At 52.3% G+C, this 56,156-nt stretch carries 52 protein-coding genes, 3 tRNA genes and 4 pseudogenes (1 of these 59 only partly in view); 24 read left to right on the plus strand and 35 right to left on the minus strand.

Translation table 11 applies throughout. The features are described 5' to 3' along the window. Window positions 1-2,855, plus strand: the 3' portion of a protein-coding gene (gene dptH / locus ACO6VX_RS15990; RefSeq protein WP_422458204.1) for a DNA phosphorothioation-dependent restriction protein DptH. The gene continues 2,194 nt to the left of window position 1, outside the view; 2,855 of the gene's 5,049 nt are visible here — the last part of the coding sequence; its start codon lies off the left edge, out of view; the stop codon is at window positions 2,853-2,855. 284 nt (window positions 2,856-3,139) lie between these two features. Here the strand turns inward: dptH and dndE are convergent, their stop codons facing one another. The 4 genes from dndE to dndB are packed head-to-tail and all read right to left on the minus strand — an operon-like array spanning window position 3,140 to window position 8,205. Beyond that, window positions 3,140-3,499 (minus strand): DNA sulfur modification protein DndE, encoded by a 360-nt coding sequence (dndE, locus tag ACO6VX_RS15995; RefSeq protein WP_157353461.1) that lies wholly within the window; start codon window positions 3,497-3,499, stop codon window positions 3,140-3,142. After that, window positions 3,499-5,499, minus strand: coding sequence for a DNA sulfur modification protein DndD (gene dndD / locus ACO6VX_RS16000; protein WP_187511281.1), 2,001 nt, complete (start codon window positions 5,497-5,499; stop codon window positions 3,499-3,501). The genes dndE and dndD overlap by 1 nt, the downstream gene beginning before the upstream one ends. Beyond that, window positions 5,489-7,123: a DNA phosphorothioation system sulfurtransferase DndC gene (gene dndC, locus ACO6VX_RS16005; RefSeq protein ID WP_157353459.1), complete on the minus strand. Its 1,635-nt coding sequence runs from the start codon at window positions 7,121-7,123 to the stop codon at window positions 5,489-5,491. Before dndC ends, dndD begins: the two co-directional genes overlap by 11 nt. Next, the gene (gene dndB / locus ACO6VX_RS16010) at window positions 7,120-8,205 is read right to left on the minus strand and encodes a DNA sulfur modification protein DndB (RefSeq protein ID WP_422458205.1); all 1,086 of its coding nucleotides are present in this window, start codon (window positions 8,203-8,205) and stop codon (window positions 7,120-7,122) included. The genes dndC and dndB overlap by 4 nt, the downstream gene beginning before the upstream one ends. Window positions 8,206-8,624: 419 nt before the next feature. Between dndB and ACO6VX_RS16015 the strand changes: the two are divergent. Then, a pseudogene (locus ACO6VX_RS16015) lies at window positions 8,625-9,225 on the plus strand (integrase core domain-containing protein); the annotation flags it as partial. Between the two features lie 84 nt (window positions 9,226-9,309). Here ACO6VX_RS16015 and ACO6VX_RS16020 read toward each other — a convergent pair. The 3 genes from ACO6VX_RS16020 to ACO6VX_RS16030 form a co-directional block, all read right to left on the minus strand. Further along, window positions 9,310-9,543, minus strand: coding sequence for a MarR family transcriptional regulator (locus ACO6VX_RS16020; protein WP_187513739.1), 234 nt, complete (start codon window positions 9,541-9,543; stop codon window positions 9,310-9,312). A gap of 184 nt (window positions 9,544-9,727) precedes the next feature. Continuing rightward, window positions 9,728-10,003: a hypothetical protein gene (locus ACO6VX_RS16025; RefSeq protein WP_422458206.1), complete on the minus strand. Its 276-nt coding sequence runs from the start codon at window positions 10,001-10,003 to the stop codon at window positions 9,728-9,730. After that, window positions 9,997-11,049 carry a hypothetical protein gene (locus ACO6VX_RS16030; protein WP_422458207.1) on the minus strand — a complete coding sequence of 351 codons (1,053 nt, stop codon included), beginning with the start codon at window positions 11,047-11,049 and terminating at the stop codon, window positions 9,997-9,999. Before ACO6VX_RS16030 ends, ACO6VX_RS16025 begins: the two co-directional genes overlap by 7 nt. A gap of 203 nt (window positions 11,050-11,252) precedes the next feature. Here ACO6VX_RS16030 and ACO6VX_RS16035 point away from each other — a divergent pair. The 4 genes and pseudogenes from ACO6VX_RS16035 to ACO6VX_RS16050 form a co-directional block, all read left to right on the plus strand. After that, a pseudogene (locus ACO6VX_RS16035) lies at window positions 11,253-11,498 on the plus strand (type II toxin-antitoxin system RelE/ParE family toxin); the annotation flags it as partial. After that, the gene (locus ACO6VX_RS16040) at window positions 11,482-11,805 is read left to right on the plus strand and encodes a helix-turn-helix domain-containing protein (RefSeq protein ID WP_422458208.1); all 324 of its coding nucleotides are present in this window, start codon (window positions 11,482-11,484) and stop codon (window positions 11,803-11,805) included. The pseudogene ACO6VX_RS16035 and the gene ACO6VX_RS16040, both read left to right, overlap by 17 nt. A gap of 514 nt (window positions 11,806-12,319) precedes the next feature. Beyond that, the gene (gene symE, locus ACO6VX_RS16045; protein ID WP_422458209.1) at window positions 12,320-12,649 is read left to right on the plus strand and encodes an endoribonuclease SymE; all 330 of its coding nucleotides are present in this window, start codon (window positions 12,320-12,322) and stop codon (window positions 12,647-12,649) included. Between the two features lie 604 nt (window positions 12,650-13,253). After that, window positions 13,254-13,892, plus strand: coding sequence for an acyl-homoserine-lactone synthase (locus tag ACO6VX_RS16050; protein ID WP_422458210.1), 639 nt, complete (start codon window positions 13,254-13,256; stop codon window positions 13,890-13,892). Between the two features lie 14 nt (window positions 13,893-13,906). On the opposite strand, the gene ACO6VX_RS16055 is transcribed toward ACO6VX_RS16050, so the two are convergent. Beyond that, window positions 13,907-14,599 carry a helix-turn-helix transcriptional regulator gene (locus ACO6VX_RS16055; RefSeq protein ID WP_033769578.1) on the minus strand — a complete coding sequence of 231 codons (693 nt, stop codon included), beginning with the start codon at window positions 14,597-14,599 and terminating at the stop codon, window positions 13,907-13,909. A gap of 764 nt (window positions 14,600-15,363) precedes the next feature. On the opposite strand from ACO6VX_RS16055, the gene ACO6VX_RS16060 reads away from it, so the two are divergent. Together ACO6VX_RS16060 and ACO6VX_RS16065 are read left to right on the plus strand one after the other, a co-directional pair. Further along, a complete protein-coding gene (locus ACO6VX_RS16060) occupies window positions 15,364-15,708 on the plus strand; it encodes a putative T6SS immunity periplasmic lipoprotein (protein ID WP_422458211.1) in 345 nt (114 codons plus the stop codon). Between the two features lie 189 nt (window positions 15,709-15,897). Continuing rightward, the gene (locus ACO6VX_RS16065; RefSeq protein WP_422458224.1) at window positions 15,898-16,674 is read left to right on the plus strand and encodes a CDP-diacylglycerol diphosphatase; all 777 of its coding nucleotides are present in this window, start codon (window positions 15,898-15,900) and stop codon (window positions 16,672-16,674) included. 24 nt (window positions 16,675-16,698) lie between these two features. Here ACO6VX_RS16065 and ACO6VX_RS16070 read toward each other — a convergent pair. Further along, window positions 16,699-16,962 (minus strand): annotated as a pseudogene (locus ACO6VX_RS16070) (class II fructose-bisphosphate aldolase); the annotation flags it as partial. A 238-nt stretch (window positions 16,963-17,200) separates the two neighbouring features. On the opposite strand from ACO6VX_RS16070, the gene ACO6VX_RS16075 reads away from it, so the two are divergent. The 3 genes from ACO6VX_RS16075 to ACO6VX_RS16085 are packed head-to-tail and all read left to right on the plus strand — an operon-like array spanning window position 17,201 to window position 18,705. Next, a complete protein-coding gene (locus ACO6VX_RS16075) occupies window positions 17,201-17,716 on the plus strand; it encodes a DUF2778 domain-containing protein (protein ID WP_010671743.1) in 516 nt (171 codons plus the stop codon). Further along, window positions 17,697-18,218, plus strand: a complete 522-nt coding sequence (locus tag ACO6VX_RS16080) for a hypothetical protein (RefSeq protein WP_187500213.1) — start codon at window positions 17,697-17,699, stop codon at window positions 18,216-18,218. The genes ACO6VX_RS16075 and ACO6VX_RS16080 overlap by 20 nt, the downstream gene beginning before the upstream one ends. 1 nt (window position 18,219) lies before the next feature. Then, window positions 18,220-18,705 carry an Hcp family type VI secretion system effector gene (locus tag ACO6VX_RS16085; RefSeq protein ID WP_422458212.1) on the plus strand — a complete coding sequence of 162 codons (486 nt, stop codon included), beginning with the start codon at window positions 18,220-18,222 and terminating at the stop codon, window positions 18,703-18,705. A 231-nt stretch (window positions 18,706-18,936) separates the two neighbouring features. Here the strand turns inward: ACO6VX_RS16085 and ACO6VX_RS16090 are convergent, their stop codons facing one another. The 10 genes and pseudogenes from ACO6VX_RS16090 to ACO6VX_RS16135 form a co-directional block, all read right to left on the minus strand. Beyond that, a complete protein-coding gene (locus tag ACO6VX_RS16090; protein ID WP_033787443.1) occupies window positions 18,937-19,797 on the minus strand; it encodes a ketose-bisphosphate aldolase in 861 nt (286 codons plus the stop codon). Window positions 19,798-19,802: 5 nt separating this feature from the next. Further along, entirely contained in the window at window positions 19,803-21,227 is a 1,425-nt protein-coding gene (locus ACO6VX_RS16095; RefSeq protein WP_033759776.1) for a PTS fructose transporter subunit IIC, read from the minus strand. Window positions 21,228-21,333: 106 nt separating this feature from the next. Next, window positions 21,334-21,807, minus strand: a complete 474-nt coding sequence (locus ACO6VX_RS16100) for a PTS sugar transporter subunit IIA (RefSeq protein WP_022625347.1) — start codon at window positions 21,805-21,807, stop codon at window positions 21,334-21,336. Window positions 21,808-21,825: 18 nt separating this feature from the next. Then, the gene (locus tag ACO6VX_RS16105; RefSeq protein WP_231905516.1) at window positions 21,826-23,031 is read right to left on the minus strand and encodes a BglG family transcription antiterminator; all 1,206 of its coding nucleotides are present in this window, start codon (window positions 23,029-23,031) and stop codon (window positions 21,826-21,828) included. A 126-nt stretch (window positions 23,032-23,157) separates the two neighbouring features. Next, window positions 23,158-23,343: pseudogene (locus tag ACO6VX_RS16110) on the minus strand (HTH domain-containing protein); the annotation flags it as partial. 276 nt (window positions 23,344-23,619) lie between these two features. Further along, window positions 23,620-25,011: a hexose-6-phosphate:phosphate antiporter gene (gene uhpT / locus ACO6VX_RS16115; protein ID WP_010251526.1), complete on the minus strand. Its 1,392-nt coding sequence runs from the start codon at window positions 25,009-25,011 to the stop codon at window positions 23,620-23,622. 152 nt (window positions 25,012-25,163) lie between these two features. Continuing rightward, complete coding sequence (locus tag ACO6VX_RS16120; protein WP_422458213.1) at window positions 25,164-26,492, minus strand: MFS transporter; 1,329 nt, start codon at window positions 26,490-26,492, stop codon at window positions 25,164-25,166. A gap of 9 nt (window positions 26,493-26,501) precedes the next feature. Further along, on the minus strand, window positions 26,502-28,001 hold the full coding sequence (uhpB, locus tag ACO6VX_RS16125) for a signal transduction histidine-protein kinase/phosphatase UhpB (protein WP_422458214.1): 1,500 nt from the start codon (window positions 27,999-28,001) through the stop codon (window positions 26,502-26,504). Beyond that, a complete protein-coding gene (gene uhpA / locus ACO6VX_RS16130) occupies window positions 27,998-28,591 on the minus strand; it encodes a transcriptional regulator UhpA (protein ID WP_010251517.1) in 594 nt (197 codons plus the stop codon). Before uhpA ends, uhpB begins: the two co-directional genes overlap by 4 nt. A gap of 181 nt (window positions 28,592-28,772) precedes the next feature. Next, complete coding sequence (locus ACO6VX_RS16135; protein WP_010671734.1) at window positions 28,773-29,441, minus strand: YecA family protein; 669 nt, start codon at window positions 29,439-29,441, stop codon at window positions 28,773-28,775. A gap of 240 nt (window positions 29,442-29,681) precedes the next feature. Here ACO6VX_RS16135 and ACO6VX_RS16140 point away from each other — a divergent pair, with 240 nt between their 5' ends. After that, window positions 29,682-30,935, plus strand: coding sequence for a serine hydrolase domain-containing protein (locus ACO6VX_RS16140; RefSeq protein ID WP_422458215.1), 1,254 nt, complete (start codon window positions 29,682-29,684; stop codon window positions 30,933-30,935). Between the two features lie 132 nt (window positions 30,936-31,067). Further along, window positions 31,068-31,574, plus strand: a complete 507-nt coding sequence (locus ACO6VX_RS16145) for an RcnB family protein (protein ID WP_022625353.1) — start codon at window positions 31,068-31,070, stop codon at window positions 31,572-31,574. Between the two features lie 57 nt (window positions 31,575-31,631). On the opposite strand, the gene ACO6VX_RS16150 is transcribed toward ACO6VX_RS16145, so the two are convergent. The 4 genes from ACO6VX_RS16150 to ACO6VX_RS16165 form a co-directional block, all read right to left on the minus strand. Then, entirely contained in the window at window positions 31,632-32,744 is a 1,113-nt protein-coding gene (locus ACO6VX_RS16150; protein WP_422458216.1) for an NAD(P)/FAD-dependent oxidoreductase, read from the minus strand. Window positions 32,745-32,763: 19 nt separating this feature from the next. Next, the gene (locus ACO6VX_RS16155) at window positions 32,764-33,525 is read right to left on the minus strand and encodes an amino acid ABC transporter ATP-binding protein (protein ID WP_346461063.1); all 762 of its coding nucleotides are present in this window, start codon (window positions 33,523-33,525) and stop codon (window positions 32,764-32,766) included. Next, window positions 33,518-34,324, minus strand: coding sequence for an amino acid ABC transporter permease (locus tag ACO6VX_RS16160; protein ID WP_250327726.1), 807 nt, complete (start codon window positions 34,322-34,324; stop codon window positions 33,518-33,520). Before ACO6VX_RS16160 ends, ACO6VX_RS16155 begins: the two co-directional genes overlap by 8 nt. A gap of 61 nt (window positions 34,325-34,385) precedes the next feature. After that, entirely contained in the window at window positions 34,386-35,198 is an 813-nt protein-coding gene (locus ACO6VX_RS16165) for an ABC transporter substrate-binding protein (protein ID WP_022625355.1), read from the minus strand. 193 nt (window positions 35,199-35,391) lie between these two features. Here ACO6VX_RS16165 and ACO6VX_RS16170 point away from each other — a divergent pair, with 193 nt between their 5' ends. Both ACO6VX_RS16170 and ACO6VX_RS16175 read left to right on the plus strand, forming a co-directional pair. Beyond that, window positions 35,392-36,477 (plus strand): LacI family DNA-binding transcriptional regulator, encoded by a 1,086-nt coding sequence (locus tag ACO6VX_RS16170; protein ID WP_061703604.1) that lies wholly within the window; start codon window positions 35,392-35,394, stop codon window positions 36,475-36,477. 149 nt (window positions 36,478-36,626) lie between these two features. Next, complete coding sequence (locus tag ACO6VX_RS16175) at window positions 36,627-37,340, plus strand: GNAT family N-acetyltransferase (RefSeq protein WP_422458217.1); 714 nt, start codon at window positions 36,627-36,629, stop codon at window positions 37,338-37,340. 16 nt (window positions 37,341-37,356) lie between these two features. Here ACO6VX_RS16175 and ACO6VX_RS16180 read toward each other — a convergent pair whose 3' ends face one another. From ACO6VX_RS16180 to ACO6VX_RS16190, 3 genes are all read right to left on the minus strand, one after another. Then, entirely contained in the window at window positions 37,357-38,112 is a 756-nt protein-coding gene (locus ACO6VX_RS16180) for a tropomyosin (protein WP_422458218.1), read from the minus strand. A 218-nt stretch (window positions 38,113-38,330) separates the two neighbouring features. Beyond that, window positions 38,331-40,622, minus strand: a complete 2,292-nt coding sequence (gene opgB / locus ACO6VX_RS16185; RefSeq protein ID WP_033770928.1) for a phosphatidylglycerol--membrane-oligosaccharide glycerophosphotransferase — start codon at window positions 40,620-40,622, stop codon at window positions 38,331-38,333. Window positions 40,623-40,843: 221 nt separating this feature from the next. Then, window positions 40,844-41,233 (minus strand): tautomerase family protein, encoded by a 390-nt coding sequence (locus ACO6VX_RS16190; protein ID WP_422458219.1) that lies wholly within the window; start codon window positions 41,231-41,233, stop codon window positions 40,844-40,846. Between the two features lie 102 nt (window positions 41,234-41,335). On the opposite strand from ACO6VX_RS16190, the gene ACO6VX_RS16195 reads away from it, so the two are divergent. Next, a complete protein-coding gene (locus ACO6VX_RS16195; RefSeq protein WP_159226662.1) occupies window positions 41,336-42,253 on the plus strand; it encodes a LysR family transcriptional regulator in 918 nt (305 codons plus the stop codon). Here ACO6VX_RS16195 and ACO6VX_RS16200 read toward each other — a convergent pair. After that, window positions 42,230-43,243 carry a glycosyltransferase family 32 protein gene (locus ACO6VX_RS16200; protein WP_033769592.1) on the minus strand — a complete coding sequence of 338 codons (1,014 nt, stop codon included), beginning with the start codon at window positions 43,241-43,243 and terminating at the stop codon, window positions 42,230-42,232. The two genes, ACO6VX_RS16195 and ACO6VX_RS16200, sit on opposite strands and share 24 nt — an antisense overlap. Window positions 43,244-43,747: 504 nt before the next feature. On the opposite strand from ACO6VX_RS16200, the gene ACO6VX_RS16205 reads away from it, so the two are divergent. Further along, window positions 43,748-44,713: a WD40 repeat domain-containing protein gene (locus ACO6VX_RS16205; protein WP_422458220.1), complete on the plus strand. Its 966-nt coding sequence runs from the start codon at window positions 43,748-43,750 to the stop codon at window positions 44,711-44,713. Here the strand turns inward: ACO6VX_RS16205 and ACO6VX_RS16210 are convergent. Then, a complete protein-coding gene (locus tag ACO6VX_RS16210; protein WP_157353444.1) occupies window positions 44,695-45,249 on the minus strand; it encodes a histidine phosphatase family protein in 555 nt (184 codons plus the stop codon). The genes ACO6VX_RS16205 and ACO6VX_RS16210 overlap by 19 nt on opposite strands. 580 nt (window positions 45,250-45,829) lie before the next feature. On the opposite strand from ACO6VX_RS16210, the gene ACO6VX_RS16215 reads away from it, so the two are divergent. The 3 genes from ACO6VX_RS16215 (at window position 45,830) to ACO6VX_RS16225 (ending at window position 49,325) form a co-directional block, all read left to right on the plus strand. After that, a complete protein-coding gene (locus tag ACO6VX_RS16215) occupies window positions 45,830-47,218 on the plus strand; it encodes an MFS transporter (protein WP_010251485.1) in 1,389 nt (462 codons plus the stop codon). A gap of 86 nt (window positions 47,219-47,304) precedes the next feature. Next, window positions 47,305-48,327 (plus strand): LacI family DNA-binding transcriptional regulator, encoded by a 1,023-nt coding sequence (locus ACO6VX_RS16220; protein WP_029519642.1) that lies wholly within the window; start codon window positions 47,305-47,307, stop codon window positions 48,325-48,327. 11 nt (window positions 48,328-48,338) lie between these two features. Then, on the plus strand, window positions 48,339-49,325 hold the full coding sequence (locus ACO6VX_RS16225; protein WP_187507784.1) for a nucleoside hydrolase: 987 nt from the start codon (window positions 48,339-48,341) through the stop codon (window positions 49,323-49,325). Window positions 49,326-49,480: 155 nt separating this feature from the next. On the opposite strand, the gene ACO6VX_RS16230 is transcribed toward ACO6VX_RS16225, so the two are convergent. The 3 genes from ACO6VX_RS16230 to ACO6VX_RS16240 all read right to left on the minus strand — a co-directional run bounded on the left by ACO6VX_RS16230 (window position 49,481) and on the right by ACO6VX_RS16240 (window position 52,125). Next, window positions 49,481-49,945, minus strand: coding sequence for a YbaK/EbsC family protein (locus ACO6VX_RS16230; RefSeq protein ID WP_010671716.1), 465 nt, complete (start codon window positions 49,943-49,945; stop codon window positions 49,481-49,483). Window positions 49,946-50,039: 94 nt separating this feature from the next. After that, window positions 50,040-50,834 carry a siderophore-iron reductase FhuF gene (fhuF, locus tag ACO6VX_RS16235; RefSeq protein ID WP_010251473.1) on the minus strand — a complete coding sequence of 265 codons (795 nt, stop codon included), beginning with the start codon at window positions 50,832-50,834 and terminating at the stop codon, window positions 50,040-50,042. 193 nt (window positions 50,835-51,027) lie between these two features. Then, window positions 51,028-52,125 carry a GGDEF domain-containing protein gene (locus ACO6VX_RS16240; RefSeq protein ID WP_022625366.1) on the minus strand — a complete coding sequence of 366 codons (1,098 nt, stop codon included), beginning with the start codon at window positions 52,123-52,125 and terminating at the stop codon, window positions 51,028-51,030. A gap of 231 nt (window positions 52,126-52,356) precedes the next feature. On the opposite strand from ACO6VX_RS16240, the gene ACO6VX_RS16245 reads away from it, so the two are divergent. Continuing rightward, window positions 52,357-52,641 carry a DUF1435 domain-containing protein gene (locus ACO6VX_RS16245; RefSeq protein ID WP_010251467.1) on the plus strand — a complete coding sequence of 95 codons (285 nt, stop codon included), beginning with the start codon at window positions 52,357-52,359 and terminating at the stop codon, window positions 52,639-52,641. Window positions 52,642-52,802: 161 nt separating this feature from the next. Here ACO6VX_RS16245 and ACO6VX_RS16250 read toward each other — a convergent pair. From ACO6VX_RS16250 to rsmC, 4 genes are all read right to left on the minus strand, one after another. Then, a tRNA-Leu gene (locus ACO6VX_RS16250) sits at window positions 52,803-52,889 on the minus strand. 28 nt (window positions 52,890-52,917) lie between these two features. Further along, window positions 52,918-53,004: transfer RNA gene (locus ACO6VX_RS16255), tRNA-Leu, on the minus strand. 30 nt (window positions 53,005-53,034) lie between these two features. Further along, window positions 53,035-53,121, minus strand: a tRNA-Leu gene (locus ACO6VX_RS16260). A gap of 151 nt (window positions 53,122-53,272) precedes the next feature. Further along, on the minus strand, window positions 53,273-54,304 hold the full coding sequence (rsmC, locus tag ACO6VX_RS16265; protein WP_010253598.1) for a 16S rRNA (guanine(1207)-N(2))-methyltransferase RsmC: 1,032 nt from the start codon (window positions 54,302-54,304) through the stop codon (window positions 53,273-53,275). A 106-nt stretch (window positions 54,305-54,410) separates the two neighbouring features. On the opposite strand from rsmC, the gene ACO6VX_RS16270 reads away from it, so the two are divergent. The 3 genes from ACO6VX_RS16270 to yjjG are packed head-to-tail and all read left to right on the plus strand — an operon-like array spanning window position 54,411 to window position 55,932. After that, complete coding sequence (locus ACO6VX_RS16270) at window positions 54,411-54,821, plus strand: DNA polymerase III subunit psi (RefSeq protein WP_022625367.1); 411 nt, start codon at window positions 54,411-54,413, stop codon at window positions 54,819-54,821. Beyond that, window positions 54,793-55,233 (plus strand): ribosomal protein S18-alanine N-acetyltransferase, encoded by a 441-nt coding sequence (rimI, locus tag ACO6VX_RS16275; protein ID WP_010253603.1) that lies wholly within the window; start codon window positions 54,793-54,795, stop codon window positions 55,231-55,233. The genes ACO6VX_RS16270 and rimI overlap by 29 nt, the downstream gene beginning before the upstream one ends. An 18-nt stretch (window positions 55,234-55,251) precedes the next feature. Next, window positions 55,252-55,932: a pyrimidine 5'-nucleotidase gene (yjjG, locus tag ACO6VX_RS16280; protein ID WP_022625368.1), complete on the plus strand. Its 681-nt coding sequence runs from the start codon at window positions 55,252-55,254 to the stop codon at window positions 55,930-55,932. Window positions 55,933-56,156: the final 224 nt, after the last annotated feature.

Below are 56,156 nucleotides of genomic sequence, written 5' to 3' on the forward strand. Positions count from 1 at the left end.
CGTTTCGCCACTTGTTTACCGGCTCAGAGAAGAGTGTGTTGGTGAATGCCGTGAATCAAGATCGTGCAGAAGAGTTATTCCTCGGTTTGGTTGACTATGTAAAAGATAACCTCGATAAAGCGGCATCAATTCATGTCAACCTCTACGATGATGAGCTGGTTTTCAATGCATTTGACCAGTTTGCAGAAACGTTCAATTACGAAGAATTAAAGTCTTGGTTGGAATTGGACCGAGAGAAAGTGCGAGAAAATGCCGACACCATTATCGATATTCTGCGAACCCGGCTAACTTACAGCAAGTTTACCAATGCTCAAAGTGAACGCGAAGGGCAAGCCTACTCGCACCTGTCTTTTTTCAGAAACAACGACAACGTGAAGTTAACGACCTTGAGCGTTGACGACATGCCTAGTGGTATTGCGTGTGATGGTCTGCTGACGGGCGACGCTTCTAAAAGTGATGAAGGCTCATACTTCACTGCATTTGGTTTGCAAAACGTTCAATATAGTAACCAACCACACTTGGAAATAGCGAAGTATGTTGGCTCGTTAATAGAACCAGCATTTAAGCCCAGCACACAATACACGGGGGCCAATGCTCCTGCTCTTGCGGTCAGTGAAGACTTTAAATCTCTGCTAGCGCGCTCTTATGACAGCTCGATTTGGACCACCATCATCGACCCGAAAGTGACGCTAGACTTCTTCCACGCCAATCAATGTATCGTGCTTATTCATTATTCTGATCAGTACACCAGCTCAGCCAGCTACGATGCGATAACCGTGACGGCACAGCGTGGTTTGTTCGAAAGGGTGGTTGCACAAAGTGGCGGCAAGCACATTAACGAGTTCAATGCCTTCAATGGTGATTGGCTACTGAAGATGTTGACTTGCAACGACACCATTCGCAAAGAGCGAACTGGCATTATCGGCGCCTATAAATTTGCGACGTGTCTGGTGCACCAATCTGATATCACCTGGGTTCCGCTCTCAGTTGGTGAAATGATCCGCGTGTCGGGTAACATCGGCCTGAAAATGACCGACAGTGACTTCTCACGCAATGTGCAGAGATATAAAAAAGGCGCGATTTCAGATGATATACTGCTGGTGGGCTTTAAAGAGGGTAACCTTTATTTGCTTCCTGTCGAAGTGAAAGCAGGCTCCACGCCAGACTACAAAAAAGCAGTACAGCAAGCGAATGAGCTTCGCCGCTATCTAACAGAGCTTTTGAGCGACGAGACACTGGCGTCGAAGCTATACCGAGGCTTGTTTATGCGCCAAGTGTTGATGCAAATCGACAAATACCGTCTGTACAACGTATTCAGCAATGACTATTTCGAAGCCCTGCTGGCAGAGAAAGAAGAGTGGCTGCGCGGTAAATACGCGATTGCGGAGCTTGAGAACTATCCAGCAGGTCTAGTGGTTAGCCACCTTGAAAGCGGAAGCTGTTTCGAACCTGGCTATAACATGCAGGATGGCGTGTTGAAGGTTGACCTTCCTATGTCTTTGCTGCCTTCACTGGTGCAACACCCGCTTCAAGTATTAATGAACGAAAAGGACATCGCACAGATCTGCCATGTGCCGGCGGAGTATATGTTGGTGGGGCAGACAGCTTTGAAAAAAAGAGAGTCGCTCGTTCCATTAGACGTTGTGGTCGAAAAGCCAGAGGATTTAAAACCGAACCTCCAAACAGAGGAGCCGTCAAAGTTAGCTGCAGAGCCAACTCCAGATTATGCGAGTGAATGCCGAGTTGAAATTGGTCAGAATACGCTTACCGGCGAAAAAGTTTTCTGGGAGTACGGGCACAAGGATTTAGCAAACCGTCACCTGATCATTTTTGGTAGCTCAGGGCAGGGTAAGACCTACTGTATACAAGGTTTGTTGATGAGCTTGGCCGATGCTCAAATTCGGTCGCTGGTGATTGATTATACAAACGGATTCTTGCCGAATCACCTTGAGCCGGAGTTTATTGAACGAACAAATCCTAAATCCAATATTCTTTGTAATGAGCCATTTGGTATGTCTCCATTTAGAGCTCAAAAGCAAGATTTTGGCGGGATTTTTCTCGAAGAGAAGCCTCATATGGTGGCTGGAAGGGTAGCCTCTGTTTTTAACAAGGTATATTCGACAATTGGCGAGCGCCAGATCGCAGTGCTCAATGAAGTGATTGAATCTGGTGTCCAACGATATGGTAGTGCTTATAGCTTACAGAATATGTTGGATGACCTAAACGAGGAAGAAACTGCAGGACCAGCACTTGCAAGCAAGCTGGCTCCTCTTGTTAAGTCTAACTTGTTTTCATCTGACAGTGATAAAAGTTGGAATGATGTGTTTGAGAGTGAACATCACCGCTCGACAATTATGCAACTTGCGTCGCTTAACCACGATATTTCAATGCTTTGTACTGAGTTTTTACTTTGGGATCTATACTCCTACGCATGTAGTTACGGTAGTAAGGAAAAACCGATTCCTATTGTATTGGATGAAGTGCAGAACCTCGATCATCGCCTGGAGAGCCCATTGGGCAAAATGTTAACGGAAGGACGCAAGTTTGGGGTATCCCTAATTCTGGCGACTCAAACGCTAAGTATGCTGCGTAAAGATGAGCAAGATCGTTTATTCCAGGCGTGTCACAAGCTGATTTTTGCACCAGCAAAAACAGAGACAAAGACGTACGCGAAAATTCTTGAACTGAGCATGCCAGGTACAAAGCAGGCTGAGTGGGAAAAGCAACTAGGAGACCTATCCAAAGGGCAGTGTTTATCAGTTGGCTACCATTTGGATAACGGTCAGTTGAAGATGAGTGTTAAGAAAGTGAAGGTTTCCTCCATGTTATCCCGCCTGAACAATTCTAAGGGTTGAGCCTGGTAGGTCTATGGATCGTAGCTTTCTGAAAAATTTAGTTAATTTCGTGCTGGCGGCGAGGGGACTAAAGGGCCCCTCATAATCCTTTGATGTTGTTATATGCACTGGTAATCCCCCCTGCATTCAGGTTAGGAGAAAATTCTACTTATGCCTGCATCGATTTTTCGGGGGGATTACCATATGTCAGATCAAGTCGCGACTAATACAGATTACCGTTGTTAGTGTGCCATTTTCATGCTTTGTTAGCAAAGATGCGGTGAATATCGACTTATTATTTTCCATTATTTGTATACTCCATATACAAAATCTTTTACCGAGCGATAGTTTCTTAACCCCGCAATCCCATCCTCAACATGTGCTGCCCAGGCTTTAATCATATCCTTCTGCGTCATCTGTGGATAAAGCATCTTCAACACCAATTCTGTAGTCTGTAATGTCTCCCCCAGCCACGTAATTTTATCCAGTACCAGCGAGCCATCCAGCTTCTTGGTATCCCGCTCAGGCGAATAACGGAACTCGCTCTCTACCGAACGGAAAAATGCCAGTCGAGCAGCGACATTGGGCGTAATTCCAGTATATCCCTTTAACTTTTTAAGCTGTTCTTCAGTCTGGCGACTGAGCTGCATTCTGTTAGGGAGCATCAAATTGCCTCCTTAGTTAATTCCCAGAAATATCCCGGTTTTAAAGTTGATGACTTAGTGTTCGCATTAAAAACGATTTCATAAGCATGAGAGATGTCATCTCGCAATTGATCGACAAAATATCGCTCATCGACTTCTGTATCTGTTGATAGCAGCACTACCTGATGACTAGCAAACGGGAAGTAATAATTAATCAATTTATCTCTATGCTGAGAATCTAAACGGCCCAGTGGCGTATCTATAATCACTGGCAAATCACGACCAGATGTTTTCGCCAGAGCTTCAAGTATTGCTATTGCATAGATTTGTTTTTCACCAGCGGAAAGAAGCTTACGATTTATTACTGTGCCTTTTTCATCGATCAATTCCACATCAAACGTTTCAGGATTGATATGTGCATTGAGCTGTAAATCCTCTTTACGAGCTAATTTGCGATAAGCATCGCCAAAATTGACTGACAGCGTTTTCACCCTGGCTTTTGTTAAAAGTTCACTATATCGATCAAGCAGGTTGATCGTTTCCTGCGCATTATTAAATGCACTATCGGAGTTATGCTGATTACGAGCCAGGTCATGAGTTTTTTGTATCTGGCGAGCACATTCAAGCTGCTGTTGTTTAGTTTGCTTTGCTTCTTCCAGAAGCAGGCGATACTCCTGGCGTTTACTCTCGCGTTGCCGGTCAAGCTCTCGAAGTTTTTCAAATATATCTATGAGCTGATCATCTTCGGGTGCACGAGCGATGTTTGCTGCCGCTTGCTCAAGTTGCTCTTCAACTTCTGCTAATTGGGTACGATAGAGATCAAAACGTTCCCAGGATTTCTTACTATCTTGCTCGATGGACTGTTCAATCATCCCAGCTTCCCGTTCCGAGATGTCAAACAATAATTCCCCTTTAGGTTTACTAGCCAGGAAATCTTTTAGATTATCTTCAATCGCTTCGGCAGCAATAAGACCTGTAGTACCTGAACGGAATGAGATATCATTTTTTAGCTGTACGAGGAATTGATTCAATTCTTTTTCAAAACTGCTCGCTTGCTTGATTTGCATCTCTTTATTAATTTGTTCCAGCAAACGGCTTAAAGTTTTAGGTGCTAAAGCATATGGCAATGAGCCATCGCACTCATGGCGCAAGGCTTTTTCAAGGCGCTCTTTTTCTTTTAAAAGCGTATCAACTTTCTGTTTTTCTTGTGTTTTAGTCTGGGCAAAAGCACCACCTTCTGCATTGAGAAGGGATTCATATCGCATGATTTCTTTCGTCAGCAAATCGATGCGCATTTTTGTAAAATCAGCTTTTTCTAAAATCTGCTCCGCCAGGAAAGAAAAATTTTTAGCCTGTTCTTCAAGATCAGAAAGCTTTTGCTGTTTTGAAACCTCTAACTGGCTTGATTGTTGACGCTTGACAAATATCATCAAATCATTTCGAAGTTTCGAAATGAGATCTAAACCTAACAAGCGTCTTACCGCTGTGCGTAGAATATTTCCTGAATCGTCTTCAGCAAGTTCTGCAATTTTTTCGCCGTCGAAGAAGAACAAATCTGCAATTCCATGTGGAATTAATTCATTCAGGAATCCCTGGCACTGATCATAATCCAGCTCATTCAGAGGTTGGCCATCTTGCTGAAGCGAGAGCTGATCTTTTTTACCTTTTTTCCAGGAACGTGTAACGGTGAATTCAGCTTCATAACCACCTTTGTTATAAGTAAAGCTGAGCTCGATAGATGCTTCACTCGGATCTTCTCCAGAAGTGGAGCCGTTATGAATTAATGCACTAAGCTCTTCAACATATTCTTGCTGTTGGGTTGAGGAACCAAACGCAAGTCTGCCGTATAAGGCAATTCGGATAGCCGATAGAATGGATGTTTTCCCAGCCCCGTTTAGTCCACCAAATAAAACTATTGGACGAGGATTAGAATTGTTTTGGCGTTTCCTTGGCGCCAATTCAATAACGTGCTCTCCTCTGAAGACTCTAAAGTTTTGCAAAACCAGCTGTTTAATTAACATGTTCTTTTTCCTCACTGGTAAGCAGAGACGAGTCACTTACTTCGGCAATTCTGCGCTGCAATATCTGGAGTTCGGCTTCTAACTGAGCGACTTCGCCCTGATGTATATCCCGATCGTTTCGTTTCTGTAATGCTTCTTGTTGCAGCTTAATTTCTTCAAGACTGCCCCAGTCCTGTCTCAGGATGGTGCCTAACTTGTCAAAGATCCCCTGACGTCGGCTCAGGCCTTCCATCGATACTTCCAGTTCGATTAACTTCATGACCATCTCAGGTTCAACATCAAACCCTTGAGATATCTGCATTAGCAAGTCAGCATCACTGGCATCAAATCTTGACTGGTCGTCTACAACCCAATCCAAATCTTTTTGGTAGACCTCCCGATAGATACCCGGCAGGGCATCATACCAATCGGGCTCATTCGGATCTTTTAACCATTCCTGGCGAATAGCATGTAGTTCAGGTTCAGTGATAAGCGTGATGGTGTGGCCCTGAGCATTCATATCTCGCTCAATTTCCAGTAAATCTTTCAACCATTGCTGACGATACTTCATCCAGTAAGGTCCTGGAACATGCTTACGTTCAGCACTTATTTCCTCGCCATCTTTGGCGTATTGATAACTGACCTTGCCGCTACGGCGCTTATAGTTACGGTAAGTGTCTTTATTTGCTGGATCAGTGGTGAACGCCAGAAGATCGCGATACTTCAGTAATGGAGACATCCAGACTTCACCATTCTGGATCAGGCTTTCCATTGCTTTATCTTTTGTAACCACGGTACATGTCCAGCATCCAAAGCGTGAACTACCGCAAGATGGCGTACTGTCATCGATAACGAGTGGACATTCGCCTTGTGCTGAAGAGTCCATGTACAGTGTCCACAATGGACGGTTGTTACCACCCCATGGGTTTTCCCACTCATCAATATCATCTGGAGAATAACGGAATGCACCTCTGAGTAATTTCCAGACGTCTTCAGTGTCCCAGGTATCGATAGGGGTATAGATAAATGCATTTGCAAGAGTGGTATGCCTCGCCAGGCGGGTACCATCAATTTTGTGTTTGGCTATGACCTGCGCGCGGGATGCGCTTTCGCTGCTACGTGATCCAAGTACAACGATGACTTCATCAAACTGGCTGACTTTATCTTTAATAAAATCGCTTACCGGGTTGATTTTCATGCGCTCAGTACACCAGCGGAAACTACGGGTAGGGGCCGGATAACCTTTACCTAGCAGATTGACCCAGAAGGTTTCGTGGGTCTTTGGCATGACAGCATGCTGAGTGATTGGAAGCCCAGCGCGTTTAGCACCGGCTTCGATTCGTTGCATGGTCTTCTTGATCAAATCCACTACGACTGGTGTCTCTACCAATGTGTCGGACGAAACAAGAAACACATCTTTCTGCCGCATAGCGGGCGGTAGTCCCAGTAGTGCAAGATATACCAAAGTAATAACAGCGCTGGAATCTTTACCCCCGCTGTAACCAATCACCCATGGACGCTTATCGGCACAATAGATACGTTGTACTTCAGATACGTATTCTGCCAGGGGCCGCCCGGCAAAATTTTCCTGGTTGATAAAATCTTCGTAATCGGCCAGATCGTGGGCCTGAATTAGTTTACTCATGAGATAACCATTTGAGCTTCGAGCTCTTGTTCTTCATTTGAAAGGGGGAGCGATAAGGCGATTTTAAGAGCATTGCAGGTAAGCTGGATAGATGCCGTCGTCTTACTGAGTTTACCATGTTGCATTGCACGTTTGGTAAGCTCTGGGCTGCTTTTACGCCAGTCGAACTCTCTAAGCTCACAAATTATTTTTTGCCATGAGTCAGGGTGCTCTGAGAGCAGGCAGTGACCCAGTAAACCCAGAGCCTGAAGACCTATGCCGTGTGCATGAACATACTCCTGGCGAAGTTGAGCAGGAGATACCTCTTTTTTGGCAGCTAATTGCCAGTCTGGCATGACCTGAAATATCGCCTGCCAGTAGAGGGCCGCAAGGTCAGAACACTGCTCAACATCATTGGCTTTAGGTTCTTTTCCCAGCAGAGAACGCGTAGCTTGCTTGATGCTGCTTAAGGTGAAGAGTTTGTTTGAAAACTTACTGATGCTGGATTTTTCCATTTCAGTTAGTCCGATAAAAGGCTCGATATTCATAGCCAGATACCGTGATAAGTTCGAACTGATATCTCTGTGGTCGTAAAGTGTAGCAAGAGAAGGGCTTGGCCTGATGGCATATTTGTTCAAATCAGCAAACATTTGCTGACTGCGTTTAAGCCCTTCATCTACAAAAAATAATACGGGAATATTATCTTGTCCCAACTCAGGCCTTGCATCCAGTGCGTCTTCTATCGCTTTCCTGCGATGCTGCCCATCATTGATTAAAATTTGTGCCTCCATGGGCACCCGCAAAGTCCCTAAGTTATTGGAACCCGAATACTCATCGAACTGCACATCTACTGCAATGGAAGCAGTTAGAGCTGAAAAAACATAATCACTTGGATTTTCAAGTAAGTAGCGGACCATTTCAGGTATACGGGCTTTGTTTAACGTTCTTTGTGCGCGCAACTCAGGTGGTACTTCATTTTCGTCAAAACTAAAAATTTTGGGGATTATACGCATTGGGCAGGTAGCAATATAAAACGGTCTGCCTGCCTGGATTCCTCTGACAGCGGGGAAAGAGTAGCAATAGTCAGTGTCGAATTTCGCCATACAGAGGTTACCTAGAAGTAATATTCATTTTACGTAAAAATAAACGTTTTATAGTCTTTTGTCATCTTTTTTTACGTAGCAGTTTCACTTTTTTTGGCGTTTTTCCCTGAATTTGGTGCGGGGTATAATTCTATTTAATTCAAAAACTTATCTGAAAACCTAAATCGTAAGCTTAACGTTTTAGGAGCGTTTTACTCGCTCATTTAACCATCTCATCTAAAACTGTTTCCTCTTGTCCTGATATGCCTTGCAAGTTCAAAATAAACTCTCCCCAACCCAAAAAAAGACGCTCACCATCAGTGACTTTCCCCAGCCTCTCTGCCTCCACACAACCCCTTACGGATACAACGACGCTTTCCCCTCTGAACTAAACCGCGCTATCTCCGCCACAACCATTTCACACGCAGCCTGCATCAGACCTGTCCCTGTCGACCTGCCGTTATTCGGCTCAGCGTCCGGCTGCTGACGCGCAGCTGTCTTTATGCATCACAGAGATGGCACTTCAACAACCTTACATGGTCGATAGATTTTGTCATGGATGCACTTGCCAGCGGCCGCCGGATTAAGTGGCTGACCTGCCTGGATGATTTCACGAAGGAGTGTCTGACGATCACCGCCGCTTTCGGTATTTCAGGCGTTCAGGTCGCTTGTATTCTGGACAGCATCGCGCTTTTTCATGGCTATCCGGCAACGATAAGTACCGATCAGGGCCCGGAATTTACCTGCCGCGCACTCGATCAATGGGCTTTTGAGCATGGTGTAAAGCTGCGACTTATCCAGCCGGGTAAGCCAACGCAGAATGGATTTATTGAGAGTTTCAATGGCCGCTTTCGGGATGAATGTCTGAATGAGCACTGATTCAGCGATGTTCTTCATGCCCGGAAAATTATTAATGACTGGCGGCAGGACTATAACGTCTCCAGACCTCATTCATCGTTGAATTACCAGACTCCAGCTGAATTTGCAGCAGGCTGGAGAAATGGAAAATCAGAAGGTAAACAAACCGACATTACTAACTGATCGTTGTATCTAATACTGGGGGCAGGTCAGAAGGCCCGTACAGCAAAGTCTGAGTGTCTCATACCCATGATAATTAGCCACAAATCATGGGATATCTGATGGATTTATAGCCTTGCCGATTTGTCCCAATAACTGGTGTCCTTGCTCAGATACGCGATACTTTGGTTTTGATGAGGTTTCGTTATAAACAGTATCTACCATTCCATCGTTCATCAGGTTGGTTACTATCGTCGCAACATTGCTAAATCCGGGAATACCCCGTGTAGCAAGGGTGCGATCCAGTATCATCCATGTCCAGTCTATGTCTTTTTCTGCCATGACTTTCAGGACGTTGAGCTTTGTAGTGGTTAACACGTATTTCTTTGATATCATGAGAGATTATGTCAATTGTGAATGACGCCTTCCCGGAATGTTTTAAGGCGAGATACTTCATCAAGCCATTAACCAAAAATGAATGGCTGAACCGCCAACAGAGCTTCTGAGGCGGTTCCTGAAACGACTGTTATGATAAATCGGTCTGGATTAAATCTTGATGATCAAGTTCTTCCAGAAGTCGAGAGCCTTGCTCTGATATCTGATAGTGATCCATACCTGCTGGGGTTCTTGGTATTATGTCAACTAATCCCGCTTCGGATAAGCCCCTAATAAGCCGTGCAACATTACCCACTCCATCCATTTTTCGCTTTGACATAGCGCGATCAAGATTATACCAATTCCAATTTACGTCATTTCTTGAAGCTAACAGCTTAAGAATGTTTAGTTCAGTGTCGTTTACCATGATGGGGTATCCGGATGATAAAGGTCATCGCCAGTTATTCTATAATCTTCGAGAGTTGCAGTGTGCGTGTTGTTCCATAAATCATAAGATTCAATGTCATCGGCTGGCCTGCCTGTTTCCCAACCTAAATTACAGTAACGCTGATATTCTCGACACTCATGAGTATAGTAATTCAAGTCTACTTTTTCAGGAGGTATTTCACCGTTTGCAATTTTTTTCAATCTGGAAACCATAAAGTCGTTGCCAGGATCGGGAGCAAACCGTGATATGTGTTTTTCTACGATTTGGATCCCTTCATGAGTGATTTTTATTCCGTCTGTTGTCAGGTGCTCTATTGCCCCACCTGCTTTTTCTGGGTCAAATGTTCTTGACGTAAATGTGCCTTTAGCCCCGAATGCTTCTGGTTTCTCTAACTCAGGAAATCGCATTCTTCCCATTGTTAGCCCGGCAGCAACAGATGCACCGGTGATAAGTAACCCCATGTTATCCATGACCTGTTCGTAACCCGCTGGTGCATCCCCGCCGAGTTGCTCTGCGGTCTTCCTGAATCCCTCAATATTGCCGTTGTAAATGCCCCCAGCGGCCAGAAGCCGACCCGCTGCTTTACTGTTGATGGCTTTTGTAGACTGAGCATGTTGAATGGGCACTAACGGGCGAACGTAGTATACCGGGCGTTTTAGTTGATGTGAGATCAGGTAGCTAAGCCGGGAGTGTAGGAACAAAGGCAGGTCATTCCGGAGGTTGCCAGAGGATGTTTGCACCCCCGTAATGACATGACCAATTGCGTCATTTCCCAGTAAAACAACCTTCCCGGATCGAATGTCATCCAGCACGTCCCGGTACGCCATCCAGGGCTGCTGAAAGTGGAACTGACGATATCGGCTGACAAAAAGACCATAGTTGCCCGGTAAATCCCACTCCCGGATGATTCTATTTGGCCGAGCGGTCTCCTCAAGGTAATGCGCTGCCGTATTCGGGTGGATGATGTTGGGGAAGTCATCAAGGTAGATATCATCCAGTGATTTTGCCTGATAGTGATGAAGCATAATGTCCCTATTAGCGCTACCATTGCACACAGCTTACAAAACGACCCATGTTGAGTGAGGTTTAAGACTATCCCTTCATTTACGAAGAGTGAAGTGTCTGGCGATATCCAGGCGACTAATCAAAAGGTATTTTGGGATTAAATGTAAATTATTTTCTGGCACCTCTGACAGAGAGGTCATACAGGAAAAATACCAATCATCCTGGTGGTGGTTTTTACAAGAAGCGCCTGAGCCAGAATCGCGATCGCGCCATTATCCTGGCGAAAGGTGGGGAGCACTGGTTTTACACGTTCCTTTATGCCAAACAGGATATGGCAAATATTGATAATCGCGAGCTGGCCGGATTTCGCGAGTTAGCAAAGCACTATACTGCTCTTAGCGATGAAAAGATCACGGCACTGATTAAGAGTAAAGAACTGGTGGAGATTTGCCATGACTGCAAAAAGTAAATTTAAGAGTCCTGCCTTTGAGGCCATCCACAGCGCGGCTTCTCGATTATTAAGCGTCGATGCTATCCCGCAGGAAACGATGCGCAACTTTGATAAAGCGTGCCTCAACAATGTGGATGAGCTGCAACCCATCGAGATTAAAGCGTTGCGTGAGAAGCTGAACGTCAGCCAGCCCGTTTTTGCCAGCTATCTGAACACCAGTGTGTCAACGGTGCAGAAATGGGAAAGTGGGGTAAAGCGTCCAGGTGGATTATCGCTGAAATTGCTTACCGTAGTGCAGAAGCATGGGTTGAAGGTATTGGTTTGAGTGAGTTGTACTGGCTGCAGCATTAAATGGAAACCTGACTGAATCACGGCAACAATTTTAACCTCGATAATTGGGATAAATCGGCTTTAAGCCATACACTGAAAAATTGAGGCCGGGAAAATTCTTAAATGTATTGAAACACCATCTCATGAGCAACAATATGAGATTGTAAGGAGTAGTGCAGTAACCTGGGGAGAATACAATGAGGAAGAAAGTTAAACTCTCCCTGATAACTCTCTATTTATTGAGTCAGGAAAAATAGCTGTTGGTGATTTTATGATATCCAGGGCTAATGCTCTTGAGCAATTTTTCTGGCGTGTTTCTTATTATTTCCTGCCAGATAAACCTTACGCTTTATAATAAAATGATTTTATAACTTACTTATTTCACTCTGTTTTTAGCTGGACTTTTCTTCTCTTTCCTGATGATATATACAGGTATTTAGCGCGGCGCGGATGTGCGCCAACACACCCGCGCCGCTAATCACAATCACTATTTAGAAGGAATAGTAATCATGACTGACGCCCATTCTATTGCACAACCGACTGAACCAGAAGTCTCTCCTGCAGATAACCGGCAATTAACCGTTAGCTATGCAAGCCGCTATCCGGATTACAGCCGTATACCCGCCATCACCATGAAAGGACAATGGCTGGAAGCTGCCGGTTTTGCCACTGGCACAAAAGTCGATGTAAAGGTAATGGAAGGTTGTATCGTACTCACCGCCCGGCAGGAGAGCGAACTGATGCAGTCGCTGCGCCAGGTATGCAAGTTGTCGGCGCGGAAACAAAAGCAGGTGCAGGAGTTTATTCAGGTTATTGCCGGTAAACAGAAAGTCGCCTGAATGAAAAACCGCTCCCGACATCGCTTCGGGAGCGGTTAAATGTCAGGACGCGTAAAGTAGAACGAGGGAATTTCAGACTACATCCTCGCGAGCCTCTTTAACCTACGGAACGCTTAACATCAAAAACGTCGGCCGTTACTCGCTGCTGGCGGTATCTGTAACGATAATAGTGAGGGGTTTCGTATAACGGCTGAACAGTTTGGTGGCGATGTCTTCAGCAACTGATTAGTGTCAGGTGGGGAAAGCCCCGGTTAACCTGTATCACAGATTAGATAACAGTTGCTTTAGTCAATGCAACAGGAAAGCTTGCCCCTTAAAATTATAAAGGGCAATAATTAAACTATAGTTAATTGATGTTTTTCGTATTTTAATATAATTATCGTTTGAGCGCTTATTGCACTCTGTACCCGGTACCTGAAATATCAGATAATCGCGGGTGGGTTTTCCCTGGTGTTGATTTGGTCTTTGACCTCCTGACCGCTAAGCATGGTGAGTGCATGGTGGTCAGGTACTTTTTTAAGTATAGGGTCTGCGCAGGTGTAATAAAAGCTGTCTTAAAAGACAGGGGTAATAGTTCCCATATGTGATTATCAGGAATGAATCAATGAATTCTGCTATTGAGTTTTTTTTGCGTGATTACGATGAATTTCCGCCAGAATTATCAACCGAACTCTACCGGCTCAGAAGAAAAACATTTCGTGAGAGGCTCGACTGGAAAGTCGAATGCATTGATGGCATGGAAAAGGATCAATTTGACAACGAAAATACAACTTACCTGCTGGGCATGCATAACGGGAAGTTGCTATGTGGTGCACGGTTTATAGATTCGACGCAGCCGACGATGATGAGCGAAATTTTTCATGAATATTTCGAGGGTATAAGTGGTCTCCCCACAGATATCCCCTGTTGTGAGATTAGCCGGCTGTTTTTAGATAAAGATAGACGTGACTCTGCAGGCCTTCATGGCTTGCCCGCCAGTAAAGTGTTATTCCTTGCAATGATTTTTTATTGCATGAAGAAAAACTATCGGGGGATGTACGCTGTGGCAAGTCGCGGCATGTATGCAATATTTCGCCATGCGAACTGGAAAATAGAAGTTATTCAGAAAGGCCTTTCTGAAAAAGGGGAAGTTATCTACTACATTTTCATGCCTGCCAGCATGAGCATCGTGGAAGATATTATTACCAGGGACAAAGCCAGTGGCTGGCTTCGTGAGATGTCCCGACATTTACGCCATCTTTAACCAGTAATGTTGACTCAGTTGTCCAGCAGCCGGAGCTCCGTTCCAAGTTTTACCGCATGTGTGGCGTTATTCACTCCGAGCTTTTTCATGACGTTGCCCATATGAAATTTTACGGTGCGTTCCGCAATAGATAAAATGACCGCAACTTCGGCGTATGTTTTCCCGGCGCCGACCCACTTAAGTATCTGCCGCTCACGCGGTGACAAAAAAACGTTCTTTTTCTGATTGTGTTGACTGTATAAGTTAAGCGTCTTCTGATGCAAATTAATAAGAAAGCTAACTATTTTTGAACGATTTTTTTCCATGTCAATACCAGAATCTTTCTGACTAATAATGGATAGCAAAGCCAGGTTGTTCAGGTAATCATGCAGAGGGAATGTCTGTCCCTGGAAAATATTATATTGAAAGCTTTCATTAAAAATTCGCGTGAGATTGTAGCCGCCTGACAGAATGACGTTGTTTTCCCAAAAAAAATCTTCAACACAACGTAAACTCTGAATAATGACAGGATCAATAAATTGATATTTTCTTTCAAGGTATATGTCGAACCACTCAGGGTTGTTATTAATAATACGCATCTGTGAAGGGTCTTTCTTGTTCATAATGGCGTAGGCATAGATAATACCCTTGTAATCCTCAAAGAATGCATTCAGTTCATTCTGGATTAACAAATTGATTCTTGTATCGTTGTAGTATGTATCCTTCACGTCAGTTTCTACCTCCGGGATGAGTGGATAAACCAGTATAATCCGCTTCGTTAGCTGTTGCTAATCGTATTTTAAACCAGTTAAAGGACAGTGCAAATCACATCTGCCAGCAATATCCTGGATATTTTTGCTTTACAAAACGGATGGAAAGACCAGCTTACAAGACTACAGATGAATTATCGGGATTCACAAAAATCTGCGGGGACAGCAGGAACATTCGAATAATGATTCGCGATTTTAAGTTATTGCTGACTGGAGTGAACCGACAGCAGCATTTTCATAACAAAACTCATGCTGGCAGGCGTAATTAAACAGGCACCGAGTCAGTATCTGACTGCAGACGGTTTTTAAATCCTGATGCTCATGCTCCCCTTCGGCTACCCGGCGTTATCGGGTCGTCAGTTCTGCTGCGCTAACCCCTGTGGGTTTCGGATATAGGGCCTGATGGCAAACGTTCAGGTCAACCCTGCAGCCGGCTTAACGCCTGCGCTTTCACTGGCCATATAGGTGATGACAAGCGAGTGTTAATCAGCAGGAGGCACATCAGGTCGTGTAAGTAGGCCAGTAACCTGATTACTCTCCTGAACAGCAAGTCTCTATTTTAGCTGTCTATTGGTTACTACTGGTTTATGGGATGAGTAAGTGGTCTTTCTACCAGAGGCCAGGGCGCATGGGGATGTACAGGGGCAATGATATGTTGCAGGATGTCCCATCGCTTTATCAGAAAACCGTAACAGGCAAGGGTCGTTAATCATGAAAACAAGATGATGCTGGGTGTCGTATTTCTCTTAACGGGATGCCCTGGGCCTGGCGACCGAATGGTGGAGCGAGAATCTACAGCGGCATTTATCAAAGACAAGCAAGTTTGTGTGGTGTCGCCACTGGAGCCACAAGAAAGGATTACTGCCATTCAAATCAACAGCGATAAAAGCAATTCTCTTCACAAGTTTTTTGATGACAAACCTGTTTATGTTCCAAAAGGTGAGTGCCTTCCTGTGTTCGGATTTAAGTTCACAACGGGAGAGCGTTACTATTTCGCCTATGATGTTCAATCTGATAAATCAGCGTCGCATTTAGTCACGGCTGATTTTTCTTATTCCAAAGAATAAGGAGGCAGAACATTCACTCAGTTGCCCTAACCACCCTGCAACACCAGCGCTATACTAACCAACCCGAAGCTGGTTACCACTGGCTCCGTGCTAAACTGGATAAACGCTCCCCCAATATGAACCCTTGTTGATGAGGTTGTACCTGCATTGAGTCGCCTGACCGGACGCCATCCGCTGAACGGGAAATTATTGTGGCGATGCCGGTCTCTGCCGCTGGTCATCGCGCTGCTATTGGTGGGATGCGCCCGCTCTGACGCGCTGTGGACGGTCACGCATGACCTCTGCATGAATAACTATCACTACCGTCGGGATCCGTCTCCCTGCCAGCAACTCTATCTGCCGCAGGACAGCACACAGGGCTACAGCATCATCCAGAATCCTCGCCACAGGCTGCACTTTATTCTGGTGCCGACGGTGGCGATGTCCGGCATTGAGAGCATTGCGCTGTCGCGCCCCGGACGTCCCGATTATTTCGGCTACGCCTGGTTAATGCGTTATCGTCTGATGGCGGCCTATGGCGCTAAAGTGCCTGAGGATCGCCTCGGCATGGCGCTGAATTCCGCTTATGGCCGCAGCCAGAATCAACTGCATATTCATCTGACCTGCCTGCGGGAAGATGTCTATCGCCAGCTTCAGGCCGAGCGCCCCTATATTAATAATGACTGGCGACCCTTGCCCGACCGTTTGCTGAACCACACCTACTATGCCCGTCGCGTTATGCAGCCGACGGCGATGGGGATCTATCCTGTCTCCTCCGTAGCGCGCCATTTCCGGCTGTCCCCGCCGCAGCTGGCAGAGTCTGGTGTGGCGCTCATCCCGGCGACGTTTTCGGGAGAAAAAGGGTTTATCCTGCTAACTACCCGGCGCGGCTGGGATAAGGGCAATCGGGCGTCCGTTGAGTCGCTGCTGGATAAACGCTGCGCTATTCTTTCAGCGCCGCCAGCTGACGTTGCAGTCGGGAAGTAACTAAACCTTATCACCCTTAATCCTTCACCGACCCAGCCACTCTGCTGTAATCAAATGCTCTGCCAGCAAGAACCCGACTGACGAGGACGATCGCCCGTGCATCGGTTTCGTAAACATTGAATCAGGTTCGTGTCCGCCCTGTTTCAGTTCCTGCTCCAGCGCCACAAAGAGCGCCTTCTTCATATCGCTGGAGATATTGATTTTACCGACGCCATAACGGATCGATTCCGCGACCTCGCTGTCTTTGTTGCCCGAACCGCCATGTAGTACACGTGGAATATTAATTAATAGTAAGCTTGTTACAAGCTTGTCATTTATACATGGTTTTTGAGCTATAACATCTCTGTTACTCTCAGGTTAAATAACAAGCCATAAACGCATATTAATTACATCTGTTAAGTGACTTATTACTAACATAATCATCCTATTTCTTAAACTCAGACTTTTTCCAGGAAAAATTATTGCTCATTTTCTTTTCACCAGCGTAGGATAAGCGCACAAAGGATTATAGATGCAAGGATTATCAATGGCTCTACATGGAAAGTTTGTTATTAATGATGCTGACTACTCACCGTTATCCTTTCCGGGTGTGGGAACGTTTTTAGCGTTCTCTGGCAATGGTGCTTATCGTAATCGTGGTGCCTGTGGAATGATTCCTAAAGAGGGGCCTGTACCAGCGGGTAAATACTGGATTGTTGACCGTCCTGAGGGAGGCCTCCGATCACAACTAAATGCCGGTGTAAGGGATATTTATAATCATTTTGCCAGCGGTGCTACGTTCAGGCATTCCGAATGGTTTGCAATATGGCGGGATGATTGGGCAATTGATGATTACACCTGGGTTGATAGCGTTAAGCGTGGTAACTTTCGTTTGCACCCCGGCGTTCTTTCTGAGGGTTGTATCACACTTCCGCATGATTCTGATTTTTCCCTGTTACGCAATGCATTATTAAGGACCCAGAAAATAGAGGTTCCTTGTATGAGGAAGTTAAAGGCCTATGGAACGATTGAGGTAATTGCCAATGGCAAAACATGTCCTTAGTCTCTTTATAAAATTGGCGCTCTTTACTGTGATTATGCTGTTCGTTGCTAAAGAAGTTCCCTATGATGGATTAGTTGACTCTATAACAGCCTTATTTGATTTCCAAAGCGCTCTGAACGTTACCCATTTCATTCTGGGTGAACCTGACTTAGAGGCCTGGGAGTCGTTGCGGGATTACTTTTCTATTTTAATTAATACTCTAATCAGCATTCCGGTTATGAGTGCGATTATCACCCTTTTTAACGGCCTTACTCACAAAGTGACCCCATCTTGCCTCCCTAAAGAGTGGGCTTTCTCTACCGTGCGACGATTGATAAAAATAATCATTTTTGTAATGCTGCTTTGGTTATTCGTCCGCTTTGTACCTTACCAGGCTGTTTTTCCGGACATAGAAAAATTTTCAGATGTTGCTATGGCTGCACTTATGGCTTTCAACCTGATTTTAGCCCTTTTCTGCTATTACTTTATTATGAAGAAATGCACATTCAAAAGGAGTTTGTAAAATGCCTATTCCAGCTTACATGTGGCTTAAAGATGACGGCGGTGCAGATATTAAGGGATCTGTAGACGTTCAGGATCGTGATGGTTCTATCGAAATTGTTGGCTTCAGTCACGGTTTAAATATTCCAGTGGATAGTGCCAACGGTAAAATCACCGGCAAGCGATCACACTCTCCCTTTATGATTGAAAAAGAGTTTGATAGCGCCAGCCCATACTTATACAAAGCCGTTGCTACTGGTCAGACGCTGAAAAGTGCGGAGATTCGCTGGTATCGCATTAACCATGCCGGGCAAGAGGAATGCTATTTTGTTATGACTATCGAAGGGGTGAAGGTGACTGGCATTAATCCGGGGATGCCAAATGCTAAAATGGCAGGAAACTCGCAGATCAACCATATGGAAAGCCTTTCCCTGATGTACGACAAAATCACCTGGCGTTACGTTGATGGTAATGTGCAGTATACGGATGACTGGAATGTTCGGTCCTGAGATTAAAATCCTGTTTCCTGTGGTATAGCTAAGTTCTCCTTGGCAGTGAAGCACTAATTAAAACGTTACCGGGGTGTAATGGGGGATCTAGTGACGACCTCCATCCATGCTCGAAAAACGTTACGACCGCGTTATCCGGTTGTACAACATCTAAAAAAGGCACCTATTCATCGGTGCCTTTTCCCGGCCTCCCTGGCAGTCTTCAAGCCACCATCCACGCCACACAACCCCTTACCGATACAACGCCGCTTTCCCAACCGAACTAAATAGCGCCATCTTCGCCGCGACCACTTCACTTGCCGCCTGCATCGGTTTAACAAAGAGGGAATTAGGCTCGTGACCCCCAAGCTTCAGCTCCTGCTCCAGCGCCACGAAAAACGCCTTCTTCATATCGCTGGAGATATTGATTTTACCGACGCCATAACGAATTGATTCCGCGACCTCGCTGTCTTTGTTGCCCGAACCGCCATGCAGCACCAGCGGGATATCAACCAACTTACGGATCTGCTGCAGGCGCTCGATATCCAGCTTCGGCTGCTTCCCTTTGGGGTAGAGGCCATGCGAGGTGCCGATGGCGACCGCCAGCGTGTCGGTGCCGGTCTCGCGCACAAAGGTCTCGGCCTGCTGCGGATCGGTATAGAGAATCTCGTTACTGCCGCCTTCGCCGCTGCCTTCTGCCACGCCGATGGTGCCCAGCTCCGCTTCCACAGAGACATTAATCGTGTGCGCTATCTCGACAATCTTCTTCGTCAGCGCAATATTCTGCTCAAAAGGGTGAGACGAGGCGTCAATCATCACCGAGGTAAAACCGGCGTAGATCGCTTTCATCACCTCTTCCAGCGAACGGCCATGGTCCAGATGGATCACCACCGGCACGCGCGCCTGAATCGCCAGCGTCCGCAGATAACCGATAAATTCCGGGCCGGTGAAGGCCATCTCTTCAGGATGGATCTCCAGAATCAGCGGTGAATCCAGTCGCTCGGCAGTCTCAACCGCCACCCGTCCAAACTCCGCGCTGGCGATGTTAAACGCACCAACGCCAAACTGATGCTGTCGGGCAACGCTGAGCAGATCTTTCATGTTGTAAAGCATAGGTTTTATCCTTGTTTTGCAGGAACGGAGATATCTTTTTTCAGGAACAGCAGGATCAGCGCCGTCAGCAGACTGCCTGCGGCAATCGCAAACAGATAACCCATGACATTGCTGATCACGTTAGGAATGAAGATGACGAAAATGCCGCCATGCGGAGCGCGGGAAGCGCAGCCCAGCATCATTGAGAGGGCGCCTGCTAATCCGGAACCCGCGACGATGGCCGGGATGACGCGCAGCGGATCGGCGACCGCGTAGGGGATCGCGCCTTCGGTAATGAATGACAGACCGAGAATGTAGGTGACCTTGCCGGTCTCGCGCTCCTGCTCGGTAAACTTGCGGCGGAAGAGGGTGGTTGCCAGCGCGATGCCCAGTGGCGGCACCATGCCCGCCGCCATACAGGCGGCAATCGGTCCGTAAACCCCACTCGACATCAGGCCAATCGCAAACATACAGACGGTTTTATTCAGCGGGCCACCCATATCAAAGGCCACCATCATGCCGAACAGCAGGCCGAGAATGGCCGCATTGGTGTTACCCAGCGAACTGAGGAAGTCGGTCAGCCAGCCGAGCAGCATTTTGATCGGCTCACCAATCAGCAGCGCCATTAGTGCGCCGGTCAGCAGCACGCTTAACAGAGGCACGATTAAAATAGGTTTCAGTCCGGCGACCGCTTTGGGCAGATGGATATGGTTATTGATCAGCAGCGTGATGTATCCGGCCAGGAAGCCGGCAATCAGCGCGCCGAGAAAGCCGGAGCCGGTGTGGATCGCCATCATCCCACCCACGGCGCCCGCCACGATGCCCGCTTTGCCGCTGACAGACTGGCTGATCCCCAGCGCCAGAATCGGTAGCATCAGGGCAAAGGCGGAACCGCCACCGATGTCAGAGAGCATCTTCGCTATCGGGCTGAAGTTCGCGTCCCCTGGTGTGGCCGCCGTAATCCCGAATGAAAAACTCAGCGCGATCAGAATGCCGCCCGCCACCACAAACGGGATCATCAGGTTCACGCCGGTGATCAGGTGCACATAAATCTCTGAAATCCAGGAACGGGAACCCGACGTCTCACGGGCACTGTTAGCCGGTTCCGATGCACTGGCCTGTGGGGCGGAGTCGGCAAGCCTCGGAGCCAGTTCGCCGTTAACAATGGCGTTTAATAGGCCTTCAGCATCCTTCGCGGCACGGGTAACGGGCACCTCAATCACGTTTTTGTGCTGGAAGCGCGCCATCTCAACTTTTTTATCTGCGGCGATTAACACGACGTCCGCCCGATGAATATCGTCGTCGCTGAAAATATATTCGCTTTCAATCGCGCCCTGGGTTTCAACTAATACATTCAGGCCCAGTTTTTTAGCCGCTTTTTTTAAATTACTTTCGGCAAGGTAGGTGTGGGCGACACCTGTAGGACAGGCGGTAATGGCAATAATGTTCATAAATGTTCTCCAGTGAAAATTTTATATTTATGTTTTTCGGTCTGAAGGGATGGCTACAACCTGGAATACCTCCTTTATTTTTAATTCATGCTGCTCTCCGGTTTATTCAGGCTCCCGATCGGGATAACAGTAAATGAAACATTTCTTCGCGATGCGGGACATTAAGCAATTGCTCGACGACATCCTCATCGCCTAACGCAATGGATATTTTGGCGAGCATTTTGATATGGCCCACATCTTTATCGGACTCTTTTACCGCGAACAGAATAACCAGCCGGACTTTGGTGCCGTCGATGGTTTCCCACGGAATGTCCTGGCGTAAACGACCGACGGCAATACGGGTTTTGGCGACGGCCGCAGATTTACCGTGTGGAATAGCAATATGGTTTTCAAATCCGGTAGAGCCTAATTCCTCACGCAGATAGACATCTTTCAGGAAAGCGGCTTTATCGGTGACGGCCCCGGTCTGGCAGAGCAGGTCGGTCAGCTGAGAAATAATCTGCTCTTTGGTCTGGCAATCGACATCGAGAATAATGCACTCTTCTTTTAATACTTCGTTAATAGCCACGGCTGTCGTCATTTTGCTTCTCCATTATCATTAATTAATCGAATTCGATACCAGACACTCCGTTACTCTTGCGATATCTTTCGCCGAGAACAGGGCAGAGACATACACCACCGGTTTTTCCAGCGGCTCCAGCCGGATAGTGGAAATCACCACGTCACACTCATGTCGTTTCAGGGAGTCAGCAATATTTTTCCCTGGCACGATGTCGATAATTTTCCAGTCGGGAAAGGCACGGATGATCCGTCCGTAAAGCAGCTGCGAGGTGCCCAGACCGCTGGAGCAGACCAGCAAGACCCGTTTTACCTTGATGCTGTTTTCGATGGCTGCCTGAATGTGCACCGTCAGATAAGCCACCTCATCGTCACTGATTTCATCCAGGCTGTACTCCTGCGTCAGCTGGCTGATCACCGCTTTAACGGCGGCGAACACCGTGCCCAGCTCGGTCTGGATATCATGCAGCAGCGGATTTTTAATCCGGATGTGATATCTGAGGCGGTTCAGCATCGGCTTGATATGCGAGGACAATGACGCCTGCAGGTTCTGGTCGGTGGTGATTTCAATGTTGATGCGCTGCGCCACCCGGGCGATCAGCGCCTCAGCAAAGCGGGTTTCACGCTCTGAAATCAGGGAGTCATCGTGCTGTGGTGACTCACCGCCCGCCTTACCGGAAGAGACCAGATACTGATAGATGGAGTGAGACTCCTCGGCCACCAGTACCGTGTTGTAGGCAGTCTCAATGCGCTCTATCACCGCCAGTGACACCTGCCAGGCGTGATGGTCGCTCACCCGGTTCATCGACACCGCGCGGGCGTCGGTCCTGTGCATCGGCGAGTGACTGCGGTGGATCAGTACCAGAATATGCGTAAATAAATTGATGTAGTAAGGATCGCTTATCGTATATTGCAGTTGCTGTTCAATAAAATTAATTAATTGCAGGGTAAAATGGACAGCCTGCTGACCAAACTTCTCTGAAAGCTCCTGCAGCGTGCTTTCATCCAGACGGCTTTCCATCATGTCCTGACGGTTATAAATCGATTTTAACACCAGCGCTTTCATCGCCATGCGAATATTATGGTCGCTTCCTTTTATGCTGGTTCCGGCGCGGCTTTTTAATAAGGTTAAATCAAACTGATGTAACCATGCTTCTAATGTTTTTAAATCATTCACTATCGAAGCGCGGCTGATAAAATATTTATCCGCCAGTTCGCTGATGGATGAACTTTTTGGTGACAGCATTAATAAATCAGACGCTATTTTCAGCATCCTGAAGTTGCTGCTGAAATCATCCACCTCGGTTGAGAAAATCCGGCGCGCGGCTATTTCCGACTGCGCATCAGCGAATTTAATTGTGATCCCTCTCCCACTTTTTCCGCTGAGATTGATTCCCTGGTCAGAAAGTTTTTCGTTAATGTCGGCAATATCGCGGCGTAGAGTTCTGGGTGTAATAGACGTTTTTTCTGAAATAGCGTGCAGGCTCACATAACTGTTATGAGAAATAAGCTGTCGCATAATCGTCAGTTGCCGTTCAGTCAGCGCCTTCATCATCATCAGGTTCCGCTTAATCCGTTATTCGCCTTGTCAGTTATCATCTAAACAAAGGCACTATGCCATGTAAATATTAAAACATGGCCACAACCTGGTGGTCAGGCTGACCACCTGACAGTGAATTTCTTAAATAATCGGGGACGAGATGAAAGAATAAGTGAAAGGGGATGGGAGGGTTTGGCGGGCTGACTGGCAGTGATCCGATTGGTGGGGCTACAACAATGGCTGAGGGCGGAATCTGGCGGGAAAGCCCGGCTTACGCCGGGCCAGGTTTTATCTTTACGCCATCTTCAAACGCTGCAATCGTTTCTCGCGGCGAATCTTGCGCTCTTCCATCACCGCAACCAGCGCCATCAGGCAGATACAGGCGATAGCGGCGGCATCCAGTGCGGCAAAGGTGCCTGCCCAGCCGGTCAGGCCAAATATCGGCGTGCCGTCGGCAATCATGCCCAGGCCCAGTTTGGCGAAGCTGTCACCAATCAGATAGGCGAAAGTGCCTTTGATACCATCCGCTGCGCCAATCGCTTTTTTCGGCACAAAGCCGACCGCGGCGACGCCGATTAACAGCTGCGGGCCAAAGACCAGGAAGCCCAGGGCGAACAGCGACGCCAGATAGACATACTGGTTGCTGGCATGCTGATAGATCCCGAGCGTGGCAATAATCAGCGCTAATGCAACGCAGGCCACCAGCGCACGGCGGCCATTGGCCAGATCGGATAACCAGCCCCACATCAGCGTGCCCACCAGTGCGCCCACTTCAAACAGGGTAAAGCCCTGAATCGCCACCTCTTTAGAGAGTTTCAGCTCCTGGAAGGCATAAACCGTTGACCATTGATCGATCCCGATGCGCACCACATAGAGGAAGATGTTGGCGAAGCAGAGCAGCCAGATCACCTTGTTCTTCAGTACGTACTCAACAAAGATCTGCCATTTGGTCATCGACTCATCTTCGGCTTCTTTGTCCTCATCGCTCAGCTCTTCGTCAAACAGCTCTTCGGCCTTGCCCAGGCCATAAGATTCCGGGGAGTCGCTGCCGTAGCGCAGGCCGATAAAACCAACAATCAGCGCGATAATAGACGGGAAGATAAACATCCCAATTACGTGGCCGTTGAACAGCACATTGGCGCCAAACAGCGCAACGCCTGCCGCACCGGCACCGCCGAGGTTGTGGGAGATATTCCACATGCCAAGATAAGTACCTCGTTTGCGGCGCGGCGTCCACTTAGTGATGGTGGAGTAGCTACAGGAGCCGCCGGTACTCTGGAAGAATCCGCTTAAGGCATAGAAGGCGATCATCAGGAACAGGCTGACGGAACCGGTGCCCATGCTGGCGCTGAAACCCAGCATGCAGATGGCCGAGAGGATCAGCATAAACGGCAGGAACTGCTTGGTGTTTTTGCCGTCAGCATAATAGGAGACCAGGGTTTTCCCGACGCCATAGGTGATGGAGAAGCCCAGTCCGATCATCCCCAGCTGCGTCATGCTCAGTCCGTAGGTGGTGATCATATCGTTCTGCGCGATATTGAAGTTTTTGCGGATCAGATACATGGTCAGGTAGCCGATAAAGACCACCAGATAGGACTGCATAAATGGCTTGAACCACATCTTGCGCCGCAGTTCGATGGGCAGATCCAGCGTCGGTCTGCGCACCTGTTTGAGGAATGCCAGCATGGAAGGGGATTCTCCTGGTTGGAATAGCTGCAATGGGCAGCGAATGGCTGGCATTGTAAAAACCTGCCGCCAGACTGGCCTGAGACAGCATCCAGGCGAAACCAGGAAAATTTCTTAGTTTTGCCCCACTCGGGGCAAAAAGGAGAGGCGTATCACGCTTCAGGCAGGGGGCGCGGTGCCTGAGCATTTAAAAACGGCAGCAGCAGCAGGGCGGAGATCCCCGCCGCCGTGGCAATGACCGCAAAGAAGCCGCTCCAGTGCCAGACGTCGATAACCCACGCCAGCGGCCAGCCGGAGAGTGACGCACCAAGATAGGCGAAAAGGCCGACGAAGCCGGTTGCCGCGCCCGCCGCATCTTTATGGGAACATTCGGCTGCCGCCATACCAATCAGCATCTGCGGGCCAAAGACAAAGAAACCGGTAGTAAAAAAGCAGGCTGCCTGCATCACGTAACTGGTAAAGGGCATCAGCCATAGTGAGCCGACGGAAAGCAAAATCCCGGCTGCAAAAATCAGGTTCATCGGGCCACGGTTGCCGTTAAACAGCTTGTCCGAGCCCCAGCCCGCGACCAGCGCACCTATCACACCGCCCAGCTCAAACAGGGTGACTACCGAGTTGGCCGTGACCAGATCTACCCCCAGCGTGTCGGAGATGTAGAGATTTCCCCAGTCATTAAGCGCCGCGCGAACCACATAGACCAGCACGTAACACAACGACAGCAGCCAGATGTAGGGGTTGAATAGCACGTAGCGGGTCAGGATCGCTTTGCGACTCAGACCTGCGCCTTCCTGCTGCTGCGCCATCTCCATCTCATCCTGTCGCCAGTCGCCTACCGCGGGCAGGCCGACAGTCTGAGGCCGGTCGCGCAGACGCCAGCAGAGAAACAGTCCGGCGAGGATCGCTAAACTGCCCGCAATCATCATCCCGATTCGCCAGCCATAGTGCAGCGCCACTGCGCCGATAACGATCGGGATGACCGCACCGCCAACGTTGTGCGCGGTGTTCCATAGTGCCCACCAGCCGCCGCGCTCGTTGCGCGAATACCAGCTGGTCAGCAGGCGCGCGCAGACCGGCGCGCCCCAGCCCTGGAAAAAGGCGTTGATGGTCCACAGCAGCGCAAAGGCCCACAGTGAGGTGGAAAAGCCAAACAGGATATTCACCACGCCGGTAGCGATCAGCCCCAGCCCCATAAAGTAACGGGCGTTGGAGCGGTCACTGACGATGCCGGATAAGAACTTCGACAGGCCGTAGGTGATGTAAAATAGCGTCGCCAGCAGGCCGATATCGGTGCGCATCATCACGCCGCTGGCGATCACTTCCGGCGCTGCCGCGTTGAAGCTTTTGCGGGTAAAGTAGAACAGGGCATAGCCGATCCAGATGGTCGACATGATGTGCCGTCGCCAGTAGCGATAGCGGCTGTCAATCTCACTTTTGTCCTGCAGCGGAGCGGCGTTAGCGGGCGTTTTCAGAAAGTTAAACACGGTGGTTCCTCAGGCCATACGCAGCGGCAGATGCACGCTGACGCGGGTTCCATGGGTGCAGGAGATAGTCAGCGATCCGCCCAGCGCACTCACGCGTTCGCGCATCCCGACCAGACCAAAGCTCTGCTGACCGGAACCTGGCGGCAGACCGCAGCCATCATCTTCAATCACCAGCAAAACGCGACCATTCTGTTGCCAGCCTTTGAGCGTCACGGCGCTGGCGCTGGCGTGTTTCACAATGTTGTTCAGCCCCTCCTGACAGACGCGAAACAGCGTGACGCGCTGCGCTTCGCTCAGCAGCGCCTCATCAATACGCCACTCAAGGTGACTGACGATGCCGCAATCCTCCAGCTCCATCTCACGCATCAGGGAGCGAACTGCCTGTTCAAGTGACAGGTCATCTAGCTGACGGGGTCGCAGACGTCCCAGCAGTCGCCGCACTGAATCGTAGACGCCAAGAGAGAGCTGCTCAATATGGACGCCGCCCTGGATCACCCGGCCATTTTCCGGCGCAAGGCGCTGCACAATGCCCGCCTGGGTGCGGATTGCCGTAATCGTCTGACCGATATCATCGTGCAGTTCGCGCGCCACCTCCTGGCGCACATTCTCTTCTGTCTCGACCAGCCGTTCCGCCAGGCGCTGGTTGCGCGCCAGCTCACTCTGCAGCGACTGATTCAGCTCGCGCAGCCGCTGGATACCGGCACCCAGCAGCAGTCCGGTCAGGCTTTGCGCCAGCAGCGAGAGCAGGAGATCGACCGGATGATCGTGCCAGGTCTGGCTGGCGATCAGCGCGATTGCGTTCATCAGCGTCGCGATCAGCGCACCCTGCCAGCCGTAGTGCCAGGCCAGCGCAATAATCGGCAGCGCCAGACAGAATGGCGTAAAGCGTGACAGTTCAGCGGGCAGGCCAAGCTGCAACCAGAGACTGATGACAAACAGCAGCAGATACCAGATAAGATGCCGGGCGCGCCAGTTGACCGGTTGCGAGACCAGCGCAGGTCCCAGCGGCTGCCAGCGGGTGCTGGTGAGGTAGTGCCAGATGACCAGGCAGGTCGGGGCCAGCGTCAGACCACCGGTGAGCGTCAGCAGCAGGGCGTTCAGCATCTCCTGCAGTCCCGCCCACGCCAGGGACTGCAGCAGCGCCGCGGCGATCAGAGCCGCGCCCTGGCTCAGCAGCGTGCGCCAGTCACGCTGATGGCGGTAATGGGAGATCAGCGCCACCGGCAGCAGCGTCAGTACACTGCCTGCCATTAACAGCGGCAGATGCGCCAGCGCGACCACCTTCGCCAGCCAGATCAGCATGATCCACTCAGCTGCCAGCAACACCGGCCAGTAAGTGCGTGGACATTGCAGCATCAGCCCCAGACGCAGGCCAAACGGGAATAGCAGCACCGCCAGCTCCGGGCGTTCCACCAGGTGCAGGCTGATACTCCACAGGCAGAACCAGGCCGCCGAGAAGATGAAAAAGCTGGCGACAACGGAGATCAGCCGCGAAACACAGGGGCTCATTGCCAGCCATCAAACATGCGGCGCGCCAGCTCCACATCATTGCTGACGCCGAGCTTCTCCATCAGATTCGCGCGATGGACATGTACGGTTTTCGGTGACAGCGCCAGCTCAACGGCAATTTCCTTTACCGCCATGCCCTGTGACAGTTTTTCCGCCACCTGACGTTCGCGTCGGGTCAGCGGGTCCTGCCGACCGGCGGCCAGCTTGATCGCAATCTCTGGCGTCAGATAACAGCCGCCTGTGGAGACCGTGCGCACCGCCGCGATCAGCTCATCGGGACGACAGCGTTTAGAGAGGAATCCGCGCGCACCGGCATTAAGCGCCTGTTCCACCAGTGCCGGACTGTCATGGACTGACAGCATGATGGTGGCCAGGCCCGTCGGCAGCTTGCTCAGCAACTCCAGCCCGGAGAGATCCGGCATCGAAATATCGCAGATACAGACCTGAACGCCCCGGCCCGGTAAACCTGCCAGCGCCTCACGGCCAGAACCAAATTCCGCTACGACCTGGAAATCCGATTCCAGGCCCAGCAACTGGGCAAAGCCGGAGCGGACGATAAGGTGATCGTCAATAAGCGCGATGGTGATCATGTTTATTCCTGGCGGGTAAAATCGCGCTTACCTTAGCGATAAGCACGAAGCTGTTCAAGTCGTGAGCAGTCTATTCAGGTAAGGGAGTGGGTAGAGTGATGCAGGTCAAACTGTCGTGGATCGTGAGAGAAGCATGCCGGGCTGAATCGCCGCCCGGCAGATCGTGAGGCTAAGCAGCCGATCAGTGCAGACAGCACTGCTTATATTTTTTGCCGCTGCCGCACGGGCAGGGATCGTTGCGGCCGGGCAGTTTCTCTGCCGCGACAGGCTTCTGGGGAACGGGAATCGCTTCAGGCTGGGAGATCCAGTGATCGTGCAGCGCCAGCGCAGCAGGACGGATAGCTTCAATGCTGGCTTCCATCTCGTCCGGCGTCATGGCATCGATCTTTTCAAGATTCTCTTCCACGCCGTGCAGAGCGATGGCGTCCAGCGCGGGTTGCAGGTCCTGCGGCAGGGCAGTCCAGTCGGTCAGCGCGACACCGCGCATGTAGCCGAAGCACCACTCTTCCACCACGGTAAATTCCAGACCTTCCATTTCACGGATGCCAAACAGCGGTTCGAACTGCTCAGGGAATTCAGATAAGCGGTCAGCCACATCATTCATATGCTGGAAGCAAAGCGACATAAAGCGCGTCATTTCACGCTCGTTGCTCCATTTTGGGATCTGCTTCTCGCCACCCCACAGTGCCACCAGCCACTGGCTTGGCTCGACGGTGACGGGACCGGAGAGTACGGCAGTCAGCAGGCCGTCGAGCTCGGAGACATCAATAATCGATGCTTCGCTGCCATATTTTTCCAGCATATCTTCCAGCCATTGCAGCTCTTTTTCGGACAGTGGGCCTTCTTTCATGCGGTTGCCTCCCGGGCATTTCAAAAATTTCAGCGGCGTTGAGCCTTAAAACCGCAGCAGTGTACACCCTTGTGGACTGCAACACAGCTAACCCTGTTCGGGCATGCTGCGGTGATTAAACCGCGTTTAGCACCACTTTCACCCCGTTGTGCAGGCGATAGCCCACAGCACTTTATGGTACATTTTTGCGCTCCAGCCAGACAGTTGCGTGTTAAATAATAATAAGTTAATGATTAATATATGAAAAATGGATTTACTGGCAGGCCGGCTGTTGCAGTCTCCCTTGCACGGCTGACCCCTGGCGGCCAGTGGATCAGCAGATTAATGACGCGATTCATGCCAGCCTTTATCTTCCTGCTGGCGGGATGTGGAACCCTGTCGCAAACCTCCGCCCCGGTGGGCGACCGCGTTTATCTGACACACGCCACCTTTCATGAAAATGTCGACGACATCGTGCAGCATTACATGCAACAGAAGCAGGTTCCCGGCATCAGCATTGCGGTCATTCATCGCGGTGGCCCGACCCGCTATTACGCTTTTGGCGTCACCGATCGTGTGCATCGCTATCCGATCACGCCCGATACCCTGTTTGCGCTGGGATCGCTGAGTAAAGGCGTGACGGCAGAAGTGATTATCCAGCTGGTTGATCAGGGTAAACTGCGCTGGAGCGATACCCTGGCCGATCTTCTGCCGGAAGGCGTTCACCTCAGCGCTGACGCGCAGCGCATCACGCTGCTGCAGCTGGTGACGCACACCTCGGGTCTGCCGCGACAGGATATGGATTTGACGATGCTGCAGCAGTTCGTTCGTTATCTGGATACCGGCGAGAACTTCTATGGCAACCTTGATAGCGACAAGCTGCTGAGTTATCTGGCGGACTTCTCTGCGCCCTCGGTACGCCTGCCACACTACTCCAACCTCGGCTATGCGCTGCTCGGTTATATCCTGCGCACGCGTTTTCATCAGGACATTCAGACGCTGGCATCACAGCTTATCTTCACACCGTTAAAGATGAACCAAAGCAGTTTTGTACCGGAAACGCTGACGGGCTATCCGCTGCGTGCGCTGGGCCATGCAGGCGATCAGCCGAAATTTATTCGCCGCGGCACGCTGACGCCTGACTGGCATTTTCACGGCAACATGGTGGCCGCGGCCAGTCTCTACAGTAACGCGCGCGATCTGAGTGCTTATTTGCGCGCACATCTCAGCGCTACCGGTGATGCTGCGCGGGACCGGGCTTTCGCGGCGGTAGATCAGGCGTGGTATCAGCAGGGCGCGCAGGCGCAGAATATCGCCTGGGTGACCGACACTTTCGAAGAGCAGCAGATTACCTATCAGGTGGGCTATATCGGCGGCTATGCCAGTTTTATCGGCTACGATAAACGTAACGGCAATGCGATTGTGGTGCTGCAGAACGGCTTTAACTGGAGTAACTATTTAGGCATTGCGTTGTTGGTCGATCTGGCAACTCAGGATAAAGTGGTCGGACAGTGATCCGCTACCTGGCCTGTGTGCAGTAAAGTGAATAGCGCTGTTTTTCCTTACACATAGCGTCAGTGCGCCGGAACTGAAGTGCGATAAACATTGTCTTTAGCCTGACTGTCAAAATTCAACGTGGAAATCATTATGCGCAGGACTCAACGTGTACTTTTATCAATGGGATTACTGGTTGGCTCGCTGAGCCTGATCCCCGCTGTACAAGCCGCTGGCGAAGCAACGGATACCGTTCCGCCACCGCCGCAGATTCAGCCTGCTAATCCGGATGCGCAGCCCGCTACGCCTGATACGGGCAGCGTTCAGCCGGATGCCGGTGCCGCGCAAAGCCAGGCGCCGACCAGCTCACAATCTAATGATGGTATTACGCCGACCACGCCGGCACCTTCCAATGGCGCGCACCCTAATTACGACCTCAGCACCATCATCATCGACTACAAACAGTACCAAATCGGTGACACAGTGCCAGAGAAGTACACCGATAAAACGTACACCATCAATGAGTGGCAAAAGCGTAATCTGCCTGCTCCGCAGGAAAATACCCACTGGGCCTATATCAACGCCAACTACATTCTTATTACCAATGACACCGGCAAAATCGTCATGGGTAAATCGGGCGATATCTTCTTCCGCGGTTAAAATAAGCGCGGTTAAAATAAGCGGTAAAAATCAGCCGGTCGTGATGACCGGCTTTTTTTAGCTGAAACGCTCAGCACCAAAGCTTGCCAGCATCGGATGCTTTTCACCGCTTACAATCTCCTCCGCCAGTAATTCACCGACAATCAGCGCCAGGGTTGCGCCCGAATGCGTGAACGCCACATAACAGCCCGGCACCTTCTGCAGTTGCCCCAGCACCGGATCGCCATCGCCTGGAATCGGCTTCAGGCCAATTTTCCAGCTCTGGACGCTGAGCGGCTCGTCACCCCGTAACAGCTGACTCGCTTCCTCGGCCAGCTTTGCTACAACCTGCTTATCAATATGGTAATCGCCTCCGGCCAGCTTCTGGATATCAGCCTCGTACCAGTCGTGATCCAGGGCGTAACGGTTGCCGGGGTTTGGCCGGATGGCGGCGCGGGGCGTGTTCAGCACCGCCTTGAGTTCATGTTTGCCCGGCTCAGTGATCACCAGCATGGAGACGGGCGATCCGTTGGGAATCGTCACGCCCAGTGACGCAATCACATCCGGTGTCCAGGGCCCGCAGGCGACCACCACCGCATCTGCCCGCAGTTCGCCCAGCTCACTGCGAATGCCGCAGGCCCGGCCCTGATCGGTGATCACACTGGCTTTACCGGCGTGTTCAATCACTTCACCACCCCGCGCCCGGAACTGATTCACCAGATACTCTGACAGGTGCGGCAGACTGACCCAGCCTTCACCGGGGTTAAAAATCGCCTGCGACGGCAGCGCGTCGGGATCGATCGTCGCATCCACCTGTGCCACGTTATCAGGTGTCATGAGTTGTGAGTCGTAGCCGTGTGCTTTCTCATAGGCGTGCCGCGCCTGCGTTCCGGCTGCATCATTGCTGAACCAGCAGACCCCGCCATCAAAACGCAGCCAGTCGAGGGTAGGTTGTTGAGCAAACAGGGTGCGATAGCGATCAATGCCCGCCATGCGCAGCGCGTGATAGGGGCGGGAGCGTTCACCCGCCGAGTTGAGCCAGGAGAGTGAACGTCCCGATGCGCCAGAACAGAGCGCGGCTTCGGTCACCAGCGTCACCGCCGCTCCCCGTTTTGTCAGCTCCAGCGCCGTCGAGACACCTATTACGCCACCGCCCAGTACAACTACTTTCATTTCAGTTTTTACCGCCATTATCAGGTTCCTTGCTCAGTTACAGCACTTCAGAGAGAAAACGTTGCAGTCGCGGCGACTGTGGCGTATCAAAAATGGCGCCCGGCGGCCCGGCTTCAACAATCTCGCCTTCGTCCATAAACACCACCTGATCCGCCACTTTGCGCGCAAAGCCCATTTCATGTGTCACCACAACCATCGTCATGCCGCGACGACAGAGATCCGCCATCAGCGTCAGGACACCTTTCACCAGTTCGGGATCGAGCGCTGAGGTTGCCTCATCAAACAGCATGACCTCGGGATCCATCGCCAGCGCGCGGGCAATCGCGACACGCTGCTGCTGGCCGCCGGAGAGATCGCGTGGCCGGTGATCGGCGCGCTGACCCAGACCCACTTCTTCCAGCCGCTGACGCGCAATCGCCATCGCCTGCGCTTTGGGCAGGCCTTTAACCCGCCACGGTGCCAGCGCCACGTTCTCCAGCGCGCTGTGATCGGGGAAGAGATTGAAATGCTGAAACACCATGCCGATCCGTAACCGCAGCGCATCTGGCTTGTCGCGCAACACTGACCGATCAGCCAGAAGTACATCCCCCGATTGCGGTTCATGCAGCCGGTTGATGCCGCGCAGCAGCGTCGACTTACCCGAACCGGATGGCCCGATAATGCAGGTGGTGCTGCCGGGCGCGACCCGCAGCGAGACGTTACGCAACACCTTAATCGGGCCATAAGCCAGAGTCAGATCGCGCAGCTCCAGGCTGGCACCGTGCCAGCTCGCGGCAGTGGTGCTGTTCAGGTTATTCATGGTTGCCTCCGATCCGGGGATGAGTGATCAGTGCGCCGCCGGGCGCTCTGACTTCATCCACCTCTTTTAAGCCACTTTGCGGGGCAGTCAGGCGACGTCGGCCGGTGCGATAACGCACATCGACATAGTTGACCATGTGCGTCAGCGGCACAGTGATAATCAGATAGAACAGCCCTGCCAGCATCAGGGGCGAGAGGTTGCCGGTGAGCACCGCCGCGTCCTGGCCCACGCGAAACAGTTCCCGTTGTTGTGTCATCAGGCCCAGCAGGTAAACCAGCGAGGAATCTTTAATGATGGCGATGAACTGGTTAACGATGGCGGGCAGTACGCGGCGGATCCCCTGCGGGATCACCACCAGTCGCATTGCCCGGCCATAACTCATCCCCAGCGCACGGCAGGCTTCCATCTGGCCGCGTTCAACACTCTGAATACCGGCGCGGAAAATCTCGCCCATGTAGGCGCTGGCGATCAGGCTGAGGGCGAAGATCCCCAGCGGATAGGGCGTAGGACCGAACAGCTGATAGCTGAAGCGCGCCAGGCCCTGACCAATCAGCAGAATGGTCAGAATCGATGGCAGACCGCGGAACAGATCGGTATAGAGCCGGGCAGGCAGACGCAGCCAGCGTGAGGGCGAGATGCCCATCAGCGCCAGCAGAAGGCCGAATAGCGTGCCGAGCAGCGTTGCCGCCAGCGAGATAATCACCGTGTTGACCAGCCCGGTGGTCAGCATCTGCGGCAGTACTTCCATCATTGATGGAAAATCAAAGAAGGTGCGGGAAAGAATCGTGAGCAAGTCCATCGCCGTCTCCATGCAGGGTGGGGGATCCCCCGGTTAACTCAGGACGCGAACGTCCGCATCTTTACTGCCCGCCAGGCAGATACTGTTTTGGCATCGGCGATCCGGGGAACCACTTCTGATAGAGCCGTTGCCAGGTGCCATCCTGCATGGCTGCTTTAATGGCGCGGTCCAGCGCGGCCTTGAAGGCGGGTTTGCCTTTGGCAATGGCAATGCCGGCCGGTGCATCAAACGAGGGGATGTCGGCGGCAGAGACCAGCTTAAAGCGGTCGGCGTAGCTTTTTGCCGCCTCGTAGTCGAGGAAGATCGCGTCGAGCGTACCGTTGTTGAGCGCAGAAACTGCGCTGTTGTTATCCGGGAAGCGCACGAGATCGGTCTGGGTGAAGTGTTCGACGGCATAGCTCTCCTGCAGCGTACCCTGAACCACCCCGAGCCGGTGTTTTGCCAGGCTGGCGACATTCTTCACGCCGCTGTCGTGGCGGGTCAGAACGGTGAGAAATCCCGCCAGATAGCCGGTTGAAAAATCCACCGTCTTTTCACGCGCAGGGGTGATGCCGATAGCCGCCACCGCCGCGTCATACTGACCGTTGGCCACCGCCGGCATGATGGCCGAGAAGTCCTGTCCAATAAAATCGACCTTATCGATCCCGATACGATGGGCGACATCTTTGAAGAATTCGACGTCAAAGCCGGTGAACTGACCGCTGGCATCCGTGAAGGTGTAAGGTTTTGAGTCGCCGACGCTGGCGATGCGTAGCTGACCCGGTTCGATCAGCCCATAGGGATTGTTATCGCTGGCAGCCAGCGTACAGAACGACAGTGAACAGAGTGCGAGCGTGGTGCCGAGCAGTTTGCCCAGGGTGGTTTGCGATTTCATAGCTCATCCGTTTTTGCAGGTTTAAACATCAGAGACTGTTGAGCCAGCGATTATTATTGAGACCGGTCTCAACACAGGTGGCACCTTAAGACACTGATGTTGTGAGACCGGTCTCAAGGGGTTACAATGAGTTTAAGCACAGCCTTTTTTCGGCGTCAATATTCCTGTCATCAACCTGTGATTCAAAATAATTATGACCAGCCAGAAACGACAATCTAAAGCGCCCACCGTGGCGGATGTGGCGCGCGCAGCAAAAGTATCCAAAGCCCAGGCGGCGCGTGCGCTGGGTGGCTATGGGGCGGTCAGTGATGAGGTGCAGGAGCGGGTCAACAGCGCGGCCTCCGCGCTGGGCTACCGTCTGAATGCCCTGGCCCGCAGTATGAACACCGGACGTTCCAATACCATTGGTGTGATTGTCGGCGACATTGAGAATCCCCATTTCGGTCTTGCGCTGCGCGGCATGGCGGATGTGGCGCGCACTGCCGGTTACCATCTGCTGCTCAGTAACAGCGATGAGAAGTTGCAGGCTGAGCAGGATGCGGTGCGGGTGATGCTGGAAAAGCGGGTCGACGGCATCATCGTTGCGCCCTGCTGTTCAGAACACCGTCACAACAGTCACCTGACTCAGGTACTGGAAGAGGGCAGAGCGCTGAAATTATTTGATCGCGCAGTAACTGACCTTGATGTGGAGGCGATCTGTTGCGAATTTACCGAAGTGGCTGCAGAAGCAACCTCGCAGTTACTGGAAGCGGGCCATCGCCACATCGCTTATATCACCAGCATGGCACTGGCAACCGACTACAGCACACCAGGCGATTTTGGCCTGACGCCGGTCGCCCAGCGCGTGGGCGGCATGATGCAGGCATTTGCTGCCGCGGGCGTGGAATTTGATCCGACGATGGTGAAAGTGAATGCGCTGGACGAAGCGGAGATTGCCCGTATCGTGGCCGAGCTGTGGCAGCGTCCGCAGCCGCCTACTGCGCTGGTGGCTTCTGACAGCGTGGTGGCGATGTGGCTGCTGCGCGAAGTGACGCAGCGCGGACTGCGAATCCCTGCCGATCTCTCATTCGTGATGTATGACAATTTTCCGTGGAGTGAGATTGTCACGCCACCGCTGACGGTGGTGGCGCAACCGGTGTATGAGATGGGCCGTGAAGCGGCACGACGCCTGATCGCAGAGATACGCGGCGAAGCCGTCGGACCGATGCCGCGCTTTGATGCCCGTCTGATGATTCGCCAGTCCATTGCCGCACCGGCCAGCCTCATCAGTGGGAAATAATAGGGTTAACCCGGCCAGCCCGGTAACCGGTATATCGCCTGGCTGATGCGTTCGCAGGCAATGGGTCTATCATTTTCGCCAGTTTTGGTCCTTTTTAATCAATTATGATCGTGGCAATCTGCAGAGATAATCTGCAGCCAGGAGGCAACATGTCACAACATACCAATCAGTACGGACAGCCGGTCGGTGAGCCAATGCCAGACTGGCAGCCCCGGCCTCTTCCCCAGCATCAGGTTTTTACTGGCGAAGTTTGTCGGCTGGAGCCGTTCAGTGTGGCGCGTCATGCTGAGGCACTGTTTGAGGCATGGGCGCTGGCTGAAGATGGGCGTGACTGGACTTACCTGCCTGCCGGTCCCTTTACCGAACGTCCGGCATGGCAGGCGTATGCCGCACAGCTTGAAATTAGTCGCGATCCGCTGCATTTTGCCGTGATCGATCTCGCCACTGAGCAGGCGGTGGGTAGCCTGTCGTTAATGCGCATCCAGCCTGAACATGGCGTGATGGAAGTCGGGCATGTCATGTTTTCGGCCCGGCTGAAGCAGACCCGCATGGCAACGGAGGCGCATTTGCTGTTGATGCGTTACGCCTTTGAGACGCTGGGTTATCGCCGTTATGAATGGAAATGTGATAGCTGTAACGCCCCTTCCCGTAAGGCGGCGGCACGTCTCGGTTTTCGTTATGAAGGCGATTTCCGTCAGGCGATCGTCTACAAAGGGCGTTCACGTGACACCAGCTGGTTCTCGCTTATCGATAGCGAATGGCCGCAGGTGAAAAAGGGCCTGAAGCGCTGGCTGGCGGAGGAGAACTTTACCGCCGACGGTCAGCAGCGCGAAAAGCTGGAGGCGCTGCGCGACAGACCCTGACCGGGTGATAACGGGATCACATTAAAATATCTTTCAGGACCGCCGCCAGCAGGGTGGTGGTCATGAGAATTGATAATCGTTTGATCCAGCGCATATCGGTGGTCAGGGTAACAACGTCATTTCTGAGGCTGTCCACAGCCGAAGTTAATCGGAAATTCATTTCACTGAGAGCGACATCCAGCTTATCCACCTTGGCTTCTAACTGATTAAAACGGATGGCCAGTTTGTCTGTTTTTCTTTCAACATGGCCAAGCCGCTCGTCTATCTGATGTACTTTTGTTGTGAGCTGACCAAGCTGCCCATCTATCTGATCGACTTTGGTTGTAAGCTGGCCGAGCCGAATGTCTATCTGATCAACTTTTATTGTAAGCTGGCCGAGCCGGTTGTCTATTTGATCAACTTTTATTGAAAGCTGGCTGACCCGGCTGTCTGTCTGGTCGACTTTCAATGTAAGTTTGCCGAGTCGATCATCCATCTGCTCGACTTTGGTCGTAAGGTGGCTGACCCGATCGTTTGTTTCGTCGACGTTGGTCCTGAGCTGACTGACCCGATCGTCTGTCTGGTCGGCTTTTGCCTGAAGCTGGCCGAGCCGAATGTCTATATGGTTGGCTTTGGTCTGAATCTGACCGAGTTGCTTTCCAACCTGTCCGCCTGGCTGCCTCTGCTGCATATCAGTAAACACCTCCACCATCGCCTCCGCTTGCTGATCGTCGATCCCTGCCTGTTGCAGCGCTTTAAAGGCTTTGTGGGTACTCATCATTGTGCTTGTCATCACGACACCTCCCTGTGCACTTCAGCGATAACGGCATCATGACAGGCAAAAGACGTATCGCCACTAAGCCGGTTGTATTTTGCGCGCCTCGCCGAAAAATATCAATTAGTACAACAAGTAACGTGCAACAGAGTGCGGGCTGTCTCGCAACATTTAGCTGATGGCAGGATGAGGCGACTCTGCGGAAATCCGCAGAGTCGGAAAGAGAAAAGCGGGCGTCAGGGCTGTGGCACGATTTTAATTTCAACCATGCCGATGCCCAGTTTGCGCGGATCCTGACCGGTGATATTGCCGGTGTTACTCAGCTGCGGTTCAGGTGGTGCAATCACCAGACGATGGCTGGCGCCTGGGTTATCAAAATGCAGGGTATGTGTCGATATCTCTTCACTCAGTGACAGCAGTTGCTGCTGATCGCCCACCCGAACCGGAATCGCCCGGTGCGCATTGGGGCCATACGCACGCGCGGTGATCACCAGATCGAACTTCGCGGGCAGCGCATCGATATAGTCGATATGAACCTCGGGCGCGAGATTAGCGTTAGACCAGCGTCCCCAGCTCTCTGGCCGTGAGATGCCGCTGAAGCTTTTAACACTCTCCGGTGCGCCAGGCACGTCAAGCCTGAAGCTATCGGCGCTGTAGCGAATGTTGTTATCTTCAATACGGATCTGCGCGAGGTTCTGCTGGTAACGCGCATCGCTGATAGCGCCCTCCGGGAAACGGACTTTGCCTTTCCACTGCGGTTTGTCGACATGCGTCACCGACGGCGTGCCACCGAGCTGTCCCATCGCCACACAGAGATCGCCGGAAAGTGCCAGCGAAGGCTGCCAGAGTCGCGCCATCTTAAAACAGCGATCCACCCAGAGGAATTTATCGGCTGAGGCGAAATCCGCCAGCTGATAGCGCAACGGTGCCGAATATTCCCCCTCCGGCATCGGCTCGACATGCTTATCACTGATGCGGAACAGAATCGGCAATTTGAAGGTGGTCCCCGAGAAGCTGAAGATATTCTTCGCCTGATCCACCGTGAAGTTGTCTATCTTCTTCGGGAAGTTCCACAGCTGGATAATGTCGGGCTTCCAGCTCGCCACCTTACTCTTCATATCGTCGAACTGGGTGGAGAGTGAAAGCGATGAGAGGCTGCTGCGGCCCAGGCCAATCGCGTTATCGCCGCCGAGAATATCGAGCAGCGTGGCGCCGTTATCCAGCGTGCTGCGCTTCGCCTCCATCAATTCCGCCTGCGGCTTGTCACCACGGATCACCATGAAAAGATTGCGACGGGGCTGTTTGACCAGCCACGGATGCGCAGTGTTGTTCATCGCCAGATGATCCGAGCTCACCACAATCACGGTGTTTTTGAACCACGGCGACGCTTTAATGCGCGCAATCAGGCGTGCCACATGCTCCTGCGAGCAGGCGACCGCACTGAATGACTGATTCGGTTTGCCCTCAATGCTGTAGCTCCTGCGATCGCAGCTGCGTGAGATAAATCCGTCAGGATGATGGGTGTCGACGGTCAGCGTAAACAGCGCAAAAGGTTTACCGGCCTGAGAGAGTTCCTGATACTTCTCAAACACCTCATCCATTACCGTATCGTCGTAATAACCCCAGTTATTACGGTAGGTGGGATCGGCGACGCGGCTTTTCAGCTCCTGCGAACCATAAAGGTTAGCGGGATCAAAACCGTGTGATTTCAGGAAGACATCTTTCCCGGCGAAACGCAGATCGGCACCCTGAATAAACCAGTTCTGGTAGCCGGAGTTTTTCAGGATGTCGCCCAGACAGACGTTCTGAGGATAGAAGCTGGAGAGCGATGCTGACGCATTGCCATCAAATGGGGCAAACAGCGGAATGCCACACTGTGAGGCGACCATGCCCGCAATGGTGTAATCGGTACCTGGCAGCTGTTCGGTTTCGCTGAAGTCGATGCTCTGCTCTTTCTGCCGGCTCAGCTCCGGCGCTAAGCCGGGAAAGGCGATAGGGTCAAAATAGGTGCGCTCTAAGCTTTCACCATAGATGTAAACCACGTTGAGGTGCGGCTGTTCAATGCGATTACGCGGCACTTTATAGAAGTTGTCGAAGTCAGAATCTGCCAGTTGGGTATGCGACACAATCAGGGTCGCGACCTGGCGAAAGGCCGGGGTAGTCTGCACCGAGCCGAGTGCACAGGCGGCGGCCAGCAGCGACCAGCCCATGTGATGCGGACGCTTACGCCGCCGCAGAATCCACGACAGCAGGCAGAACAGCAGAAACAGCACGATGATCAGCCCAATCGCCGGCACCACATATTTACTGACACCCGCGCCGGTCAGACTGTTGGTCAGGGTATAGAGCACCGCATCGTTGATGCCGTCACCGGTAAAATAGTTGCTGGCATAGAGGGTGGCGTTCAGCACAACGAAAAGCACCAGCAGAATAAGAACGACAATAAACCAGAATTTGTTACGCCCGGCTTTACAGGAATAGATTGCAATAGCGGCCAGAAACAACGCGACGGACACCAATTCGGACAACGGCAAATCCTCTCTTCAGGGCTACGCGAGGCTTCACGCAACCGGCCACCTTCGGGGGATGGTTTTTCGACAATCTATATTGGCTGTAATCCGGCTGCAACATATCCGGCCCGATTTGTGCGGTGAAGAGCAGATTGGTTTATTGTCATTTCAGAAGTGAGGTTATCAGGCGTGACGGTGGCTGGCGCGCACCGTCAGCAGAGCAGAAGTCAGGGCGATTTTCAGAGTTTGCCGGTGAGATATTGTGCTTCGCCGTCGGCAAAACTCCAGTCACCTTTGTCATTGGTGATAAAGCTGATCATTAAATCGTTGCCCTGCACACCACAATGCTCACGCAGCTCACGCGCCAGCTCGGCCATGAACAGCTGTTTCTGTTCACTGCTGCGTGGGCTGGTATAGACCCGCACCATCACCAGATTATCGCTCCGGCTGAATCCCAGTCCGGTATCCTGAAACACCATCTGATAGCGATTATTTTCCTGAACAATCTGGTAGCGATCGCGTTCCGGCACCTTAAAGGCCGTGAGCACGGCGCGGTGTGCCGCATCCAGCAGTGTACGAAGCTCTGATTCTGAACGACCCTGGATAACATCAAATTGCAGCAGTGGCATAGCGGATTCCTCCCGGTGATTAAGAACCCTATGGTGACCCCTTTATCCGGCGGGAAAAAGCGCGTAGCCTGAAATGATTATTCACTATAGTGAACAATCCCGATGAAAGAGATGAAAACGGATACGCTGTGGGATCATCTGCACTGGCTGACCGTACTGGCAGAGCAGGGCAGTTTTACCCGCGCGGCAGAGCGGCTCGACGTCAGCAAGGCGGCGATGAGTCAGAAAATCAAAGAGCTTGAGGAGATGGCCGGTGTGTTGCTGGTACAACGCACTACGCGCAGCGTGCGGCTGACCTCTGCCGGTGAGAAGCTGGTGGAGGAGCTACGCGAGCCTTTTGCCCGCATCGAACAGAGTTTTTTCAGCGTGCGGGACACCGCCGGGCCGGTGCGTGGCCTGGTGCGCATTACCGCACCGGTGGCGTTTGCCCGTCAGCAACTGGTGCCGATTATCGGTGAGTTTCTGCGTGATTATCCGCAGGTGCGTCTGCAGCTGGATGTGACTGACCGCATTGTGTCGCTGAGCAGTGAGGGATTTGATCTGGCCATTCGACACAGCGACACCCTGCCGGAAACCCACGTGGCACTGCCGCTGTGTGACACGCGGACATTGCTGGTGGCATCACCCGCCTATCTCAATGAACAGGGGATACCTCATACGCCGCAGGATCTGGCGCAGCATAACTGCCTTTACTATCCACGCGGCGTCGAATCACCGCGCTGGCGATTTACCACCTCCGCGGATAGCGAACAGGTCCAGATACGGATTCAGGGCAGCTTTGCCACTAACAACAGCGAGTCGATACGCGATGCGGCCCTGCAGGGGTTAGGGATCGCTATGCTGCCCGATTTCAGCGCCCGGGAGGCGCTGGCAGCAGGGTCATTGCAGCAGGTGTTGCCTGCGTGGCAGCCGGTTGAGGCCTTTGCCGCCCGCCTGTGGATCGTACGACCCTGGGCGGCGCAGGTGCCCCGCGCGGTCACCACGTTTACACACTGGCTACGCGCGCGCTTTGACCGTTGAAGGCAATGCCAGCGCAGGTGGCGTGGTGTGCATCATCTCGCCAATCAGGCTGCTGCGGTTATATAAACCAAGCCGCAGATTGAAGTCGAGATGCAGCCGCTCGTTGCCGGTTAATTTTATAATGGGTGGCGGCGTCTGTGGCCGCTGCTGAAACATCACAGACTGCGCAAAGGCGCTGCTGCTGTCGGCATGCAGGCGCTGATAGAACCAGGCGCTGGCTTCACTTTTACGCAGATAGAGATTCGCCCGCCGGTATTCCCGCATCGCAACCTGCTGCGCCAGCGACAGGAGCTGACGAGACGGATTCTCCATATTCTGCACAATCAGCGGAAAATCATCACGCTTCTTCAGCTCATGGAAATAGTTGCGGATACCGACGTTTTTAACCGGTGCCAGCTGTTTCAGCCATTCGCGGATAAACGGATTTTGCGGGGCGGCAGCAAGAAACCAGCTCTCGGTGACCGGCGCAAGCAGATTCAGCGTCGATTGCTCGTTATAGTAACCAATGAGATCCATTGACCGCGCTTCGTGAACGCGATGCACCCAGGCGAGATTCTCAAACAGCAATGTGCTGCAATCAATGCCGATGCCGCCATAACGGTGAATCAGCTCAAGCCGGATGATTTCACTTTTATGTGCCAGCGTCAGATCGGAAGAGATAAAGTTGAGATCGGGCAGCCACTGCGACAGGGTGCGCTGCGTAATCAGATAAACCTGGTGGTCGGGGTTGTCCCGCCGGATTTTACTGATATTCAGCGCCATTGAGGCAGGCAGGTGATCGTTATGCCAGACCATCCAGACGATTTTTGGAATCTCCGGCAGATCTTTCTGCTGCGCGATCAATACGACATTATCTTCCTGACCCGGATCATATTCCGGTGCCCGACAGAGTTTCTGCTGTTTTCTATTCCATAACATCTGGCTACTGAACGATATTCTTTTCCAGTTACGCCAGATTTTATGCGCTGGACGTTGGCGATGTGAAGTCATGGTACACCTGTTATTTTTATTTTCCCGTCATAGTGCAGGCTCTGCCCGTTCCGCCAGCGGCGGGAACGGCCGGAATTACATACTGACTGCAATCCCGATGAGTGCGGGAATTAATGAATAGTTTTCCCTGGTGGCGACGCAGTGCTGGAGCGCGCGATAGTTTCCTCACGGCTGTTTAATTGCACTGCACCTTTTTAATAAAACATTATTTACACATTAGCTATGTCTTTTTTTGACTTTAGGATAATACGGAAATAATCCGGTCACGTTATGAAAATAATAATGTCGTCACTGTTAATCATTTATTTAAATGCGGGAATAAACGCAGTTAAGGAATATCTGAATATTATTCTTAACCTGCGCGTTATCCTGCGGCCCGGGCCACAGGAACAGTGGCTATTGTACTTAACTGGTGGTGTAAGCCCGGCTCATCAATCCGCGGAATCAGACAGCCTGAAGAGGATTGTCTACGCTTAAGAAGAACTTACTGAGAAAGGAGCGCGCATGCAGAGTGAATCTTACGGGTTACTGGCGGTTGATAAGCAGGGTAATCGCGTCCTGTTTCTTAATCCGGAAACCTTCGCGGTCGAGCGGGAACTGAACGCTTTTCCACCGCGGCCGCATGAACTCCTGATGCTGGCCCCCTGGGGTAAAGCCTATGTACCCATTTTTGGCGACGGCGTTCATGGTAATAACCCGCATCCGGGTCACAAAGTGGCGATTATCGATTTACAGCGTCGGGAGATCAGTGGCTTTATCGATCTGTCGCCGCTGCGGGCACCCCACAGCGGGCAGCTGGGCCGCGATGGCAAAGTCTATCTCTGCTGTGAGCAGAGTGCCGCAGTGGCGGTGATCGATCCGCAGAGCGACAAAGTGGAAAAAATCATTCCAGTTCCTTCTCACAACGCGCATCGCCTGACGCTGTCACCCAGCGGCCGCAAGCTGTTCACCGATAACGAAGAGGATGCGACCATCACCGTGGTGGATCTCTGTGAAACAGAGGGGCGGGTCATCGACACCATCCTGCTGCCCGGTCCGATTGCGGGCATCGCTGCCTCTCCGAAGCACCCCTATCTGGTCGCCAGCGCCGCTGATGCACCGTTGCTCTATGTGATCGATCGGCAAAGCCACCGCATTCGCCAGCGCCTGACGCTGCCGGGTCATGAGCGGCCCTGTCAGGTGGTACGCTTCAGCGCCGATGGCGAGCAGCTGGTGGCGATAGGGGATCAGGAACCGCTGGTGACGCTGTTTGACGATCTGCTGAATCCGCTGGGCGACATCCGGGTAGGTAACATGCCGATGGATGGCTGTTTTACGCCAGACAGGCAACAGCTGCTGATTGCCAATCAGGATGATGGCACGCTGAGCGTCATCGATCTGGCGCAGCGTAAAGTGATTGCCACGCCGCGTGTCGGAACGGGCTGTGAGGTGCTGGGTTATTTTCCGATCGGTCAGATAAACGGACGATGATAGATCGCGGAACTCCAGTGGCGGCTGCTGGCGTGCTTCTCCGCCTGCCAGCCGCGTTTACGTAATTCGCGCGCAATCATCTTGTTCATGATGCCGTGACCCAGCAGCAGCACCGTACCATGCCGTGAGTGATCGATCAGCTTCTCTGCCGCCGCGGAGGCGCGGCTGCGCGCATGTTGCAGCGACTCCGCTTCACCCGCATACCCGCAGAACCACAATAGCCGCAACAGGGCCAGCCAGCACAGGGTAGGCAACTGCACCGCGCCGGTTCGCAGCAGTGGCACGGCGACTTCGCTGAACACGGCATCAACCTCATGGGGCTGCAGACCGAGCTGGCTCAGGGAGGATTGTGCGCGAGGCAGGGGACTACAGACAATCACCGCGGCCTGACGTGCAATCTCAATGCTGCGCGGCGGCGGTCCGTCACTAACCTGTGACAGATCGTAGGCTTCGCACCAGTCTGCCAGTGCCTGCACGCTCTGGCGACCCGCAGCCTGGTGGTCAGGTTTACCGTGTCGCATCAGGATAATTTTCATAGCATCTCTGTCCGCCCTTTTTGTCAGGGTAACGTATTGTCTGCGCTTACAGCGATTTTTCAGAATAAATACACGTGTCATCTCATGGTCACAGGCGTGTGCGACAACAGAGCCCGATGAAAGGATTTTAGTCAGTCTTATAACGCTTAATCATAAGAGAAAATGGTAATTTATAGTCGATGGTGATTTTTTTCAGGCAATGTGTTGCGGGTAACTGGCTGAATTTGCGCTAAAAATGCGTGATGACGGGATGTGATAGTGAAGTTTTACTAATAATTTTCATCAGGATCTATTGATTTATCTACGCGCGTAGATACACTAGGTCCCCAGTGATTGCTCACGGTGCCCGATGCACAGTAGGCCCATCGATTGTTAAGTTACATTCGCTCAGTTTAAGCGACCGGTGAAAAATACACCGGCGAAATGGGGCGAAGAACAAGATTCCAACACCAGGGAATCCTTTAACCTTTCATCATGGTTAGTCAACTGAACGTCGTCACCGGGGAATTTCCGCTTTTATCAGGGAATCGACCCATGGACGGGCGTTTATCGATCTGCATACTCATTCAGGGATAGGGTTATGACGGCACACAACTCCGTTAATCAGCAGGCATCACTGTCATCCACTTCAGCCGCCGATGAGCGGTTTAACACCCCTTCAGGCCGCAAAGATTTCTGGCGCGCCACTTTCTCATGCTGGCTCGGAACGGCAATGGAGTACGCGGATTTCGCGCTCTATGGTCTGGCGGCCGGTATTATCTTCGGCGACGTCTTCTTTCCGGAATCAACCCCTGCCATGGCACTGCTCTCCAGCTTTGCTACCTGGTCAGTCGGCTTTGTTGCCCGGCCTATCGGCGCACTCTTTTTCGGCTGGCTCGGTGACCGCAAAGGCCGAAAGGTGGTGATGATCTCCACCATCATTCTGATGGGCGCTTCCACGACGTTGATCGGCTTAATCCCGAGCTATGCCTCTATTGGCGTCTGGGCTCCTGCCTGTCTGGTTCTGCTGCGCTTTACGCAGGGTTTCGGCGCTGGCGCGGAGTTATCGGGCGGCACGGTGATGCTGGGCGAATATGCGCCCACAGAGCGTCGCGGACTGATCTCATCCGTGATCGCGCTGGGTTCTAACAGCGGCACACTGCTGGCTTCGCTGGTCTGGTTGCTGGTGGTACAAATGGATCAGCAGAGCCTGCTGGAGTGGGGCTGGCGTATTCCGTTCCTCAGCAGTGCACTGATTGCGCTGGTTGCCTTGTGGATTCGACGTCATCTGCGCGAAACGCCGGTGTTTGAGCGCAGAAAAGCGGAGATGGAAGCGGAACGCGCAGGCGTACTGGCCGCTCCGGTGGTGGATCAGCGGCCTTTCTTCCAGCGTACCCGTGCCTTCTGGACCATGGTTGGCCTGCGTATCGGCGAAAATGGCCCCTCCTATCTGGCGCAGGGCTTCATCGTCGGTTACGTCGCGAAGGTGCTGATGGTCGACAAGTCCGTACCAACCACTGCGGTGTTCCTCGCGTCGTTGCTGGGTTTCCTGATCATTCCTTTAGCGGGCTGGCTCTCTGACCGCTTTGGTCGCCGGGTGGTTTATCGCGTGTTCTGTCTGTTACTGATGTTCTACGCCTGGCCCGCCTTTACGCTGCTCGACACGCGTGAACCGATGCTGGTGATCCCGGTTATCGTGGTCGGTATGGCGCTGGCGTCGCTGGGTATTTTTGGTGTGCAGGCGGCATGGGGCGTGGAGATGTTCGGCGTTCATCATCGCTACACCAAAATGGCAGTGGCTAAAGAACTGGGTTCCATTTTGTCCGGCGGAACCGCACCACTTATTGCCGCTGCTATGCTTTCTTATACCGGTCACTGGTGGCCGATTGCGGTTTATTTCTCGGCGATGGCCGCAATTGGGTTCTTTACCACCTTTGTCGCGCCTGAAACGCGAGGGCGGGATCTCAATCTGCCTGAAGATGCCATCTAGCTTTGCCTGAGGATGCCATCTGCCAGGATAGCGCGAAAAGCAGCAGGCCGTGTAAAGCGGCCTGTTTTTTTATGGAGGAACGTGATGTGCCTAAGTCGTTAACGGGAAAAGTGACCCGAAGTGAAGTTGCGAAAGCGGCAGGCACCTCAGTGGCAGTTGTCAGTTATGTCATCAATAACGGGCCTCGCCCGGTTGCCGAGGCGACCCGTCAGCGGGTACTGGAGGCGATTAAAGCCACCGGTTACCGGCCAAATGCGGCAGCACGCGCACTGGCATCCGGTAACACCAAAACCTTCGGATTGGTGGTGCCCAACATCGGCAATCCTTTTGTGGCCTCAATGGCGCACGTGTTGTTGCAGGAGTCGATGAATCACGGCCACGTTATGCTGCTGGGTGATGCAGGTGATGACCGGAAGCGCGAACTGGAGTTAATTCAGGGACTGCTGAATCGGCAGGTCGATGGACTCTTTTACAACAGCGTCGATCGCCATCCTTACATTGACCTGATTAAAGCCAGCGGTACGCCACTGGTCATGCTGGAGCGGGTTGAGCCTCAGCCGGGCGTTAACATGCTGCGGGTCAATGAGCGTCAGGCCGCCTGGCAGGTGACGGCACATCTGTTGAGTCATGGTTATCAGCAGGTCGGCATAATCAGCGGCCCGGTGGATATGCTTAACGCGCAGGATCGTATTCAGGGCTGGCGTGATGCCATGCAGGATCGCGGGCTGCCGATTGATGAATCGCTGATGTTTCCCGCCAGCTACACCCCGCAGGGCGGATACGCTGCGGCACAAACCATGATCGCCCGGGGTCGTGTGCCTCGTGCACTGTTTACCAGCAACGAAGGTCAGGCGATTGGCGCGCTTCGCGCCTTTTCCGAACATCAGATTCGTGTGCCGCAGGATGTGGCGCTGGTCTGTTTTAACGGTACCAATCACTCGTCGTTTCACGTCCCGACATTAACGACCGTGCGCCAGCCACTGCGTGAGATGGCTCGCTCTGCGATTCATATGCTGAAAGAGGGACAGAGCGAAGCGCAATTAAAGGAGTTTCCACACTACCTTGAAATCGGTGAATCCTGCGGCTGTGAGCCGCAAAGCCAGAGTTAGCCTATAAAAATATGAAAAGAATTATTATTGACTGCGATCCCGGCAACGGTATCGCGGGTGCCAACACCGATGATGGGCTGGCGATTGCGCTGGCCTTAGCTTCACCTGCACTGTCGCTGGAATTGATCACCACCGTGGCCGGTAACACGCCATGTGAAGTTGGCGCGCGCGTCGCCAAAGATCTGATCGTCCGGCTGGGATTATCTATCCCGGTAATCCAGGGTGCTACGCAGGCGCTACAGGAAGATCCTGCGCCGTGGCGCGAGACGCTGGATAACCGGGTCAATCAGCTTGCGCTGGGTAAGATGTGGCAGGGCGTGCGCCAGCCAGCGGATGTTGCTGCGGATGCGTTTGATGCTGCTGACGCTATCGGCAAACTGATTTGCGACAATCCGGGCGAGATTACCCTGGTGGCGATTGGCCCGCTGACGAATGTGGCGCTGGCAATGCAGCGCTATCCCGCCATGGCCGACGCTGTGGCGGAAATTGTCATCATGGGCGGCGTGTTTACGCTGGATGATTATATCAAAGACACCAATTTTGGCCTGGATCCGGAAGCGGCCCATCAGGTGCTGCACAGTGGTGCAGCAGTAACGTTGGTTCCGATGGATGTCACCACGCAGACGCTGCTGACCCAGCAGGATTTGACCCGCCTGACCGCCGTCGATCATCCACTGACCGAATTTGTGCGCGATACGCTGCGTCCGTGGATCGACTATTCGATGGCGACCCGGCAGCTGGCGGGATGCTGGATCCACGATGCGCTGGTGGTCGCCTGGTTGCTGAATCAGCGGGTCGCTTCAGGCATCGATTACCGGGTGGATATCGAACTGCGTCCCGGTGCGACGCGCGGCAAAAGCTGGCGTTATCGTCAGCCCCTTCGGCTCACTGTCGGCGTGCCTGAGCAGTGCGGCGCATCGGTACATGTGCTGCATCGTGTCGATAACACGCTGCTGTTGTCGATTATTGAACAGGCATTTATGCGCCTGACATCCTGATATCGTGGGCGATTAACTCGCCCGCGTGCTGGCGGCGGTGGATCGGTTTCCTGAAGATCGCTGTTGCCATCAAACGCTGACGGTATCCGTCAGTTTATCAGCAGCATCAGGACGCGGGCAGAAGGTGCAGGGCTTGTGTGAGCTGATACCCGGCATTACATTGCTTCGCACACATCGACCCAGCGGGCGTTAGTCAGTTCAGCCATCAGCTGTGGGGTAATGCGGACGGCGCTGTGGATAGCGCCGGCGGCGGGCAGGACTTCCTCGAAACTGCGTAGTGAGACATCACAGTAAACGGTCAGCGGATTCTCAAGACCGAAAGGACAGACGCCGCCCACCGGATGGCCGGTCCAGTTAATCACCTCGTCCACGCTCAGCATTCGCGCTTTCGCCCCCAGCGCCGCTTTCAGCTTGCGATTATCCAGCCGGGCATCGCCTCGTGTCACAATCAGCACCACGTCGTTTTTCACTTTCAGTGACAGGGTTTTGGCAATCTCTCCTGGCGTCACGCCATGGGCGCGGGCAGCCATCCCGACCGTCGCAGTACTTTCGGCCAGTTCAATAATTTCAATTTCAGGGGCGTGTTCGGCGAAGAACTGGCGCACGGACTCCAGGCTCATCTTTCTCTCCAGGCTGATCGAAGGCGTAAAAATTGCCACAAGCCTCAGTGCCTGTAAACGAGATAAACGGAGAATTCAGCGTAATTAAGTCTGTTTAGCTGCCGCTCAGGGTGCAGTTGCCGCATTGTTCGACATCGGGAATGCGATAACGCTGGCAGCAGCTGCGACGGACCAGTTCGCCGTTGCGCGGGATCATGGTGCGGTAGAGCGGGTTTTCGCTGCCATCCAGCAGCCGCTGGTTGAAGAACAGCGCCTGCTCCAGTTGCAGCACCAGCGACTCATCGATCTGGCTTTTCAGCTCACCCAGGAACCACTGAAATGAGTAGCCCATATTGTTCCAGATGAGTCGGGCGTTGATATCACCATGCTGCGTAATACCATTGACCACCGGGATCAGATGCTGCTGAATCAGCCGATCGATACGCTGCTGAGGGTTAAGATAGCGCGCTTCTTCATCCTCCTGCACATCGATCCAGAAAGTGGCCGGATGACCATTCTCATGAAAACCGACGCGGATATGCTCTGGCGAGCAGTCCAGCGCACGCGACTCCTGCAACAGCGCCATGATCAGTGTGGGCAGCAGCAGACCAAAATACCATTGCGCCCAGAGTGACAGCACCGGTTTCGCTTCACGAACCGCATCAGGATGATCGCGATAGAGATAATCGCTGTAGCGCTGAATAATTGGGGTAAAGGCTTCTGATTGTGACCAGGCGGCGAGGGTCAGCGTGTCGCGCGGAGCAGGCTGGCTGAGCTTCGTCGATTCAAGCAGATAGCTGCGCTGTTGTTGCAGCCGCTCATGCAGACTTTCCGCCAGTGGACGGTCATTCTGCCGGAAGATCATCGACTGAGCGTTAAAACGCTGTTCCTGAGCTGAAACGGTTGCCATGACGACTCGCGAAAAGTGTAGATAAGAAAGCAAATGATAATCGTTATTGATTAACTCTACAAGTCGTGTAAAAAATCGTCGTTGCGGGTGGGAAAACGGCGGGTTTGAGGTCAGTTATCCGATCGGACAGAGCAGCAGAGAGCCGGGCTTATCGAGTCAAAGCCTCAGTGATTACCGATAGCGTTACGTTTAATTATGCATGTTCACTGGCGGCGTGATGCTGTTTTCGGGGTAAATCTTCCCAGGCGAGAATGGTATTCCGGCCCTGATTTTTAGCCACATATAATGCGCTGTCAGCATTGGCGACCGCCAGGTCAAATTCATTATCATAAATAGGCGCGATGCCGGCACTGATGGTGACGTGGGTTGAAACGGTTTCATTGAAAAGATGAGGAATTTCTAAATCCAGCACGTACTGACGGATTCGCTCTGCCAGTTTCATGGCGATGGAACTGTTCACATTGGTCATCAATACCAGAAACTCTTCGCCGCCATAGCGGGTGACAACATCGCGTGAACGCACCGCATCACGAATTGCGACAGAGACCCGCGCCAGCGCCTGATCGCCCATCGCATGCCCGTAATTGTCGTTATAAGACTTAAAGTGATCGATATCCAGCAGCAGCACGTAGTGGCTGCCAGCATGGTTTTCCAGAATATTATCCAGCCGGTTCTTAAGACCACGACGGTTATAAAGCCCGGTCAGCGGGTCGAGCATGCTGAGGTCGCTGAATGTCTCTTTCTCTTCGTAGAGCTGATGCATCAGGCGCAGAGTAAAGTTGTCGGCACGGCGGCGCATCAGATGCTGTAGTGAAAAACCAATCAGTGGCAGCGTAATGGTCAGCAGGATCAGTGGCAGGTGCTGTGCATTGTCGAGCAATAAAACGGTGAGCACCGGTGGCGTGACATGCAGACAAAAAGCCCCCAGATAGTCGCTCAGGGCGATGGCACTGATAAATAACACGCTAATCAAACTGATAATAAGAAAGCCACCATCAAAATAGAACACCTGATGAAAGCGATAATTAATATGCCAGGCCCAGAGCATTCCCAGCAGCAGCGCCACAGGATTTAACAGGGGAAGTTTTACTTTAGGCCATATTAAAAGAGAAATTAACATGATGACGCTAAAGGCCGCGACACTCATTACCGGCAGGGTCGTCTCACTTTGCTCACTGCTCATTATTGGCAGCAGATGAAATAGCGAAACGGCGATATTCAGAAACAGAAAAAGCATCACTGAAAGCCGGTATTTACTCTGTTTCAGTTCTTCATAAGATTGTAATTTCATTATAAGTACTCGTGACGACCCTGAAATACCAAAGCGCACGCCGGCAAAACCAGGTTCTGCCAGACAATGAGCAAATTATTGCTGTTGCTGTTATTAAAGGTGTTATCGGCCGCAATCTAGCATTTTCCAACTGGTCTGTCATCTTCGTTGCCGGGCGTGACAAAAACAGGCTGCAGAGCAGGCAAAACTGTCATATGATAATGGGAATGCTTATCATTTGAGGTTGGTGTCATGGGGATAGCGATTATCGCGGCCTGCGGCCTGTGGGGAGTCAGTTGGGCACTGGGTAAAAAGCTGGATAGTGCGTGGGGCGTGTTGCTGCCGTGCATTGCGCTGCCGCTGTTCGCCTTATGGGAACCGAGCTTCAGCCAGTGGCGGATGGTGATGACGGTTGCGCTGCTGCTGACTGTCGTGATGCTGTTTAACCAGCGGCTGCGTCACTATCTGCTGTTGCCATCCTGTCTGGCGTTAGCGGGCGGACTGGCGGCTGTCTCTGTGAATTTTCATCTGAATTAACATAAGCGGAATGGTTAAAACCAGCGAACGGCGTGAAGCGGCTGGAAAAGGTAAAGCGACCGAAAAACAGAACAACTGGAAAAGGTAAAACGAGCAGGGGGTAAAACGAAACTACAGGGGAACAGAAGAGATGAGCGGGAAAGGCCTGAAGATGACAACGTTGGTGCGAAGAGAGGGACTTGAACCCTCACGTCCGTTAAGACACTAACACCTGAAGCTAGCGCGTCTACCAATTCCGCCACCTTCGCATCGAGTTGTCTGTTCATATCACCGCAATGGTGCGAAGAGAGGGACTTGAACCCTCACGTCCGTTAAGACACTAACACCTGAAGCTAGCGCGTCTACCAATTCCGCCACCTTCGCGCAGTGCTCGCGATATGAAACTTGTGATTTTGGTGCGAAGAGAGGGACTTGAACCCTCACGTCCGTTAGGACACTAACACCTGAAGCTAGCGCGTCTACCAATTCCGCCACCTTCGCATACCCGTAACACCTTGAGAATGTTACAACCACGGAGGCGCATTCTAGAGATTTTACTCTTTGCGTCAACAACTATTTCGTCGGGCTGAAACGATCGCTGTAAAAAACAACGTTTTCAGCCCGGCAAAGCAGTTAACGGCAGGAAAAACCCTTAGCGCGTTTTGGCACCGCGACCATAGACGGCACGGTAAACTTTAAAGCGCCCGGTTTGTGCGATGACTTCGTGACTGCCGAAGGCTTCATCCAGCGCCTGCGGATAGGGCAGGAAGGTGTTAGCAACGATACGCAGCTCGCCGCCGGTATTCAGGTGCTTCACCGCACCACGAATCAGCGCCTGTGCGGCGTCGAGGCTGGTCTGAGTGCCTTCATGGAAGGGCGGATTAGAGATAATCATGTCGAAACGACCGGTCACGTCAGAGAAGACATTGCTGGCGAAGACTTCGCCCTCGATGCCATTGGCGGCCAGCGTCGCTTTACTTGCTTCAATCGCCGCTGCATGCACGTCACACAGCCACAGACGCACTTTAGGCGAACGGGCAGGCAGCGAGGCGGCAATCACGCCCGCGCCACAGCCCATATCCAGCACTTTACCTTTGGTGTGTGGGGTAAAGGTCGACAGCAGCAGGGCGCTGCCGCTATCCAGACCGTCACGGCTGAAGACGCCAGGCAGGGTATGAATCGTCAGACCATCGAGCTGATACTGGTGACCAAAAGTGCTGGCATCGAATTCAGGCTGTTTGTCGAGGCGACCGTGGTAGAGACCACAGCGACGCGCGCTGTCGATCTTCTCCAGCTTCACCCATGACTCCATCATGCCTTCGGCGCTGCGCACGCCGCTGCGGTTTTCACCGACCACGAACACGTCGCAGCCCACCGGCAGCAGCGACAGCAGGTTCTGCAGCTGGAACTGCACTTCCGGCTTATTCTTGGTCCAGAAGTAGACCAGGGTATCGCAGCCCTGCACATCTTCGGCCTGCGCAACCATTCCGTAACGCGCCTGCTCGCCCATACGGCGGCTCAGGTTTTGCCAGTGATGATATTGCTGGGTGTGAACGCGCGATGAGGCGGTTTCCAGCTGAGCGGGCAGGTCATCCTGCAGATCGCCAGCAAATAAAACATGGCGGGCGGTAAATTCATCACTGTGGCGCAGAATGACTTCGCTGGCCGGGGTAAAAGCAGACATGTAGGGCTCCTGTAAGATCTGAGCGGGGATTATAGTGGTTTGTTGGCGCATGTTCGATGGGTTTGCTAGCATAGCGTCGCATTCAGGCAGCAGAACAGGTAACACCATGACGTCCAGGCGCGACTGGCTTTTACAGCAAATGGGAATTACGCAGTACCAACTGCGCCGCCCGCGCGTGCTTCAGGGCGAAATTGCCGTCACGCTGGCACCGGACACGCAGTTAATTATTGTCGCTGACGCGCCCCCCGGTTTACATGAACCGCTGATGCGCGATGTGCTGCATGCCCTCAATCTGCAACCCGCTCAGGTAATGACCGTGACACCGGATCAGCTGCAAATGCTGCCGGAGACGCTAAACTGCGCGGGCTGGCTGCTCGGCGTAGAGAGCGAACAGACTTTCAATGGCGTGGCATTAACCAGCGCCTCTTTTAATGAACTGATCAGCAGCGGCGTCGCCAAACGCGCGCTCTGGCAACAGATGTGTAACCATGACAGCCATCTCTTTACTCACCCCTGACGATCTGGCGCAGGCCTTCGCCATTGAGTGTCGTAGTCACGCGTTTCCCTGGAGTGAAAAGACGTTTGCCAGCAATCAGGGCGAGCGCTTTATCAATTTACGTCTCGACGTTGACGGCAAAATGGCCGCCTTTGCGATTACGCAGGTGGTACTGGACGAAGCCTCGCTGTTTAACATCGCGGTCGATCCCGCTTTTCAGCGCCGGGGATTGGGCCGCCAGCTGTTGCAGCATTTGATCGATGAGTTGATCAAACGCGACGTGCTGACGCTGTGGCTGGAAGTGCGGGCCTCGAACCTGCCCGCCATCGCGCTCTATGAGCAGCTTGGATTCAATCAGGTCAGTCGTCGCCCCAACTATTATCCCACCGCCAGCGGCCGTGAAGATGCCATTCTCATGGCACTGACGCCGTAGCGGTGTTAAGGAGCTTTAATGATTGATAACTGGGATTGCATCCTGTTTGATGCCGACGATACCCTTTTTCATTTCGACGCCTATGCCGGTTTGCAGCGCCTGTTCGCCGGTTATGACGTGCAGTTCACCGACCAGGATTACAGCGATTATCAGGCGATAAACAAGCCGCTGTGGGTCGATTATCAGAACGGTGCTATCTCCGCGTTACAGCTGCAGACTCAGCGTTTCAACCACTGGAGCGAAAAGCTCAGCGTTGCGCCGGAGATCCTCAACAGCGGCTTCCTCAGCGCAATGGGAGAGATCTGCACGCCGCTGCCGGGCGCGGTCAGCCTGATGAACCAGCTGCATGGCCGGGTGAAAATGGGCATCATCACCAACGGTTTTACTGCGCTGCAGCAGACGCGTCTGGAGCGCACCGGTTTCCGCGATTACTTCTCGGCGCTGGTAATCTCCGAGCAGGTCGGCCAGCCAAAACCGGCGCCAGAGATTTTTGATTACGCACTGAATCTGATGGGCAACCCGGATCGTGAGCGGGTGCTGATGGTGGGTGATACGCCAGAGTCAGACATTCTGGGCGGCATGAATGCCGGTATTAAAACCTGCTGGCTCGATCATGGCACCCGGCCATTGCCGGAACATATTAAGCCGACCTGGCAGGTCAAATCGCTGGGCGAGCTGGAAGCGCTGCTCATCAGCTGACGGAAGACGCCTCGCAAATCAGCATCTTTCCCATAAAAAAGGCCCGCACAGCGGTAATGTCAGTCAGTTAAGCGACAGGTGATAACGCAGTCTGGTGCCGGGCAGGGGCTGGCGGTCCTCGCGCCGCTGCGCGGTTCCTTCACTTCATTCCTCTGCCTGACGGACCGCCGGGGATGGCACATCCTGTGCCGCCCCGCCTTTCGCCCGCGTCCTGCGGGCTCTCC

It is taken from the genome of Pantoea sp. BJFS-204 (genome assembly GCF_049310725.1).
Lineage (GTDB): Bacteria > Pseudomonadota > Gammaproteobacteria > Enterobacterales > Enterobacteriaceae > Pantoea > Pantoea agglomerans.

Bases quoted from the DNA above. Each gene is read 5' to 3' on its own strand.
- ACO6VX_RS16210 (WP_157353444.1), bottom strand. From the start codon at position 45,249: ATGAAAATTATCCTGATGCGACACGGTAAACCTGACCACCAGGCTGCG.
- ACO6VX_RS16195 (WP_159226662.1), top strand. From the start codon at position 41,336: ATGAAAGAGATGAAAACGGATACGCTGTGGGATCATCTGCACTGGCTG.
- ACO6VX_RS16180 (WP_422458218.1), bottom strand. From the start codon at position 38,112: ATGACAAGCACAATGATGAGTACCCACAAAGCCTTTAAAGCGCTGCAA.
- ACO6VX_RS16105 (WP_231905516.1), bottom strand. From the start codon at position 23,031: ATGCTGTCACCAAAAAGTTCATCCATCAGCGAACTGGCGGATAAATAT.
- ACO6VX_RS16170 (WP_061703604.1), top strand. From the start codon at position 35,392: ATGACCAGCCAGAAACGACAATCTAAAGCGCCCACCGTGGCGGATGTG.
- ACO6VX_RS16090 (WP_033787443.1), bottom strand. From the start codon at position 19,797: ATGCTTTACAACATGAAAGATCTGCTCAGCGTTGCCCGACAGCATCAG.
- ACO6VX_RS16165 (WP_022625355.1), bottom strand. From the start codon at position 35,198: ATGAAATCGCAAACCACCCTGGGCAAACTGCTCGGCACCACGCTCGCA.
- ACO6VX_RS16160 (WP_250327726.1), bottom strand. From the start codon at position 34,324: ATGGACTTGCTCACGATTCTTTCCCGCACCTTCTTTGATTTTCCATCA.
- ACO6VX_RS16240 (WP_022625366.1), bottom strand. From the start codon at position 52,125: ATGAAATTACAATCTTATGAAGAACTGAAACAGAGTAAATACCGGCTT.
- dndE (WP_157353461.1), bottom strand. From the start codon at position 3,499: ATGCTCCCTAACAGAATGCAGCTCAGTCGCCAGACTGAAGAACAGCTT.
- ACO6VX_RS16215 (WP_010251485.1), top strand. From the start codon at position 45,830: ATGACGGCACACAACTCCGTTAATCAGCAGGCATCACTGTCATCCACT.
- ACO6VX_RS16025 (WP_422458206.1), bottom strand. From the start codon at position 10,003: ATGGTAAACGACACTGAACTAAACATTCTTAAGCTGTTAGCTTCAAGA.
- ACO6VX_RS16230 (WP_010671716.1), bottom strand. From the start codon at position 49,945: ATGAGCCTGGAGTCCGTGCGCCAGTTCTTCGCCGAACACGCCCCTGAA.
- ACO6VX_RS16145 (WP_022625353.1), top strand. From the start codon at position 31,068: ATGCGCAGGACTCAACGTGTACTTTTATCAATGGGATTACTGGTTGGC.
- ACO6VX_RS16020 (WP_187513739.1), bottom strand. From the start codon at position 9,543: ATGGCAGAAAAAGACATAGACTGGACATGGATGATACTGGATCGCACC.
- ACO6VX_RS16205 (WP_422458220.1), top strand. From the start codon at position 43,748: ATGCAGAGTGAATCTTACGGGTTACTGGCGGTTGATAAGCAGGGTAAT.
- ACO6VX_RS16060 (WP_422458211.1), top strand. From the start codon at position 15,364: ATGATGCTGGGTGTCGTATTTCTCTTAACGGGATGCCCTGGGCCTGGC.
- ACO6VX_RS16095 (WP_033759776.1), bottom strand. From the start codon at position 21,227: ATGAACATTATTGCCATTACCGCCTGTCCTACAGGTGTCGCCCACACC.
- ACO6VX_RS16225 (WP_187507784.1), top strand. From the start codon at position 48,339: ATGAAAAGAATTATTATTGACTGCGATCCCGGCAACGGTATCGCGGGT.
- rimI (WP_010253603.1), top strand. From the start codon at position 54,793: ATGACAGCCATCTCTTTACTCACCCCTGACGATCTGGCGCAGGCCTTC.
- ACO6VX_RS16050 (WP_422458210.1), top strand. From the start codon at position 13,254: ATGAATTCTGCTATTGAGTTTTTTTTGCGTGATTACGATGAATTTCCG.
- ACO6VX_RS16140 (WP_422458215.1), top strand. From the start codon at position 29,682: ATGAAAAATGGATTTACTGGCAGGCCGGCTGTTGCAGTCTCCCTTGCA.
- ACO6VX_RS16245 (WP_010251467.1), top strand. From the start codon at position 52,357: ATGGGGATAGCGATTATCGCGGCCTGCGGCCTGTGGGGAGTCAGTTGG.
- ACO6VX_RS16200 (WP_033769592.1), bottom strand. From the start codon at position 43,243: ATGACTTCACATCGCCAACGTCCAGCGCATAAAATCTGGCGTAACTGG.
- symE (WP_422458209.1), top strand. From the start codon at position 12,320: ATGACTGACGCCCATTCTATTGCACAACCGACTGAACCAGAAGTCTCT.
- ACO6VX_RS16040 (WP_422458208.1), top strand. From the start codon at position 11,482: ATGACTGCAAAAAGTAAATTTAAGAGTCCTGCCTTTGAGGCCATCCAC.
- uhpA (WP_010251517.1), bottom strand. From the start codon at position 28,591: ATGATCACCATCGCGCTTATTGACGATCACCTTATCGTCCGCTCCGGC.
- dndC (WP_157353459.1), bottom strand. From the start codon at position 7,123: ATGAGTAAACTAATTCAGGCCCACGATCTGGCCGATTACGAAGATTTT.
- uhpT (WP_010251526.1), bottom strand. From the start codon at position 25,011: ATGCTGGCATTCCTCAAACAGGTGCGCAGACCGACGCTGGATCTGCCC.
- uhpB (WP_422458214.1), bottom strand. From the start codon at position 28,001: ATGAGCCCCTGTGTTTCGCGGCTGATCTCCGTTGTCGCCAGCTTTTTC.
- ACO6VX_RS16155 (WP_346461063.1), bottom strand. From the start codon at position 33,525: ATGAATAACCTGAACAGCACCACTGCCGCGAGCTGGCACGGTGCCAGC.
- ACO6VX_RS16100 (WP_022625347.1), bottom strand. From the start codon at position 21,807: ATGACGACAGCCGTGGCTATTAACGAAGTATTAAAAGAAGAGTGCATT.
- ACO6VX_RS16175 (WP_422458217.1), top strand. From the start codon at position 36,627: ATGTCACAACATACCAATCAGTACGGACAGCCGGTCGGTGAGCCAATG.
- ACO6VX_RS16080 (WP_187500213.1), top strand. From the start codon at position 17,697: ATGGCAAAACATGTCCTTAGTCTCTTTATAAAATTGGCGCTCTTTACT.
- dndD (WP_187511281.1), bottom strand. From the start codon at position 5,499: ATGTTAATTAAACAGCTGGTTTTGCAAAACTTTAGAGTCTTCAGAGGA.
- ACO6VX_RS16270 (WP_022625367.1), top strand. From the start codon at position 54,411: ATGACGTCCAGGCGCGACTGGCTTTTACAGCAAATGGGAATTACGCAG.
- ACO6VX_RS16075 (WP_010671743.1), top strand. From the start codon at position 17,201: ATGGCTCTACATGGAAAGTTTGTTATTAATGATGCTGACTACTCACCG.
- rsmC (WP_010253598.1), bottom strand. From the start codon at position 54,304: ATGTCTGCTTTTACCCCGGCCAGCGAAGTCATTCTGCGCCACAGTGAT.
- ACO6VX_RS16030 (WP_422458207.1), bottom strand. From the start codon at position 11,049: ATGCTTCATCACTATCAGGCAAAATCACTGGATGATATCTACCTTGAT.
- ACO6VX_RS16190 (WP_422458219.1), bottom strand. From the start codon at position 41,233: ATGCCACTGCTGCAATTTGATGTTATCCAGGGTCGTTCAGAATCAGAG.
- ACO6VX_RS16085 (WP_422458212.1), top strand. From the start codon at position 18,220: ATGCCTATTCCAGCTTACATGTGGCTTAAAGATGACGGCGGTGCAGAT.
- ACO6VX_RS16150 (WP_422458216.1), bottom strand. From the start codon at position 32,744: ATGGCGGTAAAAACTGAAATGAAAGTAGTTGTACTGGGCGGTGGCGTA.
- ACO6VX_RS16135 (WP_010671734.1), bottom strand. From the start codon at position 29,441: ATGAAAGAAGGCCCACTGTCCGAAAAAGAGCTGCAATGGCTGGAAGAT.
- dndB (WP_422458205.1), bottom strand. From the start codon at position 8,205: ATGGCGAAATTCGACACTGACTATTGCTACTCTTTCCCCGCTGTCAGA.
- yjjG (WP_022625368.1), top strand. From the start codon at position 55,252: ATGATTGATAACTGGGATTGCATCCTGTTTGATGCCGACGATACCCTT.
- fhuF (WP_010251473.1), bottom strand. From the start codon at position 50,834: ATGGCAACCGTTTCAGCTCAGGAACAGCGTTTTAACGCTCAGTCGATG.